Annotated in this window: 57 protein-coding genes, 1 tRNA gene, 2 pseudogenes and 2 riboswitches (1 of these 62 running past the window's edge); of the genes and pseudogenes, 46 read left to right on the top strand and 14 right to left on the bottom strand. The window is 44.4% G+C overall.

Features of this window, described 5'->3' with window-relative positions:
- Positions 1 to 840, top strand: partial view of an ATP-binding cassette domain-containing protein gene (locus ERX55_RS09315; protein ID WP_133452303.1) — the 3' portion only. 27 nt of this gene lie to the left of the window's left edge; 840 of the gene's 867 nt are visible here — the last part of the coding sequence; its start codon lies beyond the left edge, outside the window; it ends in the stop codon at positions 838 to 840.
- A 14-nt stretch (positions 841 to 854) separates the two neighbouring features.
- Positions 855 to 2,471 (top strand): peptide ABC transporter substrate-binding protein, encoded by a 1,617-nt coding sequence (locus tag ERX55_RS09310; protein ID WP_133452302.1) that lies wholly within the window; start codon positions 855 to 857, stop codon positions 2,469 to 2,471.
- A gap of 145 nt (positions 2,472 to 2,616) precedes the next feature.
- Here ERX55_RS09310 and ERX55_RS09305 read toward each other — a convergent pair whose 3' ends face one another.
- On the bottom strand, positions 2,617 to 3,138 hold the full coding sequence (locus ERX55_RS09305; RefSeq protein WP_165983767.1) for an NADPH-dependent FMN reductase: 522 nt from the start codon (positions 3,136 to 3,138) through the stop codon (positions 2,617 to 2,619).
- A 280-nt stretch (positions 3,139 to 3,418) separates the two neighbouring features.
- On the opposite strand from ERX55_RS09305, the gene ERX55_RS09300 reads away from it, so the two are divergent.
- The 3 genes from ERX55_RS09300 (at position 3,419) to ERX55_RS09290 (ending at position 4,624) form a co-directional block, all read left to right on the top strand.
- The gene (locus tag ERX55_RS09300; protein ID WP_133452300.1) at positions 3,419 to 3,622 is read left to right on the top strand and encodes a hypothetical protein; all 204 of its coding nucleotides are present in this window, start codon (positions 3,419 to 3,421) and stop codon (positions 3,620 to 3,622) included.
- A gap of 166 nt (positions 3,623 to 3,788) precedes the next feature.
- Positions 3,789 to 4,031: a DUF3923 family protein gene (locus ERX55_RS09295; protein ID WP_341777467.1), complete on the top strand. Its 243-nt coding sequence runs from the start codon at positions 3,789 to 3,791 to the stop codon at positions 4,029 to 4,031.
- A gap of 185 nt (positions 4,032 to 4,216) precedes the next feature.
- The gene (locus tag ERX55_RS09290; protein WP_133452298.1) at positions 4,217 to 4,624 is read left to right on the top strand and encodes a hypothetical protein; all 408 of its coding nucleotides are present in this window, start codon (positions 4,217 to 4,219) and stop codon (positions 4,622 to 4,624) included.
- Positions 4,625 to 4,645: 21 nt separating this feature from the next.
- Here ERX55_RS09290 and ERX55_RS09285 read toward each other — a convergent pair whose 3' ends face one another.
- On the bottom strand, positions 4,646 to 4,984 hold the full coding sequence (locus tag ERX55_RS09285; protein ID WP_133452297.1) for a YbjQ family protein: 339 nt from the start codon (positions 4,982 to 4,984) through the stop codon (positions 4,646 to 4,648).
- Between the two features lie 106 nt (positions 4,985 to 5,090).
- On the opposite strand from ERX55_RS09285, the gene ERX55_RS09280 reads away from it, so the two are divergent.
- The 6 genes from ERX55_RS09280 to ERX55_RS09255 all read left to right on the top strand — a co-directional run bounded on the left by ERX55_RS09280 (position 5,091) and on the right by ERX55_RS09255 (position 10,865).
- Entirely contained in the window at positions 5,091 to 5,327 is a 237-nt protein-coding gene (locus tag ERX55_RS09280; RefSeq protein WP_133452296.1) for a hypothetical protein, read from the top strand.
- A 171-nt stretch (positions 5,328 to 5,498) separates the two neighbouring features.
- Positions 5,499 to 5,855, top strand: coding sequence for an ArsR/SmtB family transcription factor (locus ERX55_RS09275; RefSeq protein ID WP_243721491.1), 357 nt, complete (start codon positions 5,499 to 5,501; stop codon positions 5,853 to 5,855).
- Entirely contained in the window at positions 5,852 to 7,942 is a 2,091-nt protein-coding gene (locus ERX55_RS09270; protein WP_133452294.1) for a heavy metal translocating P-type ATPase, read from the top strand. Before ERX55_RS09275 ends, ERX55_RS09270 begins: the two co-directional genes overlap by 4 nt.
- 427 nt (positions 7,943 to 8,369) lie before the next feature.
- On the top strand, positions 8,370 to 9,008 hold the full coding sequence (locus tag ERX55_RS09265) for an NAD(P)-dependent oxidoreductase (protein ID WP_133452293.1): 639 nt from the start codon (positions 8,370 to 8,372) through the stop codon (positions 9,006 to 9,008).
- Between the two features lie 855 nt (positions 9,009 to 9,863).
- On the top strand, positions 9,864 to 10,565 hold the full coding sequence (locus ERX55_RS09260) for a transglycosylase family protein (protein WP_133452292.1): 702 nt from the start codon (positions 9,864 to 9,866) through the stop codon (positions 10,563 to 10,565).
- 114 nt (positions 10,566 to 10,679) lie between these two features.
- On the top strand, positions 10,680 to 10,865 hold the full coding sequence (locus ERX55_RS09255) for a CsbD family protein (RefSeq protein ID WP_133452291.1): 186 nt from the start codon (positions 10,680 to 10,682) through the stop codon (positions 10,863 to 10,865).
- Between the two features lie 43 nt (positions 10,866 to 10,908).
- On the opposite strand, the gene ERX55_RS09250 is transcribed toward ERX55_RS09255, so the two are convergent.
- A complete protein-coding gene (locus ERX55_RS09250) occupies positions 10,909 to 12,009 on the bottom strand; it encodes a DUF418 domain-containing protein (RefSeq protein WP_165983766.1) in 1,101 nt (366 codons plus the stop codon).
- An 80-nt stretch (positions 12,010 to 12,089) separates the two neighbouring features.
- A complete protein-coding gene (locus ERX55_RS09245) occupies positions 12,090 to 13,232 on the bottom strand; it encodes an NAD(P)-binding domain-containing protein (RefSeq protein WP_133452289.1) in 1,143 nt (380 codons plus the stop codon).
- A gap of 197 nt (positions 13,233 to 13,429) precedes the next feature.
- On the opposite strand from ERX55_RS09245, the gene ERX55_RS09240 reads away from it, so the two are divergent.
- Together ERX55_RS09240 and isaB are read left to right on the top strand one after the other, a co-directional pair.
- Positions 13,430 to 14,419 (top strand): alpha/beta fold hydrolase, encoded by a 990-nt coding sequence (locus tag ERX55_RS09240; protein WP_133452288.1) that lies wholly within the window; start codon positions 13,430 to 13,432, stop codon positions 14,417 to 14,419.
- Positions 14,420 to 14,442: 23 nt separating this feature from the next.
- Positions 14,443 to 14,952: an immunodominant staphylococcal antigen IsaB family protein gene (isaB, locus tag ERX55_RS09235; RefSeq protein ID WP_133452287.1), complete on the top strand. Its 510-nt coding sequence runs from the start codon at positions 14,443 to 14,445 to the stop codon at positions 14,950 to 14,952.
- Between the two features lie 118 nt (positions 14,953 to 15,070).
- Here the strand turns inward: isaB and ERX55_RS09230 are convergent, their stop codons facing one another.
- Positions 15,071 to 16,015 carry an L-threonine 3-dehydrogenase gene (locus ERX55_RS09230; RefSeq protein WP_133452286.1) on the bottom strand — a complete coding sequence of 315 codons (945 nt, stop codon included), beginning with the start codon at positions 16,013 to 16,015 and terminating at the stop codon, positions 15,071 to 15,073.
- A 32-nt stretch (positions 16,016 to 16,047) separates the two neighbouring features.
- On the bottom strand, positions 16,048 to 17,238 hold the full coding sequence (locus ERX55_RS09225; protein WP_133452285.1) for a glycine C-acetyltransferase: 1,191 nt from the start codon (positions 17,236 to 17,238) through the stop codon (positions 16,048 to 16,050).
- A 316-nt stretch (positions 17,239 to 17,554) separates the two neighbouring features.
- Between ERX55_RS09225 and ald the strand changes: the two genes are divergently transcribed.
- From ald to ERX55_RS09210, 3 genes are all read left to right on the top strand, one after another.
- Positions 17,555 to 18,676, top strand: a complete 1,122-nt coding sequence (ald, locus tag ERX55_RS09220) for an alanine dehydrogenase (protein WP_133452284.1) — start codon at positions 17,555 to 17,557, stop codon at positions 18,674 to 18,676.
- Between the two features lie 20 nt (positions 18,677 to 18,696).
- Positions 18,697 to 19,737: a bifunctional threonine ammonia-lyase/L-serine ammonia-lyase TdcB gene (gene tdcB / locus ERX55_RS09215; RefSeq protein WP_133452283.1), complete on the top strand. Its 1,041-nt coding sequence runs from the start codon at positions 18,697 to 18,699 to the stop codon at positions 19,735 to 19,737.
- Between the two features lie 112 nt (positions 19,738 to 19,849).
- Complete coding sequence (locus ERX55_RS09210; RefSeq protein ID WP_133452282.1) at positions 19,850 to 20,512, top strand: YjjG family noncanonical pyrimidine nucleotidase; 663 nt, start codon at positions 19,850 to 19,852, stop codon at positions 20,510 to 20,512.
- Positions 20,513 to 20,706: 194 nt separating this feature from the next.
- On the opposite strand, the gene brnQ is transcribed toward ERX55_RS09210, so the two are convergent.
- On the bottom strand, positions 20,707 to 22,047 hold the full coding sequence (gene brnQ / locus ERX55_RS09205; protein WP_133452281.1) for a branched-chain amino acid transport system II carrier protein: 1,341 nt from the start codon (positions 22,045 to 22,047) through the stop codon (positions 20,707 to 20,709).
- 145 nt (positions 22,048 to 22,192) lie between these two features.
- Between brnQ and ERX55_RS09200 the strand changes: the two are divergent.
- The 8 genes and pseudogenes from ERX55_RS09200 to ERX55_RS09165 form a co-directional block, all read left to right on the top strand.
- Positions 22,193 to 23,323, top strand: a pseudogene (locus ERX55_RS09200) (SulP family inorganic anion transporter); the annotation flags it as partial.
- Between the two features lie 326 nt (positions 23,324 to 23,649).
- Complete coding sequence (locus ERX55_RS09195; protein WP_133452279.1) at positions 23,650 to 23,949, top strand: metal-sensing transcriptional repressor; 300 nt, start codon at positions 23,650 to 23,652, stop codon at positions 23,947 to 23,949.
- Positions 23,950 to 23,958: 9 nt separating this feature from the next.
- Positions 23,959 to 26,340 carry a heavy metal translocating P-type ATPase gene (locus ERX55_RS09190; protein WP_133452278.1) on the top strand — a complete coding sequence of 794 codons (2,382 nt, stop codon included), beginning with the start codon at positions 23,959 to 23,961 and terminating at the stop codon, positions 26,338 to 26,340.
- A 176-nt stretch (positions 26,341 to 26,516) separates the two neighbouring features.
- On the top strand, positions 26,517 to 26,957 hold the full coding sequence (locus tag ERX55_RS09185; RefSeq protein WP_133452277.1) for a transposase: 441 nt from the start codon (positions 26,517 to 26,519) through the stop codon (positions 26,955 to 26,957).
- Positions 26,912 to 27,754 (top strand): IS3 family transposase, encoded by an 843-nt coding sequence (locus tag ERX55_RS09180; protein WP_133452276.1) that lies wholly within the window; start codon positions 26,912 to 26,914, stop codon positions 27,752 to 27,754. Before ERX55_RS09185 ends, ERX55_RS09180 begins: the two co-directional genes overlap by 46 nt.
- Positions 27,739 to 27,810 carry a hypothetical protein gene (locus ERX55_RS11690; protein WP_133452324.1) on the top strand — a complete coding sequence of 24 codons (72 nt, stop codon included), beginning with the start codon at positions 27,739 to 27,741 and terminating at the stop codon, positions 27,808 to 27,810. The genes ERX55_RS09180 and ERX55_RS11690 overlap by 16 nt, the downstream gene beginning before the upstream one ends.
- Before the next feature lie 116 nt (positions 27,811 to 27,926).
- Positions 27,927 to 28,976 carry a S66 family peptidase gene (locus ERX55_RS09170; RefSeq protein ID WP_133452275.1) on the top strand — a complete coding sequence of 350 codons (1,050 nt, stop codon included), beginning with the start codon at positions 27,927 to 27,929 and terminating at the stop codon, positions 28,974 to 28,976.
- Positions 28,954 to 29,385: a hypothetical protein gene (locus tag ERX55_RS09165; RefSeq protein ID WP_133452274.1), complete on the top strand. Its 432-nt coding sequence runs from the start codon at positions 28,954 to 28,956 to the stop codon at positions 29,383 to 29,385. Before ERX55_RS09170 ends, ERX55_RS09165 begins: the two co-directional genes overlap by 23 nt.
- 34 nt (positions 29,386 to 29,419) lie before the next feature.
- On the opposite strand, the gene ERX55_RS09160 is transcribed toward ERX55_RS09165, so the two are convergent.
- Positions 29,420 to 29,773 carry a DUF2200 domain-containing protein gene (locus tag ERX55_RS09160; RefSeq protein WP_133452273.1) on the bottom strand — a complete coding sequence of 118 codons (354 nt, stop codon included), beginning with the start codon at positions 29,771 to 29,773 and terminating at the stop codon, positions 29,420 to 29,422.
- Between the two features lie 305 nt (positions 29,774 to 30,078).
- Between ERX55_RS09160 and ERX55_RS09155 the strand changes: the two genes are divergently transcribed.
- Both ERX55_RS09155 and ERX55_RS09150 read left to right on the top strand, forming a co-directional pair.
- A complete protein-coding gene (locus tag ERX55_RS09155; RefSeq protein WP_133452272.1) occupies positions 30,079 to 31,923 on the top strand; it encodes a M30 family zinc metallopeptidase in 1,845 nt (614 codons plus the stop codon).
- Positions 31,924 to 32,009: 86 nt separating this feature from the next.
- The gene (locus tag ERX55_RS09150) at positions 32,010 to 33,218 is read left to right on the top strand and encodes an NADH:flavin oxidoreductase/NADH oxidase family protein (RefSeq protein WP_133452271.1); all 1,209 of its coding nucleotides are present in this window, start codon (positions 32,010 to 32,012) and stop codon (positions 33,216 to 33,218) included.
- Between the two features lie 53 nt (positions 33,219 to 33,271).
- Here the strand turns inward: ERX55_RS09150 and ERX55_RS09145 are convergent, their stop codons facing one another.
- Both ERX55_RS09145 and ERX55_RS09140 read right to left on the bottom strand, forming a co-directional pair.
- Entirely contained in the window at positions 33,272 to 34,126 is an 855-nt protein-coding gene (locus ERX55_RS09145; RefSeq protein ID WP_133452270.1) for a homoserine O-acetyltransferase/O-succinyltransferase family protein, read from the bottom strand.
- Complete coding sequence (locus ERX55_RS09140; protein ID WP_133452269.1) at positions 34,127 to 35,401, bottom strand: O-acetylhomoserine aminocarboxypropyltransferase/cysteine synthase family protein; 1,275 nt, start codon at positions 35,399 to 35,401, stop codon at positions 34,127 to 34,129.
- A 67-nt stretch (positions 35,402 to 35,468) separates the two neighbouring features.
- A riboswitch (SAM riboswitch) is annotated at positions 35,469 to 35,564 on the bottom strand.
- 500 nt (positions 35,565 to 36,064) lie between these two features.
- On the opposite strand from ERX55_RS09140, the gene ERX55_RS09135 reads away from it, so the two are divergent.
- From ERX55_RS09135 to ERX55_RS09115, 5 genes are all read left to right on the top strand, one after another.
- Entirely contained in the window at positions 36,065 to 37,204 is a 1,140-nt protein-coding gene (locus ERX55_RS09135) for a 5-methyltetrahydropteroyltriglutamate--homocysteine S-methyltransferase (protein ID WP_133452268.1), read from the top strand.
- A gap of 152 nt (positions 37,205 to 37,356) precedes the next feature.
- Positions 37,357 to 37,833, top strand: a complete 477-nt coding sequence (locus ERX55_RS09130) for a peptide-methionine (S)-S-oxide reductase (protein WP_133452323.1) — start codon at positions 37,357 to 37,359, stop codon at positions 37,831 to 37,833.
- Positions 37,834 to 37,891: 58 nt separating this feature from the next.
- Positions 37,892 to 37,962, top strand: a tRNA-Thr gene (locus ERX55_RS09125).
- A gap of 70 nt (positions 37,963 to 38,032) precedes the next feature.
- Positions 38,033 to 38,434 (top strand): NUDIX hydrolase, encoded by a 402-nt coding sequence (locus tag ERX55_RS09120; RefSeq protein WP_133452267.1) that lies wholly within the window; start codon positions 38,033 to 38,035, stop codon positions 38,432 to 38,434.
- Complete coding sequence (locus ERX55_RS09115; RefSeq protein WP_133452266.1) at positions 38,424 to 38,816, top strand: hypothetical protein; 393 nt, start codon at positions 38,424 to 38,426, stop codon at positions 38,814 to 38,816. Before ERX55_RS09120 ends, ERX55_RS09115 begins: the two co-directional genes overlap by 11 nt.
- A 168-nt stretch (positions 38,817 to 38,984) precedes the next feature.
- Here ERX55_RS09115 and ERX55_RS09110 read toward each other — a convergent pair.
- Positions 38,985 to 40,225: pseudogene (locus ERX55_RS09110) on the bottom strand (FAD-binding protein).
- Positions 40,226 to 40,683: 458 nt separating this feature from the next.
- Here ERX55_RS09110 and rpsN point away from each other — a divergent pair.
- Positions 40,684 to 40,953 (top strand): 30S ribosomal protein S14, encoded by a 270-nt coding sequence (gene rpsN / locus ERX55_RS09105; RefSeq protein ID WP_133452265.1) that lies wholly within the window; start codon positions 40,684 to 40,686, stop codon positions 40,951 to 40,953.
- Positions 40,954 to 40,985: 32 nt separating this feature from the next.
- Here rpsN and ERX55_RS09100 read toward each other — a convergent pair whose 3' ends face one another.
- Together ERX55_RS09100 and ERX55_RS09095 are read right to left on the bottom strand one after the other, a co-directional pair.
- Entirely contained in the window at positions 40,986 to 41,306 is a 321-nt protein-coding gene (locus ERX55_RS09100) for a branched-chain amino acid transporter permease (protein WP_133452264.1), read from the bottom strand.
- The gene (locus ERX55_RS09095; protein WP_133452263.1) at positions 41,303 to 41,947 is read right to left on the bottom strand and encodes an AzlC family ABC transporter permease; all 645 of its coding nucleotides are present in this window, start codon (positions 41,945 to 41,947) and stop codon (positions 41,303 to 41,305) included. Before ERX55_RS09095 ends, ERX55_RS09100 begins: the two co-directional genes overlap by 4 nt.
- Positions 41,948 to 42,119: 172 nt before the next feature.
- On the opposite strand from ERX55_RS09095, the gene ERX55_RS09090 reads away from it, so the two are divergent.
- The gene (locus ERX55_RS09090; RefSeq protein WP_133452262.1) at positions 42,120 to 42,413 is read left to right on the top strand and encodes a hypothetical protein; all 294 of its coding nucleotides are present in this window, start codon (positions 42,120 to 42,122) and stop codon (positions 42,411 to 42,413) included.
- A 48-nt stretch (positions 42,414 to 42,461) separates the two neighbouring features.
- Here ERX55_RS09090 and ERX55_RS09085 read toward each other — a convergent pair whose 3' ends face one another.
- The gene (locus ERX55_RS09085) at positions 42,462 to 43,205 is read right to left on the bottom strand and encodes a thermonuclease family protein (protein ID WP_165983765.1); all 744 of its coding nucleotides are present in this window, start codon (positions 43,203 to 43,205) and stop codon (positions 42,462 to 42,464) included.
- Between the two features lie 168 nt (positions 43,206 to 43,373).
- A riboswitch (Lysine riboswitch) is annotated at positions 43,374 to 43,550 on the top strand.
- A 71-nt stretch (positions 43,551 to 43,621) separates the two neighbouring features.
- On the opposite strand from ERX55_RS09085, the gene ERX55_RS09080 reads away from it, so the two are divergent.
- From ERX55_RS09080 to ERX55_RS09020, 13 genes are all read left to right on the top strand, one after another.
- Positions 43,622 to 44,824, top strand: a complete 1,203-nt coding sequence (locus ERX55_RS09080; protein WP_243721490.1) for an aspartate kinase — start codon at positions 43,622 to 43,624, stop codon at positions 44,822 to 44,824.
- A gap of 17 nt (positions 44,825 to 44,841) precedes the next feature.
- The gene (locus tag ERX55_RS09075; protein WP_133452259.1) at positions 44,842 to 45,831 is read left to right on the top strand and encodes an aspartate-semialdehyde dehydrogenase; all 990 of its coding nucleotides are present in this window, start codon (positions 44,842 to 44,844) and stop codon (positions 45,829 to 45,831) included.
- Positions 45,828 to 46,709 (top strand): 4-hydroxy-tetrahydrodipicolinate synthase, encoded by an 882-nt coding sequence (gene dapA, locus ERX55_RS09070; RefSeq protein ID WP_133452258.1) that lies wholly within the window; start codon positions 45,828 to 45,830, stop codon positions 46,707 to 46,709. Before ERX55_RS09075 ends, dapA begins: the two co-directional genes overlap by 4 nt.
- Positions 46,706 to 47,425, top strand: a complete 720-nt coding sequence (gene dapB, locus ERX55_RS09065; protein WP_133452257.1) for a 4-hydroxy-tetrahydrodipicolinate reductase — start codon at positions 46,706 to 46,708, stop codon at positions 47,423 to 47,425. The genes dapA and dapB overlap by 4 nt, the downstream gene beginning before the upstream one ends.
- 12 nt (positions 47,426 to 47,437) lie before the next feature.
- Positions 47,438 to 48,157: a 2,3,4,5-tetrahydropyridine-2,6-dicarboxylate N-acetyltransferase gene (dapD, locus tag ERX55_RS09060; RefSeq protein ID WP_133452256.1), complete on the top strand. Its 720-nt coding sequence runs from the start codon at positions 47,438 to 47,440 to the stop codon at positions 48,155 to 48,157.
- A gap of 16 nt (positions 48,158 to 48,173) precedes the next feature.
- Positions 48,174 to 49,319 carry a M20 metallopeptidase family protein gene (locus ERX55_RS09055; protein ID WP_133452255.1) on the top strand — a complete coding sequence of 382 codons (1,146 nt, stop codon included), beginning with the start codon at positions 48,174 to 48,176 and terminating at the stop codon, positions 49,317 to 49,319.
- Entirely contained in the window at positions 49,316 to 50,380 is a 1,065-nt protein-coding gene (gene alr, locus ERX55_RS09050) for an alanine racemase (RefSeq protein WP_133452254.1), read from the top strand. The genes ERX55_RS09055 and alr overlap by 4 nt, the downstream gene beginning before the upstream one ends.
- Positions 50,381 to 51,643: a diaminopimelate decarboxylase gene (gene lysA, locus ERX55_RS09045; RefSeq protein WP_133452253.1), complete on the top strand. Its 1,263-nt coding sequence runs from the start codon at positions 50,381 to 50,383 to the stop codon at positions 51,641 to 51,643.
- 12 nt (positions 51,644 to 51,655) lie between these two features.
- Entirely contained in the window at positions 51,656 to 52,822 is a 1,167-nt protein-coding gene (locus ERX55_RS09040) for an aminotransferase class I/II-fold pyridoxal phosphate-dependent enzyme (RefSeq protein WP_133452252.1), read from the top strand.
- Positions 52,823 to 52,986: 164 nt separating this feature from the next.
- Positions 52,987 to 55,080: an ATP-dependent Clp protease ATP-binding subunit gene (locus ERX55_RS09035; RefSeq protein ID WP_133452251.1), complete on the top strand. Its 2,094-nt coding sequence runs from the start codon at positions 52,987 to 52,989 to the stop codon at positions 55,078 to 55,080.
- A 107-nt stretch (positions 55,081 to 55,187) separates the two neighbouring features.
- Positions 55,188 to 55,616, top strand: coding sequence for a GNAT family N-acetyltransferase (locus ERX55_RS09030; RefSeq protein WP_133452250.1), 429 nt, complete (start codon positions 55,188 to 55,190; stop codon positions 55,614 to 55,616).
- A 69-nt stretch (positions 55,617 to 55,685) separates the two neighbouring features.
- The gene (locus ERX55_RS09025; protein ID WP_133452249.1) at positions 55,686 to 56,066 is read left to right on the top strand and encodes a MerR family transcriptional regulator; all 381 of its coding nucleotides are present in this window, start codon (positions 55,686 to 55,688) and stop codon (positions 56,064 to 56,066) included.
- 12 nt (positions 56,067 to 56,078) lie between these two features.
- The gene (locus ERX55_RS09020; RefSeq protein ID WP_133452248.1) at positions 56,079 to 57,386 is read left to right on the top strand and encodes a hemolysin family protein; all 1,308 of its coding nucleotides are present in this window, start codon (positions 56,079 to 56,081) and stop codon (positions 57,384 to 57,386) included.
- The last annotated feature ends 285 nt before the right edge of the window (positions 57,387 to 57,671 follow it).

Genomic DNA, 57,671 nt, shown 5'->3' with positions numbered 1-57,671 from the left:
GATAAATTTTATCCCCAAAAAGTAGGACCACCCGTGCAGATTTTGCATAACGTCTCTTTCACGATTAATGAAGGTGAAGTATTAGGTGTCGTCGGTGAGAGTGGCAGCGGGAAGTCTACATTGGGTAAACTTCTGACTAAAATAGAACCTTATCAGCATGGCAGTATTCATTTTAAAGGACAGTCAATTGATACGCTGTCCAAGAAAGAACTGAAGAACTTCAGGCGTCAGGTTCAGATGATTTTTCAGGATCCGGATTCATCTCTTAATCCTCGGATGAAAGTACATGACATTATATTAGAAGGAGTTAGAGGATTCGGTATTCCTGTTGGCGATGAGGATACTTTTGTCCGGGATCGACTGAATGAAGTAGGATTATCCAGTCAGTTCAAGGACCGCTATCCCTCTGAACTGTCAGGCGGCCAGAAGCAGCGTGTTGGAATAGCGAGAGCACTGGCGGTTGAGCCTGAGTTTCTAGTGGCAGACGAACCTATTTCCGCACTCGATGTTTCGGTACAGGCGCAGGTCCTTAATTTGATTCGCAAATTACAACGAGAGAAAGAATTGACTTATCTGTTTATCGGTCATGATCTCAATGTAGTCCGCTATATCAGTGACCGGATCATTGTCATGTATAACGGTTCGATTCTGGAAATCGCAGAAAGTGAAGAGCTCTTCAGCAATCCCAAGCATCCTTATACAAAACGGTTGATGGATTCAAGTCCAGTACAGCATCCAAAAGACCGCCGTGTAAACGAAGTATCAGTAGACCGACCGGACTACGGAGCGGTCAAATCATATCAGCAAATATCAGACAGCCATCTAGTGGCTGTACATTAAAGGGGGATATATAAATGAAAAAATTAGGTATTGGTTTAGCAGCAGCGGTTATTTTATTAGCAGGTTGTGGCAACGCAGATTCAAAAACGGATAAAAAATCAGGCTCAAGCGAGAAAAAAGTAGAACAGACGCTAAAACTTAACCTGGGTGGAGAACCTTATACACTGGACCCGGCCTTCGCGTCTGATACAACATCTTGGTGGGTCATCGACAGCATTTACAGCGGTTTATATCGTAAAGGTAAAAACGGTGAGCCTCAGCTTGACTTAGCTGAAAAAGCAGATGTCTCTGAAGATGGCAAGACCTATACATTCACGATTAAAGACAACCTGAAATGGTCAGACGGTAAAGAACTGACAGCGAAAGATTTTGAATATGCATGGGAACGTGTCCTGAATCCGAAGACAGCAGCATACAGTCCTTCAACGTTCTATTTCATTAAAGGAGCAGAAGCGTATAATACAGGTAAAGGGAAACTAGAAGACGTCGGTATCAAGACGATCGATGACCACAAACTACAAGTTGAACTGAAGGATCCGATTAGTTTCTTCCCTAAAGTACTGACCGGAGCAGCAGCCTATCCAGTGGAAAAAGAAGCAGTAGCTAAAGGGAAAGACTGGGCATCTAAAGCAGAGACACTTGTCTCTAATGGACCTTTTAAACTGAAAAACTGGAAACATAATGATTCACTGGATATTGAAAAGAATGATCAATACTACGATAAAGATAAAGTGAAACTAAGCGGCGTCAACTTCCGGATGGTTGCTGATCCAAATACAGAATATCAGCTTTATAAGAGCGGTGATCTGGATCTTCTGGCATCTGTCCCGGCTGATATTCTGAAAAGTGTCAAAGACAGCAAGGAACTCGTCAGCTATGAGAACTTCTCAGTCGGTACTTATTCATTCAATGTCAACAAAAAACCAGTAGACAATAAAAAAATTCGTCAGGCATTAAGCTACGCGATCGACCGGCAGTCATTTGTTGAAAATGTCTTAAAAGGCGGCCAGAAACCAGCGTACGGTTATGTGTCATATGGCGTTAAAGGCGCAGACGGCAAAGACTTCCGTGAAGAAAGTAAAAAGTACTATGAGTATAATCCTGCAAAAGCAAAACAACTGTTAAAAGAAGGATTGAAAGAAGAAGGGTTAACAGCTTTACCGAAATTGACGCTGAAAACAAACAGTGAAGGCATCAACAAAAAATCAGCAGAAGTGATCCAGGAAATGCTGAAACAGAATCTTGGTATTGATGTCAGTATTGAAGGACAGGAATGGAAAACATATATCGATACATTTAAGCAGAAGAACTTCCAGCTGGCACGTATGGGCTGGGGCGGGGACTTCCTTGATCCATACCCGGTACTTGCCTTATATGCATCAAACAGTTCAAGCAACTTCACTAACTGGAAGAACAAAGAATTTGATGCTTTGCTTGATCAGTCATTGAAAACAACGGATGATCAAAAACGTCTTGAATTACTGCATCAAGCAGAAGATATTCTGATGGATGAATTACCGATCTTGCCAGTAAATTTTGGTTACTCTAATACGTTAATAAAAGAAAACGTGAAAAATGTAAAAACTGATGCATTGAGTCGGCCAAACTTTATTTATGCGGAAAAAGAATAGAGAAACTAAACGTGAATACTATCTATTGATTGTCTTTAAGTTATTTATCTTTTGAAACAATATTTTGTCGATTGAATGATATATACAGTAGCAAAGATAACTAAAAAGTAAGAAACCGTCTGTCATTATTGCAGACGGTTTCTCATTATTTATAGTCAGATATATTTTGTATCAATGCTTTTAACTGCTTATTAATCACTTCATCCTCAAACCAACCATCTTCTTTTTGCAGTCGTTTATTATAACTAATCAGCAATTTTAAGGCGTCTTGCGTGATGGCTCCACTGATTTTGAGATGTGTATTTAAGGCTTCATATGCAAGTCTGCCATGTGGTGAATGAATGACATATGCGATAGGCTTCTGCATTAATGTCGCCTCTGAGAGCATCCATTCAAGTGCATTCTTTAATATAGCAGGGACACCTCCCATATATTCCGGGCTGACGATGACAACAAAGTCAGCTGCTTTAATCTGCTCCCTCATTTGATTAACGACTTCATAGTATTCCTGGTATTCGGTTTGTGGATTGAATAGAGGCAGGTCTTTGATCGAATGAATGACTTCGAATGTATGGCCGGCTTTTTCAAGCTCACCACCTATCTTCTCAAGCACCCCTAAGTTTGTTGAACGGGGATAAGGATTACCGCTGATACCGACAATTTTCATAATTGACCCTCCTTTATAAAAGACACCTATTATCATTGAAAACGATCATTTATTAAAATAGCCCAGCACTAAAATGGAGTTAGAGATTCTGCAGTATGAAGAATATTTATCTAATGTCAGAGCTAAATAGAGTTGTAGATGATATTAAGAATTTTGTGGCGATGAAATATTGATTCACACATTAATCGAGTGAAAAGAAATTGTTATATCAACCCTTTAATATTTTTAAAATATGTATAAATTTGATAAAATAAGGAAAACAAAGGGAATGGAGAAACCCATGACTAAAAAACAATTTGTGATTAAGGTAGCAGGCGCTGTGATGGCAAGTACGATACTGATGAGTCAAGTCAATCACGTGGAGGCTAAAAGCCAGAAGAAACAAATAGACCCAGGCTTCAGTGTGGTGGACCGCACAAAGAAAGCAAATAAGAAACAGAAACAAGTGGACCCGGGCTTCAGCGTAGTGGACCGCACAAAGTAATTCACTGATACTAATAATAGAACAAGCACTCTTCAAAAATAAGTGAGGAGTGCTTTTTCATATATTGGGGTTAATGAGATTACTGTTAGATTGTTTATAGAATAATTTTAAATTTAGGCTATAATGGAAGTATTACTATTTTTGTAAATTAATATTTTAGGAGGTTATGATGGCTAAGTTGACGTCATGGATTCTCTGGAGCATTTACAGTGCAATAATTTGGTTATTATTCTTGATACCAGCTATATTTGTCTGGGCCAGAACGGTAGATGGGACTGGGGCTAGCCAGACCTTTGAAAGCAGAATGATCAGTTTAATGGTACTTATGGTCTTCTTCCTCGTTCCATTCATCATTCAAGTCATCTGGCTGATTTGTAATATTGTTTTTTACCGGCCATCGAGTAGATGAAATAAGCGAATAAAACCATTAGTACTGATGCAATATTTGAGGGGTCTCGTCATTTGGTTTCTATAAATAGAGGGTTGGCTCAGAAGGCAATAAAGGAAGTCGAAAAGATGGATTGCCTAGGAAATGGCAGTGAAAAAATTGAATGACAAAATGTCCTTGATTGAATACAGAAAAGGGGTATGACGATGAATCAGCAGTTGATTAAAGCGAGAGATGCAGTGGACGTGGCATTAGCGTGCATAGATGAGATTCAGAAAATGACGAGCAATGCTAAGGCGTGGAGCTGGTTTGATATTTTAGGTAATGGCTTTATAGGTAGTTTTTATAAGCGTCAGAACATCAAGAATATCAATGACAAGATGACCGCATTGCAGGAGGATCTGCAGAGAGTAGTGGCGGAGCTTGAAGATATTAATTTGACCGCTGATTTCAATCTGTCAGATACGTCACCGGATCTGTTTCTGGATGTGTTCTTCGACAATATTGTCACAGACATCAGAGTACATCAGGAACTGAGTGACCTTAACCATGAGCTTGAGAATACAGCAGAGCAATTAAATATTATTGCCAGAGTCATTGATAACGAATTTTAAAAAGCAGCCATAAGCTGCTCTTTATGCTTTAGGTTGGATAACAACGGCTGTCCCGTATGCAACAACGCTGGAAGTACCTTCTGTCGACATATTGGAATCAAAACGAACTGCAAGTACAGCATTTGCTCCCTTTGCGAGTGCGTTGTCCTGCATTCTATCGACAGCCTCTATACGGGCGTTTTCAAGCATCGTCGTATAGCTTTTCACTTCGCCACCGAACATATTTCTGATACCTGCCCCGAAATCTGTAAACATATCACGGGATTGCACAGTGATTCCGAAGACCTCACCTATCGTCTTCACTACTTCATGATTTGCAATACTTTCAGTCGTTACAACAAGAACATCTTCTCTATTCATCACATCACCTCCTAATATAATTTTACAATTAATAGAAAATTTATTCAAAATTTAGATTAAGAACCATAATATAAAATTCTATAATATCACTGAGGAGGTGTAATGGATGAAAGAAGTGACGGTACACGGCATTACAATCAAATACCGTGAAACAATGAATCTTGTTAAAGATGACTATCGAATGGTGTTTCTTACGGCAGGGTTCGATGACATACACTGTGTAATTGATTTTAACTATGAGAATGGCCGATTTAAAAATATCAATATCAAACCACGTTTCAATATTGATATCACAGTTGAAGAGGGCGTCTATATTTTTGACGTCAATTATGCAGGGGAATGATCGTTGCTTTAGGGGAATGGAAAGAGAAGTGGAACCTTTCTTATATTATGAATTACAAGGAACTTATCGTCTGCCAGGCTTTTTTGTTTATCATTCAAATTCTGGGTTGAATGAGGGTGGGTTTAGGCGTATACTACATTCAATTAATGAGTTGAATGAGGAGCTGAGATGATGAGTGATTATCAATGTGATGTTGTCTGTCATAATGAAGCGCAGGTCGCCCGTGTAAGGCAGCATTTAGATGCCCTGCCCATGCTTGATGTGACATCTATTCTTAAGGCGCTTGCTGATGTGAATCGCGCCAAGATTATCCGTGCATTATGTGTGGAAGAGGAACTGTGTGTCTGTGACCTCGCCTGTATACTGGATATTTCTATCGCGAATACATCCAGTCACTTAAGGAAGCTGCATAAGCAAGGACTGGTGAAGTCAAGACGCGAGGGTAAAATGGTTTATTACGGCTTGGATCATGATCTGGCTGAACAGATAATGACGCTGTCCTTAAAGCATCTGGAGGTGACCGTATGAGTGAAGGAACTGAACGCAAAACCTATCGTATTCAGAATTTATCCTGTTCCAGCTGTGCGAAGACTTACGAAGAGAATTTAAAGGCACTGCCTCATGTCCAGGATGCGGAAGTGAATCATGCTGCAGCGAAGATTTATATCACCGGCGATGCGACGATTGCGGAGATGGAAAAAGCGGGCGCATTCGACAATGTGAAAGTCAGAGATGTCAGTGAAAGCAAAGTGGAGAAAGAGAGCTTCTGGAAGAAAAAAGAGAACTATCCGGTCTACGTGGCTGCCGTTCTTGTCATCATCAGTTTCATTCTGTCTTATACATCGGGCGAGAATGCATGGCTGCCGACAGCCGGCTATCTCGCTGCTATTATCATCGGTGGTTATTCATTATTCATAACCGGATTCAAGAATCTCATCCGACTGAAGTTTGATATGAATACACTGATGACCATCGCGGTGATCGGTGCTGCATTAATCGGTGAATGGCAGGAAGGGGCGACGGTTGTTATTCTCTTTGCGATCAGTGAAGCGCTCGAACGGTATTCTATGGATAAAGCACGGCAGTCTATCAGTCTGCTGATGGACGTTGCACCGTCTGAAGCATTGATCCGTAGAAACGGTGTAGAGCAGGTGATGGATGTCGCTGATATTCGAGTGGGCGATGTGATGATCGTCAAGCCGGGCCAGAAAGTGGCGATGGACGGTAAGGTGATTGAAGGACAGTCAACAATCAATCAGGCCGCGATTACAGGGGAGAGTGTGCCTGTAACGAAGCAGGTGAATGACGAAGTCTTTGCGGGGACGTTGAATGAAGAAGGCTTACTGCAGGTAGAAGTCACTAAGCTTGTAGAAGATACAACGATTTCCAAAATCATTCATTTAGTAGAAGAAGCACAGGCTGAACGTGCACCGTCACAGGCCTTTGTCGACCGTTTCGCGAAATACTATACACCAGCGATTATGCTGATTGCCTTTCTCGTCATGCTCATTCCGCCGTTATTGTTAGGCGGTGGCTGGCATGAATGGCTCTACCAAGGTCTGGCTGTGCTGATTATCGGCTGTCCGTGTGCACTGGTCGTCTCTACACCGGTTGCCATTGTCACGGCTATCGGTAATGCGGCGAGACACGGGGTGCTGATTAAAGGGGGGATTCATCTTGAAGAAGCGGGGCATATTGACACTATCGCCTTTGATAAGACGGGCACCCTGACAAGAGGCATTCCCGTAGTGACAGATATGTACCCGCATCATAATGAAGCCCTGAGAATCGCAGCCGCCCTTGAAAATGGCTCACAGCATCCACTGGCAGCTGCCGTAGTCAGAAAGGCACAGGCTGAGCATCTGGATTATGCGGCAGTCAATCTCACTAACTTTCAGTCTCTGACCGGAAAAGGGGTCAAAGGCGATGTGGCCGGCAGAACTTATTATATCGGTAGTCCGGGGCTCTTTGAATCACTGGGACTGGGGACAGATGCCCGTATAGCGGAGTGGCAGTCAGAAGGAAAGACAGTGCTGTTATTTGGCAGTGACCGCATTGAGCTGATTATGGCAGTTGCAGATGAACTGCGTCCGGAAGTGTCCGGTGTACTGCATGAACTGCATAACATGAAGATCAGTACGATGATGCTGACCGGTGACAATGAGAGAACAGGTGCAGCCATCGGTAAACAGGCAGGTCTCTCTCTCGTTAAGGCGAACCTTATGCCGGAAGATAAATTGAAGGTCATCAAAGAAACGAAGCAGCAGCATCAGGTCGCGATGATTGGTGACGGTGTCAATGATGCTCCTGCACTCGCAGCAGCAGACATCGGTATAGCGATGGGAGGAACAGGGACAGACACCGCACTTGAGACAGCGGATATCGCGCTTATGTCCGACGATCTGAAGAAACTGCCGTATACGATACGTCTAAGTAAAAAGACGTTAACCATCATCAAGCAGAACATCACTTTCTCGCTGCTGATTAAAGTGATTGCCCTTCTGCTGGTTATACCAGGCTGGCTGACATTGTGGATCGCTATCTTCTCTGATATAGGTGCTACACTGATAGTAACGCTGAACAGTATGCGGCTGTTGAAAGTGAAGGATAACTAAATTAACGGATTACTCTATCTGTAAATTTATTTAGTACTCAATATTGCCTGGATGTTCTTCATCTATTATAGTTTCGCCCCTGCATTTGATGGATTTAGATTGAATCCGGTCATCATTCCATTTGCTTTGCTTACTCTGTTATTAGTCTATCTATACATTTTATGGAATCGAAAGACAATGCCGGATAAGGAAATAGATTAACAGCCTTTCAGTGATGAAAGGCTGTTTTTTTAGCTGTTTAGCCGACATATCGATTATTAATTACTGAGTACACGCCGCAACCATCAGGCCGGTCAAATCGATGACTCATAAAGTGAGATGTGGCGGTGAAGGCTGTATACACAGTATGTACCGGACAAGAGATTGGATTCCTTCAGAACACCGCACTATAATGAAGAAAGTAATATAATATCAGGAGGAATAGACAATGAAAATAGGTATTGTAGGCGCCAGTGGTAAAGCAGGACGTTTAATCTTGCGGGAGGCCCTAGACCGTGGCCATGAAGTAACTGCGATTGTACGCGACCATTCTAAAGTGACCGCAGAAGTGCCTCTTATTGAAAAAGACATTCATGATTTAACTCGTGAAGATATTCAGCACTTCGACGTGCTGGTGAATGCCTTTGGGGCACCGCTCGGTAATAGGCAGGGGCATATTGATGCAGGACGGGCACTTATTAAGCTCGTTGAAGGTACTGACATCAGACTGATCGTACTCGGTGGTGCGGGTAGTCTTTACACTGATGACAGCAAGACAGTAAAAGTCGTGGATGCACCTGATTTTCCTGATGTCATTAAACCGACAGCGAGTGGCCAGGCTCAGAATTTAGATGAGCTGCGTCAGACGACTGATATCAACTGGACATTCCTCAGTCCAGCTGGATTCTTTGATCCTGAAGGGGATCGCACAGGCAGCTATCAGTTAGGACAGGATGTACTATTGATGAATTCTAAAGGTGAAAGCTACATCAGCTATGCTGACTTGGCTATTGCTATGGTAGATGAAATTGAACATGCAGCACACCTTAAGCAACGATTTACTGTAGTAGGAGAAAGATTAAATTAATGACGGCTGAAGGCGCAGATGAAAATCTGGGCCTTTTTTTATTTGAGCGAATGAATGGGATACTGAATCTTATGGTGTAGAGGAGAGAAAGGATTATTCCCTAGGGGTTCTCAGATAGTGTGGGCGTTATGAGCGATAAACAGGAAATATCGCTCATAACTCAAAGAAAAGCACTGGTATGCCCGAGTTATGAGCGATAAACGGGGAATATCGCTCATAACTCAAAGGAAAGCACTAGTATGCCCGAGTTATGAGCGATAAACGGGAAATATCGCTCATAACTCAAAGGAAAGCACTGATATGCCCGAGTTATGAGCGATAAACAGGAAATATCGCTCATAACTCAAAGGAAAGCACTAATATGCCGGCGTTATGAGCGATAAACGGGAAATATCGCTCATAACTCAAAGGAAAGCACTGATATGCCGGCGTTATGAGCGATAAACGGGGAATATCGCTCATAACTCAAAGGAAAGCACTAATATGCCGGCGTTATGAGCGATAAACGGGGAATATCGCTCATAACTCAAAGGAAAGCACTGATATGCCGGCGTTATGAGCGATAAACAGGAAATATCGCTCATAACAACTAACCAGTATAGGCATCAGGGTAATACACCCTCAACCCTTCATTTATCTGAAAGCCAGAAAATGTCTCAGAACCGAACATAACATTACAAACACATTTCAAATCGTAATGGTTGTTATATGGCTGATATAATTTGTTATTTTGGCGTAACTCATGACATCTTTCTATGTGTTATAGTATATCTTGTAGCTTAAAGCATAACGAATAACGAATAACGAATTAAAAACTAATTATATAACCAACAAATTTTGGAGGGTTTTTCTATAATGAATAAAACTATCTTATCAACTACTTTAGCATTAGGTTTAGGTGCAGCATTAACAGGTCAATCAGCAGACGCTGCTGAAATGCCAGTCAACAAAGCAGAACTTGCAGATCTTGCTATGAACCACCAGGACAAATTAAATGCAGCACCTATTCAAGAAGGAACTTATGACTATGAGTTCGACTACAATGGATACCACTTCGATTTCGAATCTAACGGTTCATCTTGGACTTGGAAATACTACACAAACGGTTACACACCAGTTGCTGCTCCAGCAGTTACAGCGCCAGCAGCAATCGCACCAGTAAAAGCGCCTGTTACTCAAGCAGCACCAGTACAACAAGCGCCAGTACAACAAGCACCAGTTGCTCAAAAAGCAGCTTACCAAGCACCAGTAAGCTACCAAGCACCAGCTCAGACTTACTCTGCGCCTAAAGCAGCGACAACTCAAACATCAGCATCATCATATGCAACTAGCTCAAGTGTTGATCAGCACTTAAGATTAATCATGCAACGTGAATCAGGTGGTAACCCTCGCGCAGTAAATCCGGCAGGCTACTACGGTTTATTCCAATTCTCACCTTCTACTTGGGCAGCAGTTGGCGGTACAGGTAATCCTGCAGACGCATCAGTAGCAGAACAATGGAAACGTGCTCGTATTCTTTACACTCAATATGGTGCTCAGCACTGGACAACTGCATAATCTATATCACTTCAAGCCTGGGATTATCCCGGGCTTTTTTGTTTTTATAAAAGGTTTATCTTTTTATCAGCAAGGGTAAATGTGATTACATAACTGATAGAAAGGATGATTATCATGGCTTTAGATGGTAAATTTGATCAGCTTAAAGGGAACGTGCAAGAGAAAATTGGAGAACTGACGGACAACCAGGACTTAAAAGAAAAAGGGGTAGAAAACCAAGTATCTGGTAAAGTTAAAGAAACGACTGATCATGTTAGAGATGCAGTGAACGATAAAGTGGATGAGTTTAAAAATAAATAACAGTAAAACGACTGATGATACGGTATCATCAGTCGTTTTTTACTTATCTTAAGTATGTGATTTTTCGCCATAACCATTCCAGTGGGCCTGTTCTGTAATATTTCAGATAGAGATTGCTTAACCATAAGAGTACAAGTGCAATGGCTGTCAGTAACAGATGAAGAGTGATGATGTGCAGACTGTTATAGAACTTAAATAGATAGAAAATCAGAAACAGAATCACACTTTGAAAGATATAGACACTGAAGGCAAGCTTCCCGAGTGCCTGGAAAGGCATGAGCACCTTAAGCGAGCTGGATTGACTGCACAACAGTACCAGTGTCATGACGTAAGCTGCCGCGAGGATGGTGCCGCCCACATAGACGAGTTCATAACGGCCGTCTAGTGCAAGTATCTTGATGGTGATACCGCTGATGGCAGTCACTGCGATTGAGAGAAGTGTAGCCTTTTTGTGGATGACCAGCTGACTGAAGACATCCGTTCTGAAGCACCACATACCGAATAAGATAAACGGCATAATCATCAGGACGCCTGAAATGATATTGAACACAGAGAGAGGCGTCGCTAAATTCATGAATTGCTGTGCATTCCAGCTTACTATTCCGGCAATATCGCTATGACTGATTGCCTTTGTCAGCAAAGCATCGGATGTAAAGGCTAGGGATTGGCTGTCTGACAGCAGTGCAATCATGAGAACAGAAAAAGCGGTTAATGAAAACTGAATGATTGCGACGATTAGTGAGACGACAGGTCTCATGAAGAGAAACGGGATACAGAGTAAGGCCAGTGTCGCGTAAGTCTGTAAGATATCACCATAAAACAAGAGAAATCCGTGCAAGAGGCCAAAGACCATCATTGCTAAAAAACGCCTTAATAATATAGGAGAAGGATTCTGTCCACGCTGTATGATGTTTTTGTACATAATCGCCATTCCTATACCAAATAAGAAAGCGAATATCGGATAAAAGGAGTTGTGGATGATCACTACATTGATATGATAGATCCATTTACTCAAAGTATCAGGGTAGATTTCTGCCGGAGAATTGTAGACATTCGCATAGTGAAAACCAAGTGCATTCATGAAAAGAATGCCGACCAGACTGATACCGCGGATAATATCGATGCTGACAATACGTTCTTTCATATATATCATTCCTCTTCTTTTTCGATTGAGTGTTAATTACATTATAGAATAGAAGTGAAATAATATTTCTTAAAGTTTCCTTAAAAAGCATCGGCATGTACTTGCTTTAGTGCAGTCGCAATACGTTCGGCTGCTTTTCTGCCGCCGATAATATTTCTGGCAACAGGGCCAAGTTCAAGCTCAGCGAGAGGACCTGATACATATAGATGATCAAACCACTCAAGATCCTGATTGACCACGGGGAAACCACAGTCTGCTGTTGGAGGCTGATAGGTCTGAATCAGTTGATGATAGAGTGGGTCACGACAAAGATGAGAATCGCATCCTGTCGCCAGAGCAATATGATGATAAGGAATCGTTCGGCCATCAGTAAGTGTAATGATTTGGTTATCTACCTTTTCGATATGGCCTTTCATGATGTTCACTTTACCTTGTGCTTCAAGATATTTTAATGATTGCTTTAAATGCATGGGCATAGAGCCTCTGTGACGGGCTTCCTTAATCATCTCACGTCTAGCCGCAAAGCTATCGGTCTCATGGAATCTCTTCATATTCTTAGGCCCTAGCCAGCCTGGTTCTGAATCCAGTTCGTGACAGCGGATGTCATGACGCATGATTAAAGTAACAGGTTTATACGCTGAAAGTTTTCTGACAGCGTGACACGCCGTAATGCCCCCTCCGATGACGACGTCTGCATCAGCCAGGGGTGTATGGTAATCAAAGATATGCTGATATCTCTCGGGACTGACAGCAGACATAAAATCGGGAATATGATGAATGTGGTTAAGGCCTGTCGCAAGAATAAGATGACTGGCTTGATAGACGCCATTTTCACCTGTCACTGTCCATATCTGATTTTCTTGTGTCAATGTGACGGCTTTGTCATAGACATGACAATCTTCTAGGCTGTTTTCTTTAATTGCATGCTGAATATGGTCATTGAACATTTCAAGCTGCGGCCGTTGATAATAACCACTGAATGCTTGTGTATACTCATTGATCTTAGCAAATTGCTTTAGATCGTAAGGATTAGGATGGACATGGTGGACAACGGGCGAACGAAGATAATCCATAGCGATGTTATCTGTAATCTGCCGCCATTGCTGAGTATAGGGACCTGGCTCTATAATCTGAAGGGATTCCTTTGTGATGATGTGATCCTGCAATAGACGGAGTGCTATTGTAATACCGTGAATGCCCCCGCCGATAATTATGATATTCATATTTGAAACCTCCTGATAAAAAATAAGAGCATCACCTGGATGCTCTTAAAGTGTCGTATGTCGCACGAGGTACTGAATCAGTGCGCTTAATTCGTAATTATTACGATTTAATAATAACAGAAATAAATCAGAAAGTAAAGTTAAAAACTGTCATTGCAGGGTAGAGAAGACTATCAGTCAGGTAATCAGGTGAGTATATGAAATTGTTACGTTATTTAACGAAGATTAGTTTAGTCTTATTCGGTATCGGGATCATTTTATTGATTGTGTCATCCATTTATCATGATGCGCAAACTCCGAAGGATAAGGAGGTATTACGTCAGTATCTTGGCGCTCATCATCATTTTGTGCAGACAGCAGATGGCACTTACAGTGTCTATGAAAAAGGGAGCGGACATGATGTCATTCTGTTCAGAGAAGGACTGCTGACCGTATCCAATATGCTTGATTTTATGCCACTTGCTGATGCATTGAGCAAACATCATCGTGTCATCCTGATAGATCCGTTAGGTTACGGTATGAGCAGCAGTCCAAAAACGAAGCGGACAAATGCGCATATCAATCAGGAATATCATAGAATCGTTTCCAAGCTGACAGATAATCAGGACCAGCTGACATTCATTAATCACTCAATCAGCGGTGCCTACACAATGGATTATGTGAACCGTTATCCGGCGCATGTGAAGCGGGTGATTAATATCGATGGTTCAAGACCTGTGCAAGGACTGAAAGTAACGGACGACCATCCCTTTGAGCTTATTCGTCTCGCGCCTATATTGAATGAGACCGGTACAATCAGGCTGGCTTTTCAGTTCGAAACGACGCGCCAGCTCACTGGTTTCAGCGAGATGCTGCACGATATGACGCCGCTATATCATCAGACCCTTCAGCAACAATACAGCAGAATGAATCAGTGGGCTTTTCTGACCAGTGATATGCTGAAGTACTACACAGAATCCAATAATAATATCGCGCGCATCAAAGGCATGACATATCCGCCTGACATAGCCGTACGGTCATTTGCGGCGAGCGACACCGTCAGAAAATATTCAGACTGGCTCCATCTGCAAAATGAAGCTTTCAGCAATCCGGCGCTGCAGCATACCATTCAAATGGATGGGCCTCACTACCTGCATCATACTTCCAAGCTTTTAACAGAAGATATTATCAAATTCACAGATTATTAATCATGAATGGAGAGGTGAGTCAAATGAACAAATTATATTCATATGCATTATCAGCAACCCTTTTATTATCAGGCCTGACGATTGTCTTTTCTGAACCGGCAGCGGCAGTGACTTCTGCGTCACCATCTGTCAATCCGTCTATACCTTACTATATCTATAACGGTTACTTCAAAAACAATTCGCAGACATTGATCAATCCACAATTTGTACGGGCACTGAAAAATGACAACGTGAAGATCAACGGCTATATGATCAACAAAAAACGACCGAAAACAGAACAGAATACCCAAATCAAATATCGTTATGACATCATGATGAATCTCTATCAAAATAAAGTCGTCGCTATTCATTTACTGGCAGATGAGAAAGCCATCACGCTGAAACAGTTCAAAGCTGCGCATAAAGGCACTAAAATATTGAAAGTCAAAGACTATCATAATGGTGCTTACCATATCATTTACCAGACAAAGAATGGTGGCAGCTACGAAGCCACTTTTGCCAATGGTTATCTGACGCTTGTTTCAATCTACTGACCGGTCTCTGCTGAACAATCTAACGGGTGTCACAATAGCAATAAAATAACAGCAGCCCTTTAATAACAGGGCAAATGACAGAAAAAGACCTCTCCGGTGCAGGAGAGGTCGAATCATCTTATTTCTTTTTAATGGCTTCAAGCATTTCTTTGGTCATCGTATCTAAGTCAAACTTAGGAGCGAAGCCCCATTGTTTTTTAGCTTCTGATGCATCGATTGAGTTTGGCCAGCTTTCTGCGATAGCCTGACGTACTGGATCGACGTCATAGTCTAACTCGAAGTCAGGGATTTCTTTACGGATGCTTGCTGCTACCATTTCCGGATCAATACTCATAGCTGTTACATTGAATGCGTTACGGTCTTTTAAATTTTCTGCTGGTGCTTCCATTAATTTGATGATAGCGTCGATAGCATCGTCCATGAACATCATATCCATGAATGTGCCTTTGTCGATGTATGAAGTGTATTTACCTTCACGAACGGCTTTGAAGTAGATTTCTACTGCGTAGTCTGTTGTGCCGCCACCCGGTTCTTTGACATGTGAAATCAGACCAGGGAAACGGACACCGCGTGTATCGACGCCGAAACGGTGGAAGTAGTAGTCACATAATAATTCACCGGACACTTTGTTGACACCATACATCGTCGTTGGACGCTGGATAGTCGTCTGAGGTGTATTGTCTTTAGGTGTATTCGGTCCGAATGCACCGATTGATGAAGGTGTGAAGAACTGCATGTTATATTTACGCGCTACTTCCAAGGCATTCAGTAAGCCGCCCATGTTTAAGTTCCAGGCAAAGACAGGATTCTTTTCTGCCGTTGCTGATAATAATGCAGCCATATGCATGATGGTATCAGCTTTGAAGTCTCCTGCAATTTGGTCCATTCTTTCAGCATCTGTTACATCCAGTTCTTCGAAAGGTCCTTCGAGCACTTTTGAACCTTCTTCCGGACGACGTAAGTCAGTTGCTAATACATTGTCTACCCCGTAGATTTCACGGAGTTTCAGTGTTAATTCTGTCCCGATTTGGCCGAGTGCGCCTGTGATCATAATACGTTTCATTGTTGTACTTCCTTTCTGTAGTGGAAAATAAATTATTTAATGATATTTAACTCTTTACCGACTTTTTCGTAGATTTTAAGGGCATCATCCAACATTTCTTTAGTGTGAGCAGCTGTCGGCATATTACGTACACGTCCTGTACCTTTAGGAACAGTAGGGAAAACGATAGATTTAGCGTAAACGCCTTCTTCCATTAAGCGTTTTGAGAATTGTTGAGTTGTTTTTTCATCACCGATAATACACGGTGTGATCGGTGTTTCTGAATGGCCGATGTCGAAACCGAGTTCTTTCAGGCCTTTTTTCAGGTAGTCGCCATTTTCCCATAACTTATCGTGAAGTTCAGTAGATTCCATCAAGATATCAATCGCTTCAATGATAGCCGCTGAGTCTCCTGGTGTGAGTGAAGTCGAGAATAAGAATGGACGTCCTGCCACTTTGAGCCAGTCGATGAGTTCCTGTGTACCTGCTACGTAGCCGCCGACTACGCCAATTGCTTTTGATAATGTACCCATCTGGAAGTCGATTTTGTCCTGTAGACCGAAGTGTTTGACAGTACCTGCACCTTTACCCATAACGCCTGATCCATGTGCATCGTCGACATAAGTGATGAGGTTGAATTCTTCAGCGATTTCTGCGATTTCAGGCAGTAATGCCACATCGCCATCCATTGAGAAGACGCCATCTGTGATGTACATGATTTTTTTGTACAGGCCTGATTCAGTCGCTTCTTTCGCTTTTGCACGTAAATCTTCCATATCTGAGTGTTTAACACGGATGATTTTTGCTTTGGACAGACGGCAGCCATCGATGATTGAAGCATGGTTCAGTTCATCTGACAGGATGGCATCATCTTTGTTCATGACAGCGCTGATCGCCCCCATGTTACAGTTGAAACCAGACTGGAATGCAATTGCTGCTTCAGTGCCTTTGAACTCGGCAATCTTCTTCTCAAGTTCTCTGTGGACATCAAGAGTACCGTTGATAGTCCGGACAGCTCCCGCACCGACACCGTGAGAATCGATGGTTTCTTTTGCGGCTTTTTTCAGACGGTCATGTGTCGCAAGACCTAAGTAGTTATTGGATGATAAGTTGATCAGTTCTTTACCATCGATTTTGATTTTCGGACCATTGGGACCTTCAACTACGTTGATTTCATTGTAGAGTCCGTTGTCTTTTAAGTAATCCAGATTTTCATTTAAAAACTGTTCTAAAACTTTAGACATGAATAATGACCTCCTAAGTTTTTGTCATGACCATCATAACATTTCTCACGTGAAAAATAAAAGAAAAGTCCGTCTGAAAAGTACAATTTAATAATTTAGACACAATAAAAGCCTTATTTTATACATTATTTGCATTTATTTATCTTGTATAGAACAGCTATTATCTTATTTGTTCATTTCAGGTGTACATATGTATGTATATCGTGCAACCGTTTACAGTCAATATTTTGTCAAAAATTATTGTACGGAAGCACTTTACAATCAAAACTTTTGGTTATATGCTTATTGTGAAATAAATCACAAAGGAGTTTTGGTCATGAAAATCGGTATTGTGAAAGAACTGAAACAAGGTGAGGGACGAGTAGCCTGCACACCTGAGAATGTGAAAAAGTTAGTGGACTCAGGGAGCGAAGTCGTGGTGCAGCAGGATGCAGGGATCGGCTCAGGATTTACGGATGACATGTATGTGGAAGCAGGCGGTCAGATTGTGTCGCATGAGGAAGCCTGGACGGCAGACCTGATCATTAAAGTGAAAGAGCCGGCAGCCAGTGAATTTCAGTATTTCAGGAAAGGTCAAATCATCTGGGGATTCCTGCATCTCGCTTCTTCCAAAGAGACAGTGGAAGCGATGAAAGAAGCAGGTGTCACAGCTATCAGCGGTGAAACTATTATTAAAGATGGTAAGGCAGAACTGCTGGCGCCGATGAGTGCGATTGCAGGTCAGCGTTCAGCGCTCATGGGTGCTTACTATCTGGAAGGACAGCACCAAGGTCAAGGTATTCTGCTGTCGGGTGTACAGGAAGGCGTTGATATTCCGGGTGGTACGGTAGTGATCTTCGGTGGCGGTGCGGCAGCGGTCAATGCAGCGAATATTTCTCTCGGCCTGAACAGTAAAGTCATCATCATCGAACTGAATGATGAGCGGATCAACTGGCTGACAGAGCACTATGCCGGCAGAAATGTAGAAATTGTGAAGTCAACACCCGCAAATCTTGCAGAGGAAATCAAGAAAGCGGATATCTTTATTTCAACCATTCTGATTCCAGGCGCTAAGCCGCCTAAACTGGTTACGCGTGAGATGGTCAAATCCATGAAAAAAGGCTCAGTGATTGTGGATATAGCCATCGACCAGGGGGGCACAGTGGAAGGTATCAGACCGACTACGATAGCTGATCCGGTTTATGTTGAAGATGGTATTATCCATTATGCGGTCCCTAACCAACCCGGCGCTGTCCCTAGAACCTCAACAATGGCTCTTGCACAGGGCAATATCAAATACCTGCTTGAAATCAGTGAAAAAGGACTGGAGACAGCACTGACTGAAGATGCTGAACTGAGAACAGGTGTCAATATATATCGTGGACATATCACTCATAAAGGTCTTGCCGATTCGCATGACATGGCTTACGAAGAGCTTGAAAGCTTGCTTAAAAAATAACAATAAGGTGTGAACTTATCATGACAACCAATCCACTTGTTTTACAGACCGCACATATCGTCAATATCGGTGACATCGAAGCAGCTAAAGCACGCATCAAACCATATATTCGTGAAACCCCGATGATTCAGTCGATGTACTTAAGTCAGAATGTCGTTAAAGGGAACGTCTACCTCAAGCTTGAAAATATGCAGTACACCGGCTCGTTCAAATTCCGGGGTGCTAACAACAAGATTAACTCCCTGACTGAAGAACAGAAGGCGAAAGGCATCATCGCAGCATCGGCGGGTAACCACGCCCAAGGTGTTGCACTGACGGCTAAACTGATGGGGATTAAAGCGACCATTGTGATGCCTGAGACTGCACCTATAGCGAAGCAGAAAGCGACAGAAGGATACGGCGCAACCGTTGTGCTGAAAGGTGATAACTTCAATGAGACGCGTCTTGCGATGGAGGAAATGGCACAAGAGACCGGTATGACCATCGTCCACCCATATGATGACCGTGAAGTCATGGCGGGGCAAGGTACAATCGGCCTTGAAATTCTGGATCACATCTGGAATGTGAATACAGTCATCCTGCCAGTAGGTGGCGGCGGTCTGATTGCGGGTATTGCCACGGCACTGAAATCATTCAACCCGTCCATTCATATTATCGGCGTCCAGTCAGAAAATGTCCATGGCATGGCGGAATCGTTCAAGAACCGGAAGCTGACGGAACATCGCGACGGTCCGACACTCGCAGATGGCTGTGACGTTAAGATCGCAGGTGATAAGACGTATGAAGTCGTCAAACACCTGGTCGATGAATTCATCCTTGTATCTGAAGATGAAATCGAACACGCCATGAAAGACCTGATGCAGAGAGCTAAAATCATCACTGAAGGCGCAGGTGCCCTGCCGACAGCAGCACTGCTCAGCGGAAAAATCGATCAAGAATATCTGGAATGCAAGAACATTGTCGCACTTGTATCAGGTGGTAACGTAGACTTGACACGTGTCTCAGGTGTGATTGAACATGGTCTGAAAATAGCGGACACCAGTAAAGGTGTCGTAGGCTGAACCATCAGCAGGAACGCTCCTCTCGTTATGAGAGGGGCGTTTTTTACTTTTACAGCCAACAGATTGCTGTTTAATTAGTTATAATAGAAGTAAATCGAAATGAGAGAGACGCATGTATAAACATATTTTTTTCGACTTAGACCATACCTTGCTGGATTTTGCGGCGGGTGAACACATTGCTATTACACAAGTGATTGAATCTGAAGGGCTGGCGGTGACTGCTGAACGCTTCCAGCAGTATCAGTCTATCAACAAAAAGCTCTGGCAGGCGCTTGAACGCGGTGAAATAAAGAAAGATGAAGTGCTGACAAGGCGATTCAGTGAATTCTTTCAGCTGCAGACTATCACAGTGGACGGGGCCTTAAAGGAACAGATCTTCAGGACCGCCATCAATGATAGCCATCAGTTATTACCGGGTGCCATAGAAATACTGGCGTACCTTAAGGACAAACCAGTTATATTGTCATCAGCGACTAATGGGGTGTATGCCACGCAGATGAAGCGGATGAAAGAGGCAGGGATTTATTCTTATTTCAGTCATCATTTCATTTCCGAGGAAATCGGCTATTCAAAACCGCAGCCTGAATTCTTTGCCTATGCACTGAAGCAAGTGAACGCCAGACCAGAAGAAGTACTGATGATAGGAGATTCCATCACATCGGATATCGCGGGCGCTCAAGCAGCGGGCATAGATAGCTGTTATATTGGGCGTGAGAAAGTAGATTCTACCTATTCAATCAGCCATCTGATGGAGCTGACAGACATCATAAAATAAGATGAGGTGAATGAAGTGACATTACGTGGGTCAAAGAGCTGGAAAGCAATCAGCAGTTAAGTATTGTTGCACAAAAAGAAGCACATCGATTTTCGATGTGCTTCTTTGTCAATATGACGATATATTTCATATGTGGCGGATGTTCATCATTTACCGGAACATCATCACAGGGCGGTGTATGAGTTAAATGATGATCAGTCATTCTGATACTTGATCGGTGCCTGTCTGGTCATTAAACTCATCAGATAGCTGATAATGATAATAGACAGCGCAATAGGGAGCCATTCCAGTGAAATACTGTAGAAAGGTAATTTATCGAGTCCTGCTATAGATAATAAGTGATGACGGTGCATCATGTCGACGATAGAAAAGATGATCATACAGACGACGGTTACGCGTTGCACAAAAGGCTTCATCGGTATGATGGCGGCAAGTAATATCAGCAGCATCGTCGTGATTGCTACAGGATAGATCAGAGAGAGGACCGGCACTGACATTCTGATCACCTGGTTTAGTCCTAAGTTCGACAAGATAAAACTGATGAACGAGAAGCTATAGACGAACGTTTTGTAAGGTATCTTCGGCACAATAGAATGGAAATACGTGCTGACTGCAACAATCAATCCAGTGGCTGTTGTCAGACAGGCAATGGTGACAGCAAGTCCCAGTAAAATACGGCCGAAGCTACCGTAGCCGAGCTGTGAGATATGCGTCAGAAGATAGACGCCTAGATTCTTATCATTCTTCGTGATATCTGCCATTTGAGCTGTGCTTAAGTTCACATGGTTGCCGATGAATGCAAGAGAGATATAGACAAGGGCCAGTAACGCACCTGCTGATAGGGCAGCCAGTGTAACAGACTTGAAGAGCTGCTTTTTATCACAGATACCACTCAGCTTGATACTGTTGACGATCAGTATAGAAAAAGTGATAGCCCCCAGTGCATCCATCGTCAGATAACCTTCAGATAAACCGTTTGAGAAACTGGCAGGTAGTGTAGGGAACATCTCCTGATTCCCTGCAGTCTGCGGCGCCTGTCCTAACAGAAAGAAGCCTCTGATGACAATCGCTGTGATGATAAGGAGCAGGATAGGGGTCAGCAATGAGCCGATGCGGTCAACGAGTTTAGTCGGGTTGAGCGAAATATAAGTCACGAGGGCGAAGTAGACGAGTGAAAAGAGCGCCAGACCGACTGCGCCTGGATCTTGAATCGCTGAACCAACAGTCAGTTCATACGCTGTTGTCCCGGTTCTTGGAATAGAGAACAGAGGACCGATGACGATATATATAGTAGAGAGCAGTAAGATAGAATAAAGCGGACTGATCTCATTCAGTGCACCTTCATAGCCCCGCTTATCGAGCGCACCGACGATAACACCGACTAAAGGGAGGCCCACACCTGTCAGGACGAATCCTATCATAACAGGCCAGAAGAAATGCCCGCTTTCCAGACCAAGCTTCGGTGGGAAGATAAGATTCCCTGCGCCGAAGAACATGGCGAATAACATAAAACCGATACTTAATTGTTTTTTCATAGTCATTTCCTTTTTATTGATTTTAAAACCTCTAGCATTATAACACTTTAAAGTGCGATTAACTAGGGAGGCTCTTTTTATTTTCTGACAACTTAACGACTATTGATATGCTATACTCTAAGCTGATATTTTAACGGAGGTTACAATGAATAATTCGATAAAAAAAGAATGGCTTACACGTCCGGGAGCCAATATATTAGCGGGCATCGTAGTCTCACTCGCCCTTATTCCTGAAGTGATTGCCTTTTCGGTGATTGCAGGTGTGGATCCCATGGTTGGCTTATATGCTTCATTTGTGATTGCGCTGACCATTGCATTTACAGGCGGGAGACCTGCTATGATATCTGCTGCTGCCGGTGCAATTGCTTTACTCGTCTTTCCCCTCGTACGTGATCATGGTGTGCACTATCTGTTTGCAGCGACCGTTCTAATGGGCATGATCCAGATTATCTTAAGTCTGCTGAAAGTGGGCCGTCTGATGAATTATATCCCGAATACAGTGATGATCGGGTTTGTGGATTCTCTCGCCATCCTGATTTTCCATTCGCAGCTGCAGCATATATTTGGTTTATCACGTGAGACTTATCTTTTCACTGCAGTGACCATTTTGATTGTCTACTTCGTTCCAAAGTTTTTCACAAGAATACCTGCACCGTTAATCGCAGTCGTTCTGTTGACCACTGTTTCTATTATGACAGGTGCTGATGTGCGAACAGTTGGCGATTTAGGGGACATTAAACGCACGCTCCCTCATTTCTTGGTGCCAGATGTACCTTTTAATATGGAGACGCTGCGAATCATTCTGCCATATTCTCTTTCCATGGCGGTGGTTGGCTTAATAGAAAGTCTGCTTACTGCTCGAATCGTTGATGAAACACTTGATTCAGACAGCGATAAAAACCGTGAGGCAGGTGGGCAAGGTATTGCTAACATTATTTCAGGTTTTTTTGGGGGTATCGGCGGCTGCGCAATGATCGGACAGTCTGTGATGAACTTGAAGTCAGGCGGAACATCGAGACTATCTTCCTTAACAGCAGGTGTCTTCCTGATGTTTATGATTATGGTACTGGGTGATTTTCTTGTTCAGATACCTATGGCGATATTAGCGGGTATAATGGTGGTCGTTGCTTTCAGTACATTTGAATTCAAGACGTTCCGGTTGATGAAGCGGGCGCCAAAAAAAGATGTCCTGGTGATAATGGTGACCATCATTCTTGTTCTGCTGACACATAATCTGGCAGCAGGTGTGATTGTCGGCAGTGTGCTGAATCTGTTGTTGAAGGGAAAAGAACATACTGCGTTTCATATGTAGTAAACCGAGGCCCCGTAACGTCCCGCAAAAGTGGTTTGCAGGACTTTACCCTGTGCAATACTCTTCTGATCAGTAAATTATATAAAGAAAAATAGCGATATACGCTGAGTTTTATCAGGTATATCGCTGTTTTTAATTTCAAATATCCAGGCTATACGATGAAGCAACGGATCAATTCATGTAATTTGACATATACCACAGGGGGGTATAAGATGGAACTGTAGATAAGTTCTATCTTATATTTTTTGGGCGGAATTTATACCCCCCGATCGTATGAAAGGAGTGTCCAGATGTCTGAAGAACATAATCATACTGTGACGCCGAGGAATACAGAAGAGAAAGAAAAGATGCTGAAACGGCTGAAGCGTATAGAAGGGCAAGTCCGTGGCATCCAGAAGATGATTGAAGAGGACCGCTACTGTGTCGATATTCTGATTCAGATCAGTGCTATTGAGTCGGCACTTAAACAAGTCGGCTTCTCAGTGACGGAGCGTCATATGAATCATTGTGTGGCGGATGCCATTCGTAAAGGTGAAGGCGAAGCATCCATCGATGAACTGATGAAAGTATTACGACAATTCGGAAAGTAGGTGCAGATAATGATGCAACAGCTGACCTTACCTATTGAAGGCATGACCTGTGCAGCGTGTTCAACACGTATTGAGAAGGTGCTTAATAAGATGGACGGTGTGGATGCCAAAGTCAATTTAACCACTGAACAGGCGGCGATTGTTTATGACAGTGACAAAGTAACTGTGGATGACCTGAGCGCAAGAATCGAGAAGCTGGGCTATCATGTCAAGGCGACACAAAGTGAGTTCGATGTCATGGGCATGACCTGTGCCGCTTGCTCCAGCCGCATTGAGAAAGTGCTGAATAAGCGGCCGGACATTAAAGCGGCGACAGTCAACCTGACTACTGAAAGCGCAGTTGTGGAATATTATCCGGGTAATATGGACGACACCGCAATCATTGAACGCATTCAGAAGCTCGGTTATGACGCCAAAGTCAAATCAGATGATGCCGAAAAAGTGGATGCCAAAGAAGAGGCACTGAAGAAGAAAAAATACAAACTGCTGCTATCAGCACTGTTATCATTACCGCTCTTTCTGACGATGCTGACGCATATTTTTGGCATTCATCTACCGCATATCATGATGAATCCGTGGTTTCAGTTCATGCTAGCACTACCCGTGCAGTTCATCATCGGCTGGCAGTTTTATGTGGGTGCCTATAAGAACTTAAGAAGCGGCGGTGCGAACATGGATGTGCTCGTCGCACTCGGTACCAGCGCTGCTTTTTTCTATAGTCTGTATGAGGCAGTGAAGACAATCGGACATCCGGACTATCAGCCGCATCTCTATTTCGAGACGAGTGCGGTGCTCATTACACTGATTCTGTTCGGCAAGTACCTGGAAGCACGTGCTAAATCACAGACAACCCGTGCGCTCTCTTCACTGCTGAGTCTGCAGGCAAAGGAAGCGAGAGTTATCTGCAATCATGAAGAAGTGATGATGCCGGTCGAAGAAGTGAAAGCGGGAGACATGCTAGTCGTCAAACCTGGTGAGAAGATACCCGTTGACGGTATCATCATAAAGGGTCATACAGCAATTGATGAGTCGATGCTGACAGGGGAATCCATCCCTGTTGAGAAAACGGCGGAGGATGCGGTGATCGGCGCGACGCTTAACAAGAATGGACATATCACCATGCGCGCGACGAAAGTCGGACGGGATACAGCGCTTCAGTCTATCGTCAAAGTCGTTGAACAGGCGCAAGGCTCTAAAGCACCGATTCAGCGGCTGGCAGATGTGATTTCAGGCTATTTCGTGCCGATTGTCATCGGTATCGCCGCCTTGACCTTTCTGATCTGGATACTCTTTGTGACACCAGGTGCGTTTGAACCGGCGCTGGTCGCAGCGATTGCGGTCCTTGTGATTGCCTGTCCATGTGCGCTTGGACTGGCGACACCGACTTCGATTATGGTCGGTACAGGCCGTGCAGCTGAACAAGGGATTCTCTTTAAAGGTGGCGAACATTTAGAGCGGACACATGCGATTGATACGATTGTCTTAGATAAGACGGGTACGGTGACGAAAGGGAGACCGGAAGTGACTGACTTCACGGGTGACGCTGAGACGCTTCAGTATCTCGCATCCAGTGAAAAAGCATCTGAACACCCACTGGCCACAGCCATCGTCGATTATGCAAGGGAACAGCAGCTCACTTTAAAAGAGATAGAACAGTTTGAAGCAATACCAGGTCACGGTATCAGCACACAGATTGAAGGACGGCGTATTCTGATTGGTAACCGCAAGCTGATGACAGATCAGCATATTGATGTGTCAAATGTAGTCGATGAGATGGCTCGTTATGAAGCACAGGGCAAGACAGCTATGCTGATTGCGGTGGATGAACAGATCAGAGGCATCGTCGCAGTGCAGGATACAGTGAAAGCAACAGCTACAGCTGCAATTCATGAGATGCAGGAGATGGGTATTGATGTCATTATGCTGACAGGTGATAACGAGCGGACAGCGAGAGCCATTGCGCAAACTGTCGGCATTGACGAAGTCATTGCGCAGGTACTTCCAAGTGAGAAGGCAGAGAAGATCAGACAGCTGCAGGCAGCAGGAAGAAAAGTCGCGATGGTCGGTGATGGTGTCAATGATGCGCCGGCTCTTGCAGTCGCTGATATCGGTATCGCCATCGGTACAGGTACAGAAGTGGCGATAGAAGCGGCAGATGTGACCATACTCGGCGGTGAACTGACACTCATCCCACAAGCCATCAAAATCAGCCATGCGACCATCCGTAACATCAAGCAGAACTTAGGATTTGCATTTGGCTATAACATTCTCGGTATTCCGGTAGCAGCACTAGGCCTCTTGGCGCCGTGGATTGCAGGGGCTGCCATGGCCCTATCTTCAGTCAGCGTTGTCACCAATGCACTAAGACTGAAAACCATAAAGATCAAGTAATAAAAACGCATGCTGAACTGTACTGCACCCCAAAAGTTAGACCTAAAATCTGACGTTTGGGGTGCTTTTATTTGGCTAAATATGATCTGGAATTCAAGATGAAAGTAGTAAATGAATATATCAATGGTCCGGGAGGATAGAAGACAGTTGGTGAACGCCATGCAATTGGACATGCAATGGTTCGAAAATGGCATCTGGCTTACTGTGCCTCCGGCATAGAAGGACTGGAACATAAAAAAACAAGAACGAAATATAGTTTAGAAGATAAAATTGCTATACTGAGATGGATGAGGGAAAACGATGCTTCACTGACCATCACCTCCGCCAAATTCCGCATCAATAATCCGTCTCTTATCGCTGCCTGGAGAATTGCTTTTCACAGGCATGGTATAGATGGATTGACTGAAAAGAGGAAAGGACGTCCATCGATGAAGAAACCAAAGAAAGTTGATAAGCGCAAAACTGACTATGTCAAAAACCTTGAATACGAGAATGAACTCCTTAGAGCCGAGCTGGCCTACATAAAAAAGTTGAAAGCTTCAGGGATAAATATACCGAGCCGACTTCTAAAATCGAATCACGGGTCATTAAGGAACTCAGAAAAGAATTCAGATTAAAGGTTATCCTTGAAGCACTTAATTTTCCGAAGGCGACATATATGTACTGGCAGAAACAGTTTGATAAAGAAAATGAAGACCAGGAGATAGAGGATGAGATCAAAAAGATTTTCGAGGAGAATGACGGGAACTATGGGTACAGGAGGATTACAGGCGAGCTGAGAGGGAGAGGCCACCTGATTAACCATAAGAAAGTTCAAAGAATCATGCGTAAATTCAAGCTGAAATCCATCTCATTCACAAGAAAAAGCAGAAGATATTCTTCTTATAAGGGGATGATTGGACGTATCGCTGATAATCTAGTAAACCGCCGGTTTGATACAGGTATCCCCTATCAAAAGATAACGACTGATACATCAGAGTTCAAATACCATTATCTGAATGAAAACGGTAAAGTTTGTATCGGCAAGCTTTACCTCGATCCTTTCATGGATCTGTTTAACAGAGAAATCATCTCATACCGTATATCCGGAAGACTCAATTCCGAAGCCGTCCTGTCAGCTCTTTCTGAGGCAATCGCAGTTACTGATGCATGTGAATTCAGGAGGACCTTTCATAGTGACCAGGGCTGGGCCTATCAGATGGGCGCATATACACGCAAACTCAGTGATAACAGAATATTTCAAAGTATGTCACGCAAGGGCAACTGTCTAGACAATTCTCCTATGGAGAGCTTTTTCAGTGTCCTGAAGCAGGAAATGTTCCATGGAAAAATATACGAAAGCTATGAGCAGCTGGAAGAAGCAATCCACAACTATTATGGTATTACAATAATAAGCGCATTAAATCTAGATTGAACTGGATGAGCCCGGTAGGGTTCAGAGAGGGAACTCTAAGTTTGAAAACTGCATAAAAAAAGGAATGGATTTCTCCATTCCAAAAAAGTCTAACTTTCGGGGGTCACTTCACACTACAAACTAGCATGCGTTTTTTATATAATATAATGAAACAAGTGAAGGGGATGGTTCAATGATTAAACCGGCAAAATTGAAGCGAGGAGACACTGTAGCTATAGTGTCATTGTCAAGTGGTCTTGCAGGCGAAGAAAATATCAAGTGGCGGACCGAACAAGGTATTCAGCGGCTGGAGAAAGTATTTGGCCTACGAGTGAAAGTGATGCCCCATGCATTAAAGGGCATTGAATACCTTTACCAGCACCCTGAAAAGCGGGCAGAGGATTTGCACCAAGCATTGCAAGATGAAGAAGTGAAAGGAATTATCTGCGCGATCGGCGGATACGAGTCAATTAGATTGCTGCCATATATCAATTTTGACATTCTTAGAAAAAATCCAAAAGTATTCTCTGGTTATTCTGATTCAACCATTCAGCATCTCATGTTCTATCGAGCAGGAGTATCTAGTAGCTATGGTCCGGCTTTACTAACTGATTTCGCTGAAAATATCGCGATGGACGAATATACAGTAGATTACATCAGAAAGACATGGTTCAGCAGTGAAGTGATAGGAGAAATAACACCAGCAAAACAGATCAGACAGTATGGCCTGAAATGGGAGCCTGAAAATCAATTTAAAGCACGTGATATGATTACAAATGGGGGCTATGAAGTTTTGAATGGCAGCGGTAAAGTGCAGGGGCATTTAATCGGTGGTTGTTTAGAAACATTGGCGAGTTTAAGAGGAACTTCTCTTTTCCCGACACTAACAGATTTTAAAGGAGCCATATTTTTTGTTGAGACATCTGAGGAATATATCACGCCGATTGACCTAGAGAGTGAGCTCAGAACTCTTGCAACGATAGGCGTATTTGAGCAGATAAATGGTGTCATTGTAGGGAAACCGCAGAATAATGTCTACTACGAAGAATACAAGGGGGTCTGGCAGACTATTATGAATGAATTTGGTTATCATGATTTACCTATCTTATACAACGGCAGTTTCGGACATAATGAACCTAAATGCATCTTACCGTATGGACTTCAGGCAGAAATTGATGTCAACCATCAGACGTTTAAAATACTAGAGGCGGCGGTAAAAAATGAAAGTAACCTTATCAATTGATGAATTAGGATTAACACAGCTTTATCTAAATCAAAGAAAAGTGGAAGCTGTTACAAATTGGCTAAATGAAAATTCAGTAACTTCAACAGTTGTAACAGTTATTTATTACAGAAACAAGCCGTATTTAATTGATGGGCATACAAGAGCATTTGTTGCTTATGGTAATGGAACAAGACAGATTATAGCTGAAATATATGAGGCTGATTTAGATACAGCTGAAATGCAGTTATATTTAACGTGTATAAAATGGTGTCAGGAACAAGGACTTTATCATATTGCAGATTTAAATACGCGAATTATCTCTGAAGAGGTATTTAGTGAAAAGTGGATTCATCGTTGTACAAATTGGATGGATCAAATGCAAAATGAAAAGGAGAGGTCCTTTTTAAATAGTGGCTATAAAAAATAAATAGATGTTAAAAATCCGACCAGGTCGGATTTTTTTATTTCGGTTGTCTTTTAATTTTTTCAATGGCTTTACCTTTTGCGAGTTCATCCACCAGTTTGTCCATATACCGTATTTCTTTCATCAGCGGCTGCTGAATTTCAGCAATTTTGACGCCGCAGATGGAACCTGTGATGAGATGGCGGTTCTCATTCAGCCGGGCGTTGTCATAAAATTCACGCACCGTGCGATCATTCGTTTTATAGTTATCCAGTTCTTCCTGACTATAATTGGTCATCCAACGAATGATTTCGTCCAGTTCTGCCTGTGTCCGATTTTTGCGTTCAACTTTCTTAAGTAAACTGCCATAGATTGAAGAAAACGTCATATTATAAATTCTATGCTGGTCCATCTGATCACCTCATTCTTATTATAATGGATAGCTCTGTTTTGTCATTTAAAGTATCTAATTGAATATTCATAAATGCATAATTTAAAGCTTTATTATTTAAGAAATAAGTAATAGAAAGTGTTCAATTCAAAATCAAGCTGTCAACTGGAAAATATATTATTGAAAAGTCCTTTTGTAACAACTTTTGTCTATTATATGGAAATATTTAATAAATATTGGTTTATTTATAAAATATGTTTACTTAAATAAATATTATGCTTATAATAATTTTGAAATATTGAATCATTACTTACTGGAGGCTGATCATGATTATGAAAAAGTTAGATAAAGGATTTGCGCGAGCGCTTTTAGTGACATCGTTATGCTTTACATCAGCGGTACCGTTTTCTCAACCGGCTCTCGCAGTGACAGAGCAGGGGACAGTAGCGGAGTATGAAGAGCTTGCAACCAATCAGACCATTACTTTACGCGATAGTCTTTATGAAAAGCATTACTTGAAACTGACAGACATTCGAAGTGAGAACGGGAAAGTTAAACTGGTATTTGATTACAATTCACGCTCAATTATCAAAGATTCTTATTTAAATGCGAAATTACTGGTGCAAAACAATGGTCTGAAGACTGTCCAGACATTGAGTAAGAACGTAAAAAGAAAATCTTCTGCCCAGTTCGTCTTTACGATTGATCAGCGTAAGCTTAAACAAACAGATGGTTCTCTCTTTATTCAGTTCAATGTAGCGGAAGCTGCGAAGTCATTCAGCGGCGATAATGTCAAGAAGCTGAAAATCGCGCTTGAAGGGGCACCTGCTACAGAGTTGCCGACAACAGAAGCGCCGACAACCGAAGCGCCGACAACGGAAGCGCCGACAACCGAAGCGCCGACATCTGAAAATCCTGTGGAAGGTCCAGGCTATGTGGTCGTTAACAATGAACGGGTTTCAACGACTCGCGGTTCTGAAAGTACAGGCATGGATGTTCAATCTGTTGTGATGAGAAACGAGATGAATACGATTATTCCTCAAGAAAAGCCAGTAATGATTGATAAGAATATTGAACTGACTCCAGCAGATAAAAAAGCATCGGAAGTCAGCTTGAGCCGTTCTCAGCAACGTTCTTTATCTGATTATGAAGTGGGTGACTCACGGACGTTCAACACTGTGAACATGACTACTAACCAGACGGAATCTACACGTGCACAGCTGCAATATGCAGGAACAAAGGCACTTGTCTGGGTGGCGGATTCTAATGTAACGCAAGCAGATGCTGAGAAACTGGGTAAAGAATTTGACACGAATATTGCATCGCTTATTCACAATAATTTCGGTACGGAATCAGATGTGGATGGCAACGGTAAGGTTAATATTCTTCTATATGATATTAAGGATGGTTTTGGTGAACGGTCTCGCAGTTATGTCGGTGGTTATTTCAGTGGTCGTGACTTATTGGATGTAGCAGGCTCTAATAAAGGTGAGATTTTCTATATGGACACTTATCCTTCTATGGGATATGTAGATAAAACCAAAAAAGATGTCACTAAGATTTATTCAACTGTTGCACATGAATTCCAACATATGGTGAACTTTAATAAGAAGTATTTAGAGCAAGGGCAACCGATGGATACTTATTTGAATGAAGCGTTCTCTATGGCGGCAGAACATATTTACTCAGGTCCTATCAGTGACCGTATTGATTACTACAATAATTCGAGATCCATTCAGAATGGCCATTCACTTACAATTTGGTCGAACGCAGGCGATACTTTATCAAATTATTCTCTTAGCTATCTGTTCGGTCAGTACTTAAATGAGCAGGCAGGGATCGGTGATAGAGTCTATAAAGAAGTGATCAATTATAACGGCAATACGCATGATTCACTGCAGCATGTCATTCATCAATATATCGATCCGAATAAAACAGTGGCTCAGTTTATGACGGACTTCCGTGTAGCTCTCCTGAAAAAAGAGCCGCAAGGGAAATTCAGTCTAGGTGATGAGCAGGAGTTCCAGCGTCTGAATACATTGGTAGCTGACCACGTTCCAGCGCAACTAGAACCGCAGGCATCTGTTGTCTTTAAGGTAGAGGACTTAAGTCGCTTTGAAGCACCTGCTAATAAAGGCACGAATATCAGTTATACAAAAGTGAGCGAATAGGCACTGAGCATCATTCTGCGGAATGATGCTTTTTGATTTCAAATATTATATGAAATCATTACAATGAAAGCAAAGGAGGGTTCTTAATGACCAATCAATTATTTGAACCATTGACGCTGAAGAGTGGAGTGACCATTAAAAATCGTCTCTATAAAGGAGCCATGAGTGAAGCGATGGGCACGAAGGAGCTGGGACCATCTGAAGAACTGATACATGTCTATCATCGCTGGGCTCAAGGGGGTATCGGCTTAGCTCTGACAGGCAATGTCATGGTCGACAGTCGATATTTAGGTGAACCCGGTAATGTAGTGGTGGAAGATTCAAGACATCTTGATATGCTGAAACGCTGGGCCGAAGCCGGTAAAGAGAATGGCAGTCAAATCTGGATGCAGATCAACCATCCGGGTAAACAAAGCCCGAAATCTATGACAAAAGAACCCATTGCCCCGAGCGCAGTGGCGATTACCGGTAGTGCAGCAGGTGGTTTCAATCCACCACGTGAGATGACGAATGAAGAGATAAAAGAGACAGTTCAACGCTTTGTGACAACAGCGACCATCGCTAAGGAAGCCGGATTTACAGGTGTGCAGATTCACGGTGCCCATGGCTATCTTGTCAGCCAGTTCCTGTCGCCGCGTGATAACCGCCGGACAGATGAATATGGAGGCTCTCTTGACAACCGGATGCGCTTCTTAGTTGAAATCTATCAGGGCATGCGTGAAGCATTAGGGGAAGACTATCCGATCAGCCTGAAAATCAATTCAACTGACTTCAAAGAAGATAGCTTCACTGAAGAGGAGTCCACTCTGGTCATCAAGAAAATGGCTGAACTTGGCATGGATCTAGTGGAGATTTCAGGTGGCGATTATGAGAAACCGAAGATGATGAGTGACGGTGAAGTCTTCTTCCTTGATTATGCTGAGAAAGTCAGCCGTGAAGTGGATATGCCGATTGCCGTCATTGGTGGTTTCCGTAAAGAGGAAAGCATGGTAGATGCGATTGAAAAAACAGATGTGTCCATGATCGGACTTGCGAGACCCCTTGTTTTAAGACCGGACCTGCCGAACCGTCTGAAGAATGGCACTTACCGTGAAGTAGTATTACCAAGGCTGTCTACAGGTATTAAGGCGCTTGACGCAGCCATTGGCGGCTTTGCCGGACTGACATACTATGAACAGCAGATTAGTAGGCTGGGCCAAGGGCTACCGCCACAGAAACATACCAATGCATGGTCACCGCTTTTCCATCTTGTGAAAAGTCACGGTCCGGCTGCCCTCTCACCGAGAAGACGCTGATTGAATAAAGCCGAAAAGGCGCGCAACGTTGATGTTGCGCGCCTTTTAAAGTATCAGGACGTTTTGTCCTTAATCAGCCTGAGCCAGTTGGTGTAGAACTGTTCAGCATGACCGGCCCACTGGTTGACAGGCTGCAGGTCAGAGTTATCATCCGGGAAATAATGGCTGGGTTTCTCTGCATGAGGATATCTCTGACGATCACGGATATATTCTTTTTTCAGCGTGTCAGTCTCATACTCCAGGTGACCTAACATAAATGTGTCGCGACTGTCAGGGGTGGTGATGAGATCGGCACCCAGCTGGTCATGTCTCGACAGAATGATGAGTTCGGACAGGTCCTTGTCATCAACAGTGGCATGTCTGGACTGCGGAATGACATAGGAAGGCGCAAGACCAGCTGTCAATGGATGAGGCGCCGTGACCTCATAACGGTAGACACCTGTCAGTTTAGTAGGCAGCACCTTCTTTTGAACACTGAAAGAGTGATGAAGTGCAAACAGAGCGCCCCAGCAGATGAAGAGACGATAGGGAATGACCTGAAACCGGTCCAGCAGCATCCTCAGTTCCTTGCTGTAGTGAACTGCTTCAAACGACAGATGTTCAAGTGGTGCGCCTGTCACGATGAGGCCGTCAAACTCATGAGCGCTGCTGTCACTTGCCCGGTCGTAATAGGACTGACAAGTATAATAGGCCGGATTAGTGGACTCTGGTGCATTTATATAGGCGAATGTAAGGCTGACTTTATAAGGCACTTGATGCAGGATCGCCATCAGTTGATATTCAGCCGCTTTTTTATCCGGCATCAGATTGATGATCAGGAGCCGGATGGCAGCTGTGTCGTTTTTAGCCCCGTCTATCTGCAGGCGACTCAAAGTCTCCGGGTGACCATTTGCCTGGATAACAGACATTTAGATCACACTGAACCCTTTTTCAAGGTCATGGATGATATCGTCAATATGCTCGGTGCCGATTGACAGACGGATGGTCTCAGGTCTGACGCCGCTGGCCAGCTGTTCGTCAGGCGTCAGCTGAGCATGGGTAGTGGATGCCGGGTGAATGATCAGTGACTTGGCATCACCTACATTGGCGAGGAGAGAGAACAGGTCAAGGGCTTCAATGAATTGACGGCCGGCTTCGTAACCCCCTTTCAAGCCGAATGTGAAAATTGAGCCGGCCCCTTTCGGCAGATATTTCTCTTTCAGCTGATGATAAGGGCTATCCGTAAGGCCTGCATAGTCCACCCAGTCCACCTGTGGATGGTCATATAGAAACCGAGCGACTTTCTCCGCATTAGCCACATGGCGTTCGACGCGTAAGGACAGTGTTTCGAGGCCTTGAGCAAGTAAGAATGCATTGAAAGGGGAGAGCGCTGCACCTGTATCTCTGAGCAATGTCGTTCTGATTTTGGCAGTGAATGCCACGTCACCGAATGTTTCATAGAATCTCAGGCCATGGTATGAAGGATCCGGTTCAGTCAAGCCTCTGAATTTGCCGTTCGCCCAGTTGAAGGTCCCGCCTTCTACAATGACACCGCCGATGGACGTGCCATGGCCACCGATGAACTTGGTGGCTGAATGCACGACGATGTGGGCGCCGTGTCTGAGCGGCTGACATAGATAAGGCGAGGCGAAGGTATTATCGACGACAAGGGGAATCTCGTATTCATCTGCCAGGGAAGCGAGCACCCCGATATCTGCTATATTACCTTCAGGGTTGCCGATGGTCTCGATGAAGAGTGCCTTCGTATTCGGCCGGATGGCTTCTCTGACAGCCGTGAGGTCCTCCGTGTCAACGAGAGTGACTGCAATCCCGTACTTACGGAATGTATGAGTCAGTAACGTGTGTGTCCCGCCGTACAGGCTCTTTGCTGCAACGATATGGTCTCCCTGTTCTGCCAGGGCCTGCAGGGCATAGCTGATGGCTGCCATACCTGATGCGACGGCAAGGCCTGCTGTCCCCCCTTCAAGGACTGCTACACGCGCTTCGAAGGCAGCAGTGGTCGGATTCGTCAGACGGCTGTAAATATTGCCGGCTTCTTTCAGGCCGAACAGATTGGCAGCATGCGTCGTATCATCAAACGTAAAAGAAGTGGTCTGATAGATCGGCAAAGCTCTGGCGTTGGCATCGTTCTTGTCAGGCAGTCCTGCATGAAGCTGAAGTGTCTCGAAGTGGTATTGAGTCATAGTGATGATCCTCCTTAAAGATAAAATAAAATACACTTATCCAGAGGGGGATAAGTGCATACGCACAGACTCATCTCTCAGGATATACCTGCTGGAATTAGCACCTTACTGAAAAGGTTGCCGGGTTTCATAGGGCCAGCCCCTCCACCACTCTGGATAAGTGATATTTAATTAATCCTAATCATAATCAGCTCGAACCCTCATGTCAAACTATTTTTTTTGACAATATTAAATTTTCTAAAAATATTGACAAATAAAAATCTGCTCTATATACTGACGATAATTTAATATTTTGAAAGCGAAAAAGAGAAAAAGTAATGACAGCATCTTTTCGACAGCGAGCTTCTGGTGGTGAAATGAAGCAAAAGAACTGTGATGAAAAATGGCCTCTTTGCTGCAAGCTGAAAATGTGAATGAGTAGGTGATGTCCGAGGGTTGGCGCTCGTTATCAACGTCAAAGTATACATCTGTGTACTTGCTGAGGTGCAGTCAGTGATGGCTGGACGAATAAAGGTGGTACCGTGGGCAGACCCCTCACCCTTTACTAACAAGTAAAGGAGTGTGGGGTTTTTTAGTGTGCTATGGAATATGACATGTTGACCCTTTATGCGACAACTGAAGCCAAAAGAAGACAACTGACTCAAAACAGGGGAGGAATTATAGATGACAGTAAATAAAACAGTGACACAACCGAAATTTGATTATGTAGGCAGTTTTCTACGCCCGGAGATTCTGAAAGAAGCACGCGCTCAGTTCGAACGTGGAGAAATCTCTCAAGCGGAACTGACAGCAGTAGAGGACCAGGAGATCATCAAGCTGATTGATAAGATTGAAGCACTCGGCTATACGACTGTGACGGATGGTGAATTCAGAAGAAGCTACTGGCACCTTGATTTCTTCTTCGGCTTTAACGGAATTGAGCGCCAGTTACTGGACCAAGGTTATCAGTTCCGTCATGTTGAGACCAGAAAAGACAGTATTAAGTTTGTAGACAGAATCTCCGGTGATCATCACCCGTTTGTCGAACATTTCAAGTTTGTACGGGATCACGCGCCTGGTCATCTGACGGTCAGACAGACCATCCCTGCACCTGCTCAGCTGCTTGTTGAGCTGACACGTCCTGGCGTCAAGGAATCAGTGGAAGCGGTATATTCCTCCAGGGCAGCTGTAATAGATGATATTGTCAGCACGTATAAACAAGTCATTGATGACCTGTACAGTGAAGGGCTTAAGGTCCTGCAGCTGGATGACTGTTCTTGGGGTATCCATCTGTCAGAAGAGACGGCACGCAAGATTCACGGGGAAGGGAACGGTTCGACCATCCCACTGGATGAGCTGAAGGCAGAGCTGCTTGAGATTAATAACCGCGTCATCCATCAGGCACCTGATGACCTGATCATCAACACGCATGTCTGCCGAGGCAATTACCAGTCAGACTGGGCAAGTGAAGGGCCGTACACAAGAGTGGCAGATGAACTGTTCGGCCGGGAAGATGTCGATGCTTACTATCTGGAATATGATACGGAGCGCGCAGGGGGATTTGAGCCGCTGGAGAAAGTCAGCGGTGATAAGCATGTGGTGCTCGGTCTGATTACTTCGAAGTTTCCGGCTCTTGAAGAGAAGGAAGCAGTCAAAAAACGTATCGATGAAGCAGCGAAATATATCCCTGCTGAACGTCTGAGTATCAGCCCGCAGTGCGGCTTTGCTTCTACAGAGGAAGGCAATCTGCTCACTGAAGATGAACAGTGGGCGAAGCTCAAATGGGTGAAAGAGATTGCTGAAGAGTATTTTGCGGGCAGATAAGGACATGCGATTTCTCTGTCTTCCTGCTATTCAGACAAATGACACCTCGCAAGGTGTCATTTTTCATGTCTATTCGACTTTGTCCATCATTTGAGGAGACTGTCGCCGTGAAAAATATGTTACCCTTAAAGGAAATAAAGGAGGTTATCATGATGGAGACACTTTATCTGGCAGGCGGCTGTTTGTGGGGCGTGCAGGCCTTCGTCAAGACGATTCCAGGCGTCATCTGTACAGAAGCGGGAAGAGCGAACGGAACAAGTTCGGCACTTGAAGGACCGTATGACGGCTATGCGGAATGTGTGAAGACGACATTTGATCCTGACAAGATCAGTGTGACTTCGCTGGTTGACCACCTCTTCATGATCATCGATCCGTATAGCGTCAACCGGCAGGGGGAAGATGTGGGAGAGAAGTACCGGACGGGTGTCTACAGCGAAGATCCTGCCCATCTCTCTCTGGCTGCACGCTATATTCAGAGTCGTCCGGACCGGGAGCGGATTGCAGTTGAGGTGAAGCCGCTCACCCACTATATTCCGAGTGCCGAAGAACATCAGGATCATCTGGCTAAATTCCCGCAGGATTACTGCCATATCCCGCCTGAACTGATGAATCGATACCGGAAAGATTAAAACTTGAAAAAGGAACTTGAAATTCGCGCGGAAATTCATTAGACTAGAAGATAGTTTCGCCTCCATAGTTAAGTGGCATAACGTATCAATGGTAATGATGAATCCTCAGTTCGATTCTGGGTGGAGGCATTATACACCGAAGTCTGTCTAAGACTTCGGTTTTTTTATTGCTATAATATAAGTGAAAGGGTGAAGAGAAATGGCTGATATCAACTGTGCAGCACTTGTTTATATAGAAGACGATCGACTGTTGCTTGTTAAAGTAAGAGAACTCGAAAAATATTATTTACCTGGCGGCAAGATAGAAGTGGACGAAGAGCCGATTGATGCAGCGATCCGCGAGACTTATGAGGAGCTGAATGTCGTATTGGATAAGTCTCTCGTCCGTTATCTGGGGCGGGTGGAAGGGCCCGCTTATCCACAGGATGCCGTGGTTTCATTGGAATGTTTTACATATGACGGGAAATTAAGCGACGTCTCTAAAAATAATGAGATCACTGAAGTCCGTTACTTCGACCTCCGGCACCATGAACAGATTGCGCCGGCAGTGCTGGTGCTTATTGAGCAGTTGAACACGGGGGAATTGTCCTATGCAAAGTGAGAGAATCTTACTGTCGCAACTGCCGGATGAGCTGAAAGAATTAGTAGAGATAAAGGATGCAGAAGCCATCATCAATTATTTCTTTGAATATGATATAGACGAAAGGCGACTTGCTGATGCTTTGTCCCGTTATGCGATTGTAAAAGATGATGTTGAGCTGCACCGGGCATCAGCTGGTGTCTATATGCACTGCCTGCCGTATCTGGATGATGCTTTTCATCTCGCTTATTTTCATGAATGGCGTGCTCTTGAACTGATGGACTTCACTAGTCGTGATGATTTGTCTGATTTTCTGCAGAATCGGGAGCATCCGGATTTTGATATGATTCCTGAGACGCATTATGAATGGGTGCAAAATAAATTGGATGAAATAAGGGGATGATCCGCTGAGTAACGTCTCGCAAAAGGGATTAGCGGGACGATACGCGTAATATGACACAATGCATCATGCCAGTAGTATGATGAATTCACTATAAAGAGAAAAACAGCGATGAACTCTGAAATTTTCAGGCTTTATCGCTGTTTTATTTATCCGATTCCTTTATTTATATTATTCGGCATCTATCCCTCTGGCTGCACGCAGGCCGCTAAAGATACAGCCACCGAGAAATGTACCTTCTAAGGCGCCGTAACCATGGACACCACCGCCACCGAAACCTGCGACCTCGCCGGCAGCATACAGACCTTTAATCAATTCTTCATCCTGATTGAAAACTTGGCTGTTTAAATTGGTCTGAATACCGCCTAATGTCTTGCGGCTGATGATATGAAGTTTGACAGCAATCAGTTTTCTGCCATCCAGGAACTTATGCGGCTTCGCAGTGCGGATAAACTTATCACCCAAGAAATGGCGTGCCCCATTAATAAAAGTGATTTGAGGGTCTTTGCTGAATGGATGATCTACTTGTAAATCGCGCAGCTCAATCTGTTTCCTGATTTCCTCATCATCCAGCAGTTCATTACCGGCAAGCGCGTTCATGCCACTGACTAAATCCTTCAGGTTATCTGCTTCCACAAAATCTTCACCGTCTGTCCGGAACTTTTCAACTGGTGCTGTTGCTGCGCTGGATAAGCGTTCTTTCAAGATGCGGCGATAGTCTTTGTCTGTTAAATCTGGATTCTGTTCTGAGCCTGACAGCACAAACTCTTTTTTCAGGATATCTTCTGTCAGTATAAACCAGGAATAATCATAGCCTGTCTTGCAGATGGATTCCAGTGTATGAAGTGTATCAAATCCGGGATAGTCAGGGGCATCGAAACGCTTGCCCGTCGCGTCGAACCACATCGAAGAAGGGCCTGGAATGATGGATGAGAGAGACAGTAGTTGACGAAAGGCTCAATCAGCCCGGGGCCGGTACCCCACGTGATATGAAAGCGAGGTACTGAATTGCCGTGGCCCGCTGCACTCGTCCCGCCGCGTTCAGCCCAGCCGAGAACAGGCGCGAATTTGATACCCATCGACTTCAGATAACTTTCTTTTTCAAATGCGGCGAAACGAATATAGGCCTCCGCCCATTTCTTCGCCCAGACATCCTCATCATCCAGGCGGTCAAAGCGAGCAGTGCCCAGCCAGTCGTTTAAAGCAAGGTCGTATGAGTCATGCACTTTAAATTTGCGCTGCAGACTTGAATTGACTAAGAACAAGCCGCCGAATGACCAGAATGCCTGACCACCTATCGCTTGCGCCGGTTCCTGGTCCAGCATGACGACATGATGGCCTGTTTTCAGTAATTCTGTCGCAGCGACTAATCCACTTAATCCTGCGCCGATGATTGTGACTGTTTTTGTCATTAGATCCCCTCCTTGAATGCTTTCATTCTAACATGTCAACAGCCAGTTGTTAGGCAATCATGGCATAAAACCTTATAATAACAATGAAAAAGAATTTTGCAGGGGAAGGGGCACACATAACAGGATGAAGGTTCATTTGTTACTATCAATTGTCTTGATAGTAATCGCACTGGTTTACTTAGTGCTGTCGATTTTGATTCCGAGTGACGTACGGATTGGCTCCGGTCTGATCTGTACTGTACTTTCTATCGTCTTTTATTTCGTTTACAGATGGGAAAAAAGATAAAAATCGAGTGGCGAGGGTGAAAGGATAACTTAAACAGAAGGCTTTTGTCGGCGACAGGCATTTAACATTGATGATGAGCACGTTGTCACTACATAATAAGGGATTTGCGTAAGTCATAGAACTATGATATATTTATAAAACGTAATAATTACGATTTATAAAAGGAGAAACTATGGCTAAAAAATCCAAGATAGCAAAAGAGAAGAAAAGACAGGCATTAGTCGAGCAGTACAGAGAAAAACGTGAACAGCTGAAACGCGACGGGGACTATGCAGCACTAGCAAAGTTACCACGCGATTCCTCCCCAACTCGTCTGACTAGACGCTGTGAATTAACGGGGAGACCTAGAGGCGTCTACCGGAAATTCAAACTCTCTCGTATCGCATTCCGTGAACTGGCCCATCAAGGACAGATTCCGGGTGTCAAGAAGTCAAGCTGGTAACAGAAAAGCCCGTTCCTTTAGGAGCGGGCTTGTTATATTCTGAGCAAGATCATATAGGTGAGAGTACCGGCGGCAATAGACAGCAGCATATTGCGTTTCCATAAATGAATCAGCACAATGGCGATAATGGCAGCTATTGCAAGCAGACTGTTCGCAAAGGATGACCATTTGATGTCCCGGAGTGCATAGATAACGAGTAAACCGAATAGAGCAGGCGGCAGAATGCTGCTGAAATACTGAATCATCGGTGGTATCGGTCTATCTGATCTGAAGATGATGAAAGGCAGGAAGCGAGTCAGTAATGTCGTACACGTAATCAGTGCGATCAGCATCAGCTGTTGTGTCAGGGTCATGATGTATCACCCAGCCTGATGAAGTAACGCTGGAAGACGAAAAAGATGACGATCATGACTATAAAGCTGGGGATAAGAAAGTAATCTTTGCCGAACACCATGAGACAGATAATAGAAATCATCATACCGATAGTCGCTGGGGCACGCTTCCCTTTTAGAAACTCATCCAGGAAGATGACCAGGAATAGCGCCGCAAGAACAAACTCCAGACCGGTCAAATCAAATATGATGAAAGAACCGATTAAACTGCCGAGAAGTGAGCCGATGACCCAGTAACTATGAATGAACAGAGTCACATAGAACATGACCAGATTTTTATTCTGCTCCTCCGGGATATGGATGGTCTGATTGACAACAAATGATTCATCACACATGCCGTAGATCAAGTAAGGCTTTAATTTGCCGGTTCCTTTGAAGCGGTCCAGCATAGCAATACCATAGAAAAGATGACGTCCGTTGATCATAAGGGTCATGATAATAGCAGCCAAGGGATTAAAAGTCCCTAATAATAAGACGCCAGCAACGAACTCCATCGACCCTGCCAGCATGATTGCCGCCATCAACGGTGCAAAATAAGCAGGATGACCGAGTTCGTGCATGTAGATGCCGTAAGTGATACCGAGAAACAGGAATCCTGTCATAATAGGGATAGTAGGTGGGAAAGCAGTGTGAATAGCTTCTTTATGTATAGCAGTCCTCCTTTTAGACTTTTGCTTATAGTAACACAAAATCAGTTTTGATTATCAAGAATTTTCAGATAACGTTTCCAATCACTCTCTTTTTGGTTTATTATGGTAAAAAGGAGTGATATCTATGCAATGCAAATGTTCCATTAAGACGTTCCAGTTCAGACATGTTAAGCGTCCCGGCATTCTTATATTAGATGAGGAGCGACGCCTATTAGAGTTCAATGCCTATGGACTAACTGCGGCCGATAGCTTCAGCCAGACACTTCCTATCGACCTGATTGAGAAGGTTGAACTCTCAAAAGGCTTATTACATGATACATTAAGCCTCTATTACGACGGCGAATGGTATAAATGGACTGATTTTCTGGATGACCACTATCAAGGGATATTTAAGGTCTTGCAGGACAGGACAGCTTAAGTTTTTCAGTACATAAAAGCCAGGTTCTTCACAGAACCTGGCTTTTATCTAATTATATTTCATCCAGCTTTCGTACTTGATACCGGTTGCTTCACAGCCTAGCTTATCATTATCACGATCATGTTTTGTTAAATAAGAAACATGGTGAACCGTAATACCATATGGATAATACTTCTTGACTTCTGTACAGTTTTTTAAATATTTTGGCGCACCGTTTCTGTATTTTGAAGTCGGATAACCGGCTTTAGAGGTGGCTGGCTTAGCAGTTGATGTAGGGGTCACGAATCCTTCCCCTTTTGTGTTCACATAACCTGCTTTAGACCAAATGCGTAATTTCTGTGCTTTAGCATCACTCTCACTTTTTTTCAGTGTGTTCAGATAATACTTCTGACTCATGATGTAACCGACACGTGCATAGCCGTTTTTAACCATGACGTTGTTAACGAGTACGTTATCAGCATATAAATAGACAAGATGACGCCCATTTTTGTCTTTCTTGATTGCATTGTCATAAGCGATGGTCAGTTTTTTGCCTTGCAGGTATTTTGTAAGGTATGCTTTCGCTTCTTTACTGTACGGCTGGCCTACTTTTGAAGAGGTAGCGATTTCTGGTGCGTCAATCAGAAGGAGGCGCAGTGTAAAGCTGGTGCGACTGTTTTTCACCCTGACTGTATCACCGTCAATGGTGGAAACGTAGGAGACGGCCGTTTTCTTGGATAATGCGTATGATTGAGGTGCAGGAATCAAGAGCAGCAGCAATAAAATAGTGATCAATACTTTAAATGATTTCATCTTTTTTCCCCCTTTGTTTATTTGTTCTATCATTATTATATTTAACTTTTTAAAGATATCTACATATTTTTTACATATTCAGTTAAAAAAATGCGCTGAGATTTTAAGATTATAAATATTCTGTACATTCTGATATTGTTTATGTATAATAAATAACAACAATTAAATAGATAGAGATGAGGCGCATTGATCATCAGTAAGTAAAGTCTGGAAGCTGCAAATACTTTGCTGAAAGGGTGAGATGCCGAAATGTAGTGATTCTTGCAGGGATGGCTATGTTGGATTATTGAGTTAAGAGCTCTTAGTCTGTCATTATTTGAAAAATAATGGAGTGCATCACTTGTAAATAGATTAAACAAGTTCATTCCAGTGATGAACTTGTTTTTTTGTTTTCAGATGCCATGGGAGGATATAGTGTGACAAAACGTAGTGTAATCAAATTTGGTGGAACTTCGGTAGCGGATTTCACCAAGCTCAGAAATATCAGCCGCTACCTGAAAGACAGAACGGCACAAGGTGAGCAGCTTGTCGTCGTAGTGTCTGCGATGGGCAAGACGACAGATGAACTGCTCAGCAATGTAGAACTGCTGACAGCAAAGCCGAATGAACAGGATCTGGCACTCCTCTTGACGACAGGTGAACAGCAGACTATTTCGTATCTGTCGATCATCCTGAAAGAACAAGGAGTGGCGACGCGGGCGATGACTGGCTTTCAGGCAGGCATCAGAACGAAAGGGCATCATCTGAAAAGTAAAATCCTCAATATTGATGAACAGAAGTTTGAACAGGCATTTGAAACTTGCGACGTCGTTGTCGTAGCTGGATTCCAGGGGATGAATGAGCTGGGTGAAATCACGACTCTGGGTCGCGGGGGCAGCGATACAACGGCTGTCGCAATTGCATCAGCCCTCAATGTTTCATGTGAAATATACACAGACGTAGCCGGCGTTTACGGGACAGACCCGCGGATCTACCCGGCGAAACGTCTTGATTATGTAAGCTACGAAGAGATGATGGAGATGAGTGCATTAGGTGCCGGTGTTCTTGAGACACGAAGCGTAGAGATCGCTAAAAATTATCAGATACCGATTTATTTGGGACAGACATTATCAGACGAGAAGGGGACTTGGATTATGGCACAAGAAGAAATACTGGAGAGAAAAGCGGTCACGGGCGTCGCGCTTGATAAGGATATGGACTATGTGACAATCAGCTATCCGATGAATGACTCAGCACTGCTGAAAAAATTATTTGAACTGCTGGAACAGGAAGAAGTCAATATCGATATGATTTCGCAGATCGTCAACATGGAAGGTCTGCAGATTTCCTTCACTATGAAAGATACGGATACTAATCAGATCAATAAGATTTTCACGATACTGCAGTCTGAATATCCACCGCTGAATTTTATTATTCAGGAAGACTATGTCAAAGTATCAGTCATCGGTTCCGGCATGAGAGATATGTCAGGAGTGGCAAGTAAAGTGTTCATGACACTTCTTGATAACCACATTCCGTTCTATCAGGTCACAACATCAGAAATCAGTATCTCATATGTAGTCGATCAGCAGAACGGTAGACAAGCAGTCGAGCAGCTATGTTCAGCTTTTGAGCTATAAAAAGAGGAGGAGTAAAAATGAAATTAGCGATTGTGGGCGCAACAGGTTTAGTGGGTACAAAAATGATGGAAGTGGTCGAGCGTGAGGGCATTCCCTTTGACGAACTAACGTTATTTTCTTCAAAGAAATCAGCAGGACAGGTCGTTTCGTTTAAAGGACAGGACTATGAGGTGCAGGAATTAACTGAAGAACGTGCAGCAGAGCATTATGACTACGTGCTGATGAGTGCAGGGGGCGGCACATCCCTGCAGTTCTCACCTATCTTTGAACAGGCAGGTGCAGTGGTCATTGATAACTCAAGTGCATTCCGGATGCAGGAGGATATTGATCTGATTGTACCGGAAGTGAATCAGCCGAAGCTGAGCCGCACAATCATTGCGAATCCTAACTGCTCAACCATCCAGTCAGTGGTGCCGTTGAAGCCACTGGCAGATCAATTCGGCTTAAAACGTGTCGCTTATACGACGTACCAGGCAGTCTCAGGTTCTGGTCTTGCCGGACTGAACGATCTGCGGGAAGGGGCTCAAGGCGCGGAACCGACGAACTATCCGCACCCGATTCATAACAATGTGCTCCCGCATATCGATGTTTTCCAGGAAGATGGCTATACAAAAGAAGAAGTGAAAATGGTTGAAGAGACAAAAAAAATTCTTCAGCTGCCTGAGCTGCGTGTCACTGCGACGTGTGTAAGAGTACCCGTTGAAGACAGCCATAGCGTAGCCATTAACGTGACCCTTGAAAAACCGGCTACTGTCGAAGCCATCAGAGAAGTGCTGAGCCACCAGCAGGGAGTTGTAGTGGTTGATGACGTGGAAAATAATGCCTACCCGCTTGCTATTCATTCCACTGGTCGCGATGAAGTATTTGTCGGCCGTATACGGGCAGACGAATCGCTCGATAATACATTCCATATCTGGTGTACAGCAGACAACCTGCTGAAAGGGGCCGCACTGAATGCCGTGCAGATTCTGGAATCATTACTAGAAGAGAGGGGACAGACTCAATGACATTATTTACAGGGACAGCAGTAGCAATCACGACGCCTTTTAAGGACGGTGCCGTAGATTACGCAACATTTGAACGGCATGTAGAGTTTCTGATTACAAATGGCATGCAGTCTATTTTTGTTAACGGTACGACGGGAGAAGGGTCGACACTGAATGAGGAGGAAAAGCTCAATCTCGTGAAACTGGCGGTCAGGGTCGCTGCTGGCCGAGTGCCGATCGTCGTAGGGACGGGTTCCAACAATACAGCAGCCTCCATCGAGCATTCCTTGAAAGTAAAAGCAGCAGGTGCCGATGCAATCATGCTGATCACCCCTTATTACAATAAAACGAATCAGCGCGGACTTATTGCGCATTTCACTGCCATCGCGGATGCTGTGGAGCTGCCTGTAGTCTTGTACAATGTGCCGGCTAGAACCAATATGACGATTGAACCGGAGACAGTGGTTAAATTAGCGGCGCATCCTCATATTGTGGCGCTGAAAGATGCAACAGGTGATATGCGTTATCTGGAGCAAGTAAGAGCCGCGGTATCAGATGAATTTGCCCTTTACAGCGGTAACGATGATTCTATCATTCCATTTTACGCTCGCGGAGGAGACGGCGTCATCTCGGTGGTGGCGAATGCAGTGCCTGCTGAATTCCAGGCCATCTACGAAACATATGCGACAGACCCACAGGAAGCAGAACGTCTCTTCAATCAAGTGAGCCCTTTGATTGATGCACTCGGTGTTGATGTCAATCCGATGCCGATCAAAGCGCTTGTCACTGCACTGGGTTATGCAAACGGTGAAGTCAGATTACCGCTTGTGCCACTGGAGCAAGCAGACAGCGCAGCTATCCACCAGGCATACAAGACCTATAAAGGTGAAGTGTCATGAAGGTTCTGTTAGTCGGTTATGGTGCTATGAATGAACGCGTCGCCCGTCTTACTGAAGAGCGTGGTCACAGCATTGCAGGTATTATCACAAAGTCAGATAAACATTATCCTTATCCATCATTCAAAATAGAAGAGGAGTGGCCGGCAGCAGATGTCATCATTGATTTTTCACATCCTGACCTGTCGCTGCCTGTCATCCGCAAAGAACAGCCTGTGCCGCTGGTCATGGCAACGACGGGACGGAAAGAAGAGATCATCCAGGCCCTTGAAGCGGCTGCAGCAACGAAGCCGGTCTTCTTCAGTGCCAACATGAGCTACGGCGTGCACATTCTGACTGAAATCATCAAGTACAGCGTCCCTCTATTGCAGAACTATGATATCGAACTGACAGAAAAGCATCATCGTAAGAAAGTGGACGCCCCGAGCGGGACCCTCGTTAAACTGTATGATGCCATCAAAGAAAAGCGCGAAGCCGCGTATCCGGTATATGACCGAACTGAACTGGAAAGTGCAAGGACAGATGACGAAATCGGCATCAATGTTGTCCGCGGCGGTACCATTGTCGGTGAGCATGAAGTCCTGTTCGCCGGCCATGACGAAACGATCCAGATCATTCACCGCGCACAGAGCAAAGACATCTTCGCCAGTGGCAGCCTTGATGTCGCAGAACAGCTGGTGAACAAAACGCCTGGCTACTACACATTCGATAACTTATAAAAAGGAGATTAAATGATGACATTACAATCAGCACAGGAAATTATTCAATATATCAGTGATAGCGAGAAGAAGACGCCGGTCAAAGTCTATGTCAACGGCAATTTCAGTGACGTTACATTCCCGACGAGCCTGAAAGTCTTCGGCAGTGAATCATCTAAAACGATTTTCGGTGACTTCAAGGACTGGACAGCTTTCTATGAAGAACATCAGGCTGTCATGACAGATGTCGAAGTGGAGTATGACCGTCGTAATTCAGCGATTCCACTGATTGACCAGACCAAAATCAACGCGCGTATCGAGCCGGGGGCATTTATCCGTGAGCATGCGGAGATCCATGACGGGGCAGTCATCATGATGGGAGCAACCGTTAATATCGGCGCAGTCGTCGGTGCAGGGACGATGATTGATATGAACGCAACACTCGGCGGCCGTGCGACAACCGGCAAAAACGTCCATGTCGGTGCCGGAGCTGTACTTGCCGGTGTCATTGAGCCACCGAGTGCACAGCCTGTCATTGTGGAGGATGATGTCTTGATCGGCGCCAATGCCGTCGTACTGGAAGGGGTCCGTATCGGTAAAGGCGCCGTTGTAGCGGCGGGTGCCATTGTGACGGAAGATGTGCCGGCCGGAGCAGTCGTCGCAGGGATGCCGGCACGTGTCATCAAGCAGGCACATGAAGTGGAAAGTTCTAAAATTGAGATTGTACAGGCACTGAGAAAACTGAACGACTAATATAGAGGTGAAGGTTATGGAATATGAATATCTGAAAGAGACGAGACGCTGGCTGCATCAGCATCCTGAACTGAGCATGCAGGAATTTGAGACGACAGCTTTCATTAAAAACGAACTGGACATGGCGGGCATCCCTTATGAGACGCCGTTGCCGACAGGGGTCGTCGCGTATCTGAAGGGCACGACAGATCGAGCAGTCGCTTTCCGCGCAGATATCGACGCGCTGCCGATTCAGGAAGAGAATGATGTTGACTACCGCTCAGCAGTAGACAATGTCATGCATGCTTGTGGCCATGACGGGCATACGACGATGCTGCTCGCTTTTGCAAAGCGTGTCAAAGCGCTATACGATGCAGGTCAATTGACAGCGACCGTCTACTTTATATTCCAGCCTTCCGAGGAAACAGAAGCGGGGGCGCACCAGCTGCTGCAAGCCTACACCTTTGATCCGCAACCTGACTATATCTTCGGTCTGCATATGATGCCTGATAATGAGGAAGGACTGATTCTGTCGAAACCAGGTGCGATTACAGCGAGTGCGACAGAATACCGCTTCTTTATCACGGGACTGTCAGCTCATGTCGCGAATAAGGAGCAGGGGCATTCTGCCGGTGAGGCGCTGACCTTTATTTTGAATCAGGTGTCACAGCTGCAGCATTATCATCTGCCGGGTCTCCGGCAGAATATTGTCCATATCGGCCAGTTCCATGCCGGTGAAGCGATCAACACCGTTCCTTCGAATGGTTATCTGGAAGGGACCATCAGAACGTATGATAAGGCTGACCTGGAGACCGTTCAGACACAGATGACAAAGATTGCTGAAGCCTGTGCCGTCGTGACAGGTACAAATGTTGAAGTGAAGTTCTCAGAAGGCTATCCGTCGACACATAATGATCGTGCGGCCTATGCCATGATGAAAGCGGCGAGTGAGGACACGAGTCTTGAATGGGTTGAGAAAAAGGAGCCCTATTTATTCGGTGAGGATTTTGCGTTCTACAGTACGATCGCACCGACTGCCTTTGCCTTTCTGGGCTGCCGCAATACCGCCCAGAATTTTGTCACCGGTTTACACACATCAACCTTGAACTTTGATGAGAAGGTGCTGCTCGGCGGCGTCGACCTGTTCAGTGCGATTCTCAGTAGATTCGAGGCGACGCTATGACCGCCAGATGGACACTTGATACTCAGGTCTTCAAAGAAAACATTCAGCATGTGATCCAAGGACAGCCGGTCATGGCTGTCGTCAAAAACAATGCCTATCACTATGGACTGGACTTTGCAGTGGCAGCCTTTCTGTCGGCAGGTATCGATACGTTCAGTACCACTGTGCTGCATGAAGCATTGCGTGTACGTGAACTGGCCCCTGATGCGACCATCTTTCTGATGAATCCATCCACCGAGTTCGATGTACTGAGACATCACCGTATCCATATGACATTGCCGTCGCTCGCATTCTACGAAGAATATCAGACAGAACTTGCGGGCCTCGATGTCCATCTGGAGTTTGAAAATCTGCTGCATCGTTCAGGATTTAAGACGTTCGATGAGATGCGAGAAGTCATCCGCCTCAATGAGCAACGACCGGAACATGAACAGATGAACATCACAGGGATATGGACACATTTCGGCTATGCAGATGAGTTTGATGTGCCGGATTATGCAATGGAGAAAGCTGCATGGCTGGCTGGACTAGGTGAGATGCTAGAGGATTATCATTTTGACTATGTGCATGCCCAGAACAGCGCAAGTTTCGTCAGGGACGGTCTCTTTAGTCAGCACAGCCATGCGCGGCTAGGCATTATCCTCTACGGCAGCAGGCCTTACTCAAGTCTGGATGAAACCATTACTCAGCAGGCTCTGACTGTCAGTGCGAACGTTATTCAGATACGTGAGCTTAAAAAAGGGGCATCAGCCGGTTATAGTTTCGCTTATACAGCTGATCATGACGTGAAGATAGCTGTCATTGATATCGGGTACGGCGACGGTATACTCCGCACCCGCAGCAAGCACGACTGTCTGATCAACGGCAGGCGTTTTCCTATCCGTGCGCTGATGATGAGCCATCTCTTTGTGGAAGTGGATGACAGCGTGAAGCCGGGCGACACGGTGATTCTCTATAGCAATGCTATTCGTATCGATGAACATACATTCAAAGGTGTCGGTGCAAATTCAGAACAACTGAGTGCTCTGAACCATCACTCACTCAAAAAGGAGATACTTTAAATGACATTACAATATGTGAATAATGAACTGACGCTGCATGGCCATAAGCTGTCTGATATCGCGAAGGAATACGGAACACCACTCTTCGTCTATGATGAAACGATGATCAGAGAACAATGCCGGAGATTTCACCGTGCGCTTACAGCATCCGGGCTGGACTATACGATTTCTTATGCTTCCAAAGCCTTCTCAAGCGTCCAGCTGTTCAATCTGATGGCGGAAGAACAGATGGGACTGGATGTGGTCAGTGAAGGTGAACTCTATACAGCGCTGCAGTCACATGTAGCACCGGGCCATATTCATTTCCACGGCAATAATAAGACGGACCGGGAGATTATCTATGCGATTGAGTCAGGCGTTGAATACTTCGTCATCGACAGTCTGGATGAAGTCGCGCGTATCAATGCGCTGGCGACGAGACAGGTCAAGGCAGTGCTCCGTATTAATCCAGGTGTTGAAGCACACACGCATGAGTTTATTCAGACGGGACAGGAAGACAGCAAATTCGGTCTCAGTATCAAGAAAGGGCTGGCGCTAGAAGGTGTCCGCCAGATTGAGGCAGCTGAACATATCGACTTTATGGGTGTGCACTTCCATATCGGCTCGCAGATTTTTGAATCAACAGGGACAGTGGAGACTGTTAAACTGGTGATTGAATGGCTGAAAGAAAACGATATCCATATTCAGGTGCTGAATATCGGCGGCGGCTTCAGCATTAAATACACAGATGATGATGTAAGCTATCCGATTGAAGAAGGCATCAGAACCATTACAGATGCCATTCAGTCAGCCTGCCAGACACATGATTATCCAGTGCCGGAACTTTCTCTGGAACCGGGCCGTTCCATCGTCGGAGAAGCGGGCATCACTTTATATGAAGTCGGCAATATCAAGGATATTCCAGGTACAAATTACTATGTGTCGATTGACGGCGGCATGAGCGATCATATCCGTACGGCGTTATACGATGCCAAGTATGAACTGCGGCTGGTGAATCGTGAGGAAACGCATGACAAGATGATGACGATTGCCGGCAAGCTATGTGAGTCAGGTGATATTATCCGCCGGGATATCAAGCTGCCGGCAAGTATCAGACGGGGCGACCTGCTTGCAGTTCTGTCGACTGGCGCTTATCACTATAGCATGAGTTCAAACTACAATCAGATGCTGAAACCCGCTGTTGTCTTCGTCTCTGAGGCAGGCGTCAGACCGGTTATCAAGCGTCAGACACTGGAACAGCTCATCCAGAATGACATCATCTAAGGAGGAACAGCCATGCCACAATTCAATGACCGGGTGATGGCATTACAAGTACCGGGGACCCGTCAGTTTGCGAACAAGGTCAGCCAGTATGAGAATGGCATTAATCTGACTTTAGGACAGTCGGGATTTGATACACCGGACTTTATCAGACAGGCGATGACAACAGCCGTCGAAGCAGGGCAGTTGCGCTACACGCATAACAAAGGCCTGATAGAATTGCGTACGGCAATTACAGATTACATAGCTGAGCGGTTTAATGTGGATTATCATCCTGAGACTGAAGTGCTGATTACAAATGGCGGCTCAGAAGCGATTGACAGTATCTTCAGAACGATTCTGAATACGGGGGATGAAGTCATTATTCCTGCACCTGCCTATGCGGGCTACGAGCCGATCATTCAGCTGCTCGGTGCGAAGACGGTATTTGTCGATACGACAGAGACGCATTTTGTGCCGACAGCAGCACAGATCGCTGCAGCAATCACTCCCCGGACGAAAGCGGTCCTCTTCAATTATCCGACTAATCCAACCGGCACGACATTGAGTGCAGAAACCATCCAGGAACTTGTGCAGCTCTTGAAGGACAGAGATCTTTTCATCATTACGGATGAGATCTATTCAGAGAATATCTATGAAGGTCAGCATCATTCCTTCATAGAACATCCTGAAGTACGCAGTCAGCTCTTCTATATCAACGGCTTATCGAAGTCACATGCCATGACCGGGGCTCGAATCGGTTATGTACTGGCACCGGAAGCGGCCATTGACCAGGTAACAAAAGTCCATCTCTATAACTCAATCTGTGCTGCCACACCCTCACAATACGGTGCAACTGCAGCTTTGACGCATCCAGCCGCCAAGCAGATGATCACTGATATGAATACAGCTTACCGGGAGAGAAGAGACTATCTCTATGACAGACTGAGACAGATGGGACTGCCAGTGGAGCTGCCCACCGGTGCATTCTACATTCTGCCTGATATCTCAGCCTATAACAGCGACTCCTTTCAGTTTGCGACAGAGCTGCTGGCAGCGGAGCAAGTAGCAGTCGTCCCTGGTGCTGCCTTTACATCCTACGGTGAAGGTCATATTCGAATTTCTTTTGCGAGTACAATGGAAGAGATTGTAGAAGGCTGCAACCGCCTGGAACGATTTTTAACAGATTATCATCATCATTAGCAGCAGTCTCCTTTTTGGAGGCTCTTTTTTTATGCAAAAATAATAGTCAAAAAAGGTCAATAAATTGTTTGACCTTTTTTGACCTTGGGTATATAATGAATATATCAAAGGAATAAGCACCCTTTGATAGTAAAATGACAACTGAATATTAGGAGGAATAAGTTATGAATAACTCATTTTTCAGCAACGAATTTGATGCATTATTTAACAGTATGTTTAACGATATGAACCAGATGAAAACTAACAATTACACTAAAAAACGCTACTATATCAACGGCCAGGAAGTCACACCTGAACAATTATCTGCACTTAAACAGCAGGGCTACCAGTTCAAGGAGGATCAACAGCCATCGTCTGTCACAGGACAGAATAACCCGTTATCTGCAGATGGAATACTCGGTAAACTAGGCCGCAACTTAACTGAAGAAGCACGACAAGGCAAACTTGACCCGGTGATCGGCCGCGATAAAGAGATTCAGGATACAGCGGAAGTACTGAGCCGCCGTATCAAGAACAATCCAATCCTAGTCGGTGAAGCAGGGGTCGGTAAGACAGCGATCGTCGAAGGCCTCGCTCAGGAGATAGTGAAAGGAAATGTCCCGGCTTCAATCAAAGACAAGGAAATCTACTCACTTGATATTTCAGCGCTGGAAGCAGGCACACAGTACCGCGGTGCATTTGAGGAAAATGTTCAGAAATTACTGGATGAAGTGAAGGCACACGGCAATATCGTCTTATTCCTGGATGAAATCCATCAGATGATCGGTGCAGGCTCTACTGGCGGTGACTCAGGCAGCAAAGGACTGTCGGATATCATGAAACCGGCACTGAGCCGTGGTGAAATCTCTGTCATCGGTGCGACAACTCAGGATGAATACCGTAATACCATCTTGAAGGATGCAGCTTTATCACGCCGTTTCAATGAAGTCGTCGTCAATGAACCTTCTAAAGAAGATGCCTTTGAAATCTTGAAAGGCATCCGTGACAACTACGAAAAACACCATAATGTTGAGATTCCGGACGCAGCACTGAAAGCAGCGATTGAGCTGTCTATCCAGTATATTCCGCAGCGCACTTTACCGGATAAAGCAATTGACTTGATGGATATCACTGCAGCACACGTCTCTGCCGCTCATACTGCAGTAGATAAAGTGGAAGCTGAGAAAGAAATTCAAGCACTGACAGCAGAAAAAGAACAGGTTGTGCAGAAAGAAGAATATGAAAAAGCAAGTCAGCTGCAGGCTCGGATCAAAGAACTGAATGATCAAGTGACAGCAGCACATGACGACAATAAAAATACGGTCACAGTTGATGAAGTCGCAGCAACGGTTGAACGCCTGACAGGTATTCCGGTCTCTAAAATGGATTCTGATGATCTGGAACGTCTGAAAAACATTCAGTCACGCCTTGAAGAAAAAATCATCGGCCAAGCGGATGCAGTGACAGCAGTATCCCGTGCTATCAGACGTAATCGTGCAGGGTTTGACGAAGGCAACCGTCCGATCGGCAGCTTCTTATTCGTCGGTCCGACGGGTGTCGGTAAAACAGAACTTGCTAAACAACTGGCGGTGGACCTGTTCGGTAATAAAGATTCCCTGATCAGACTCGACATGAGTGAATACATGGACCAGACAGCAGTCTCTAAAATGATCGGTACAACAGCAGGCTATGTCGGCTACGATGATAACGCCAACACATTGACTGAAAAAGTCAGACGTAACCCATACTCTGTCATTCTGTTCGATGAAATCGAGAAAGCGAATCCGCAGATCCTGACACTGTTACTGCAAGTACTGGATGACGGTAAACTGACAGACGGACAGGGCAACATCGTTAACTTCAAGAACACTATTATCATCGCCACTTCAAACGCAGGGTTCGGTGATGGTCAGGAAGCAGACAGAGAGAGCATCTTTGATGACCTCAAGCACTTCTTCCGTCCGGAATTCCTCAACCGTTTCAATGCGATTGTGGAGTTCAAGCATCTGACAAAAGAAGACTTAAGACACATTGTTGAACTGATGCTCGCAGATGTGCAGCACACACTCGACAAAAAAGAAATCACGATGAACATTTCGGAAGACGCTAAAGACTGGCTGATTGAACAAGGCTACGATGAGAAACTCGGGGCACGTCCATTACGCCGCGTCGTTGAACAGCATGTACGCGATATGATCACAGATCACTACCTGGATCATCCGGAAGTTAAAGAAGTGAATATCGACGTTCAAGATAAACAACTTGTCATCAATGCATAAGCAGAGGGCAGCTCAGATGAGCTGTCTTTTTTGCGTTAGTCAATCAGTAGTTATTTCTCATCAAAACATCTATAATGGACACCATAAACAGTAAGGAGAGTGAGCACATGGAACTCAAAGTGAAGAAACTGCAGGAACTTTCTTCAGAAGAGATATTGACGATTATTGAAGCGAGAATCAACACCTTTATTGTAGAACAGGACGGACATTACAATGATGTGGATCAGCACGACCGCACGTGCCTGCATGTTTCATTGGAAGAAGATGGCCAGCTTAAAGCGTATTCTCGTATCATTGAAGAACCTGACTGCATCAGATTTGGCCGAGTGCTCGTCCTGAAGGAGTTTCGCAAGCAGAAGTTAGGCCGAAAGCTCGTCGGTCTGACCATTGAAGAGATTCAGAAACGCTATCCGGGCAAGACGATCAAGATTATTGCGCAAGCTTATCTGAAGGAATTCTATGAATCCTTCGGTTTTACTGCGACGTCCGATGTCTATAATCATCATGAAATCCCGCATATCGATATGGAACTTTAACAGCCTTTCAGCAGAAGGGCTGTTTTTTTGTGTCTATCAGTCAACGTGTTATAATAAAACTATCACGTGATGGTTTGGAGGGATATTGATGGGAAGGACTTACTAAAAATCGGTGAACTGGCGAAGCTGGCAGGTGTTACTAACCGGACAATTGATTATTACACCAATATGAAGCTGCTGGACTTCGAACGGACAACATCTAATTACCGGCTGTATGATGTAGCGATGGTTGACCGTGTTCATCAGATCGAAAATCTGAAGACTCAAGGTAAGCATCTCACTGAAATCCGCCAGATTCTCACACCTGAACGGCGCGATATACAGTCGCAGATTAAACAGCTTGAACAGGATATCAAGCGCATCGCACAGTCTGATAATCTCGAACAGATTAAACAGCTGGCAACGAGAGACTTGGCAGTAGTTAAAGCACTGCTTCTACTTCTACATTAACGGAGGATATTTTTGGAAACCACAATCAATTTAATCATTTTTACTCTACTCATCATCTTGACCGCATTTTTCGTCGCTACAGAGTTCGCTATCGTCAAAGTGAGGCACTCAAGATTAAGTCAGCTTGTAGCTGAAGGGAAACCGGGTTCACAGGCCGCACAGAAAGTGGTCAGCCAGCTCGATGAATACTTAAGTGCCTGTCAGCTCGGCATTACCATCACGGCCCTTGGTATCGGGATGGTCGGAGAGAAGACGTTTGAGTTCATGCTGCATCCGCTTTTTACAGCCTTAGGAATCCCGCACGGCTGGATTCATGGCTTCACACTGGCGGGCGCTTTCATCATCGCGACCTTCCTGCATGTCGTCGTCGGCGAACTTGCGCCGAAGACCATTGCGATCCAGAAAGCAGAAGCGGTGACGCTGATGTTCAGCAAACCTATTATGTTCTTCTACAGACTGCTCTATCCATTCATCTGGATACTGAACGGATCTGCCAGACTGCTGATCCGACTGCTGGGTATTAAACCGGTCAGTGAGCATGAAATGACACACAGTGAAGAAGAACTGCGTCTCCTGTTATCTGACAGCTACCAGTCAGGTGAGATAGATATAGAGGAACTGAACGTCATCAATAATGTCTTTGAATTTGATGACAAAGTGGCAAGAGAGATCATGACACCGCGTAATGAAATCATCGGTTTTGACGTGACGGCTTCAATGGCAGAAGTCCTGAAGTGTATGACAGAAGAACGCTATACAAGGTATCCGGTCTATGAAGGCGATAAAGACCAGATCATCGGCTTTATCCATATGAAGGATTTCATCAAGTTCACCATGATGGATAAAGAAAGCGTCTTAAACATGAAGATGACGGACTATATCAATCCTGTTATCCGGGATATCGAATCCGTTTCACTGAACAGTCTCCTGCAGAAAATGCGTCAGAAACGTGTCCATCTGGCGATACTGATGGATGAGTACGGCGGTACAAGCGGTATTGTGACCATTGAGGATATCATCGAAGAACTGGTCGGTGAAATCCGGGATGAACACGACGAGGAAGAACCTGAGCGCATCATCAAAATCGCTGACAATCATTACAAAGTCCATTCAAGCGCAGCCATTAATGACATCGAGAAATTACTGGACATCACCATCGAACGAAATTCGATAGACACGATGGGCGGCTGGATGAGTTTAATGACAGAAGAATCAGATGAAGTCTTTCATGAAGGCTATATGTTCCATGTTCTGGAAAGAGACGACCATCACATCAACTGGATAGAGATCTACGAGACACCTCAAGTGGCAGAAGGATAATAAAATCAGAATGGCACGATTCAGGGACGGATGGTCATCGATATGCATAAGCAGTGCCATCATTAATAGCAGAAACCTCATCAGACATCATCAGTAGATGAGGTTTTTATTTTTATTTGATAGTAAAATTCACTAGTGTTGCATAAAAATATTCCAACTCTAAATTGCAATTACAAGTTAGCCACCCTGACAAATCTAGTTCATATAGAATCCTAGGGATTCACTCAGTATGTTCTCCTTGATTAGCTCCTTCAAAAACACTTCCATCGCTGACTGTCCATTTAG

The organism is Macrococcus bovicus, from assembly GCF_004359575.1.
Taxonomy (GTDB): domain Bacteria; phylum Bacillota; class Bacilli; order Staphylococcales; family Staphylococcaceae; genus Macrococcus; species Macrococcus bovicus.
The sequence above is the reverse complement of the archived record's forward strand: the minus strand, read 5'-3'. Positions and strand labels throughout refer to the sequence as shown.

Bases quoted from the DNA above. Each gene is read 5' to 3' on its own strand.
- ERX55_RS09310 (WP_133452302.1), top strand. From the start codon at position 855: ATGAAAAAATTAGGTATTGGTTTAGCAGCAGCGGTTATTTTATTAGCA.
- ERX55_RS09305 (WP_165983767.1), bottom strand. From the start codon at position 3,138: ATGAAAATTGTCGGTATCAGCGGTAATCCTTATCCCCGTTCAACAAAC.
- ERX55_RS09300 (WP_133452300.1), top strand. From the start codon at position 3,419: ATGACTAAAAAACAATTTGTGATTAAGGTAGCAGGCGCTGTGATGGCA.
- ERX55_RS09295 (WP_341777467.1), top strand. From the start codon at position 3,789: ATGATGGCTAAGTTGACGTCATGGATTCTCTGGAGCATTTACAGTGCA.
- ERX55_RS09290 (WP_133452298.1), top strand. From the start codon at position 4,217: ATGAATCAGCAGTTGATTAAAGCGAGAGATGCAGTGGACGTGGCATTA.
- ERX55_RS09285 (WP_133452297.1), bottom strand. From the start codon at position 4,984: ATGAATAGAGAAGATGTTCTTGTTGTAACGACTGAAAGTATTGCAAAT.
- ERX55_RS09280 (WP_133452296.1), top strand. From the start codon at position 5,091: ATGAAAGAAGTGACGGTACACGGCATTACAATCAAATACCGTGAAACA.
- ERX55_RS09275 (WP_243721491.1), top strand. From the start codon at position 5,499: ATGAGTGATTATCAATGTGATGTTGTCTGTCATAATGAAGCGCAGGTC.
- ERX55_RS09270 (WP_133452294.1), top strand. From the start codon at position 5,852: ATGAGTGAAGGAACTGAACGCAAAACCTATCGTATTCAGAATTTATCC.
- ERX55_RS09265 (WP_133452293.1), top strand. From the start codon at position 8,370: ATGAAAATAGGTATTGTAGGCGCCAGTGGTAAAGCAGGACGTTTAATC.
- ERX55_RS09260 (WP_133452292.1), top strand. From the start codon at position 9,864: ATGAATAAAACTATCTTATCAACTACTTTAGCATTAGGTTTAGGTGCA.
- ERX55_RS09255 (WP_133452291.1), top strand. From the start codon at position 10,680: ATGGCTTTAGATGGTAAATTTGATCAGCTTAAAGGGAACGTGCAAGAG.
- ERX55_RS09250 (WP_165983766.1), bottom strand. From the start codon at position 12,009: ATGAAAGAACGTATTGTCAGCATCGATATTATCCGCGGTATCAGTCTG.
- ERX55_RS09245 (WP_133452289.1), bottom strand. From the start codon at position 13,232: ATGAATATCATAATTATCGGCGGGGGCATTCACGGTATTACAATAGCA.
- ERX55_RS09240 (WP_133452288.1), top strand. From the start codon at position 13,430: ATGAAATTGTTACGTTATTTAACGAAGATTAGTTTAGTCTTATTCGGT.
- isaB (WP_133452287.1), top strand. From the start codon at position 14,443: ATGAACAAATTATATTCATATGCATTATCAGCAACCCTTTTATTATCA.
- ERX55_RS09230 (WP_133452286.1), bottom strand. From the start codon at position 16,015: ATGAAACGTATTATGATCACAGGCGCACTCGGCCAAATCGGGACAGAA.
- ERX55_RS09225 (WP_133452285.1), bottom strand. From the start codon at position 17,238: ATGTCTAAAGTTTTAGAACAGTTTTTAAATGAAAATCTGGATTACTTA.
- ald (WP_133452284.1), top strand. From the start codon at position 17,555: ATGAAAATCGGTATTGTGAAAGAACTGAAACAAGGTGAGGGACGAGTA.
- tdcB (WP_133452283.1), top strand. From the start codon at position 18,697: ATGACAACCAATCCACTTGTTTTACAGACCGCACATATCGTCAATATC.
- ERX55_RS09210 (WP_133452282.1), top strand. From the start codon at position 19,850: ATGTATAAACATATTTTTTTCGACTTAGACCATACCTTGCTGGATTTT.
- brnQ (WP_133452281.1), bottom strand. From the start codon at position 22,047: ATGAAAAAACAATTAAGTATCGGTTTTATGTTATTCGCCATGTTCTTC.
- ERX55_RS09195 (WP_133452279.1), top strand. From the start codon at position 23,650: ATGTCTGAAGAACATAATCATACTGTGACGCCGAGGAATACAGAAGAG.
- ERX55_RS09190 (WP_133452278.1), top strand. From the start codon at position 23,959: ATGATGCAACAGCTGACCTTACCTATTGAAGGCATGACCTGTGCAGCG.
- ERX55_RS09185 (WP_133452277.1), top strand. From the start codon at position 26,517: ATGGTTCGAAAATGGCATCTGGCTTACTGTGCCTCCGGCATAGAAGGA.
- ERX55_RS09170 (WP_133452275.1), top strand. From the start codon at position 27,927: ATGATTAAACCGGCAAAATTGAAGCGAGGAGACACTGTAGCTATAGTG.
- ERX55_RS09165 (WP_133452274.1), top strand. From the start codon at position 28,954: ATGAAAGTAACCTTATCAATTGATGAATTAGGATTAACACAGCTTTAT.
- ERX55_RS09160 (WP_133452273.1), bottom strand. From the start codon at position 29,773: ATGGACCAGCATAGAATTTATAATATGACGTTTTCTTCAATCTATGGC.
- ERX55_RS09155 (WP_133452272.1), top strand. From the start codon at position 30,079: ATGATTATGAAAAAGTTAGATAAAGGATTTGCGCGAGCGCTTTTAGTG.
- ERX55_RS09150 (WP_133452271.1), top strand. From the start codon at position 32,010: ATGACCAATCAATTATTTGAACCATTGACGCTGAAGAGTGGAGTGACC.
- ERX55_RS09145 (WP_133452270.1), bottom strand. From the start codon at position 34,126: ATGTCTGTTATCCAGGCAAATGGTCACCCGGAGACTTTGAGTCGCCTG.
- ERX55_RS09140 (WP_133452269.1), bottom strand. From the start codon at position 35,401: ATGACTCAATACCACTTCGAGACACTTCAGCTTCATGCAGGACTGCCT.
- ERX55_RS09135 (WP_133452268.1), top strand. From the start codon at position 36,065: ATGACAGTAAATAAAACAGTGACACAACCGAAATTTGATTATGTAGGC.
- ERX55_RS09130 (WP_133452323.1), top strand. From the start codon at position 37,357: ATGGAGACACTTTATCTGGCAGGCGGCTGTTTGTGGGGCGTGCAGGCC.
- ERX55_RS09120 (WP_133452267.1), top strand. From the start codon at position 38,033: ATGGCTGATATCAACTGTGCAGCACTTGTTTATATAGAAGACGATCGA.
- ERX55_RS09115 (WP_133452266.1), top strand. From the start codon at position 38,424: ATGCAAAGTGAGAGAATCTTACTGTCGCAACTGCCGGATGAGCTGAAA.
- rpsN (WP_133452265.1), top strand. From the start codon at position 40,684: ATGGCTAAAAAATCCAAGATAGCAAAAGAGAAGAAAAGACAGGCATTA.
- ERX55_RS09100 (WP_133452264.1), bottom strand. From the start codon at position 41,306: ATGACCCTGACACAACAGCTGATGCTGATCGCACTGATTACGTGTACG.
- ERX55_RS09095 (WP_133452263.1), bottom strand. From the start codon at position 41,947: ATGACAGGATTCCTGTTTCTCGGTATCACTTACGGCATCTACATGCAC.
- ERX55_RS09090 (WP_133452262.1), top strand. From the start codon at position 42,120: ATGCAATGCAAATGTTCCATTAAGACGTTCCAGTTCAGACATGTTAAG.
- ERX55_RS09085 (WP_165983765.1), bottom strand. From the start codon at position 43,205: ATGAAATCATTTAAAGTATTGATCACTATTTTATTGCTGCTGCTCTTG.
- ERX55_RS09075 (WP_133452259.1), top strand. From the start codon at position 44,842: ATGAAATTAGCGATTGTGGGCGCAACAGGTTTAGTGGGTACAAAAATG.
- dapA (WP_133452258.1), top strand. From the start codon at position 45,828: ATGACATTATTTACAGGGACAGCAGTAGCAATCACGACGCCTTTTAAG.
- dapB (WP_133452257.1), top strand. From the start codon at position 46,706: ATGAAGGTTCTGTTAGTCGGTTATGGTGCTATGAATGAACGCGTCGCC.
- dapD (WP_133452256.1), top strand. From the start codon at position 47,438: ATGATGACATTACAATCAGCACAGGAAATTATTCAATATATCAGTGAT.
- ERX55_RS09055 (WP_133452255.1), top strand. From the start codon at position 48,174: ATGGAATATGAATATCTGAAAGAGACGAGACGCTGGCTGCATCAGCAT.
- alr (WP_133452254.1), top strand. From the start codon at position 49,316: ATGACCGCCAGATGGACACTTGATACTCAGGTCTTCAAAGAAAACATT.
- lysA (WP_133452253.1), top strand. From the start codon at position 50,381: ATGACATTACAATATGTGAATAATGAACTGACGCTGCATGGCCATAAG.
- ERX55_RS09040 (WP_133452252.1), top strand. From the start codon at position 51,656: ATGCCACAATTCAATGACCGGGTGATGGCATTACAAGTACCGGGGACC.
- ERX55_RS09035 (WP_133452251.1), top strand. From the start codon at position 52,987: ATGAATAACTCATTTTTCAGCAACGAATTTGATGCATTATTTAACAGT.
- ERX55_RS09030 (WP_133452250.1), top strand. From the start codon at position 55,188: ATGGAACTCAAAGTGAAGAAACTGCAGGAACTTTCTTCAGAAGAGATA.
- ERX55_RS09025 (WP_133452249.1), top strand. From the start codon at position 55,686: ATGGTTTGGAGGGATATTGATGGGAAGGACTTACTAAAAATCGGTGAA.